The organism is Vallitalea maricola (assembly GCF_036985595.1).
In the GTDB taxonomy this organism is placed as follows: domain Bacteria; phylum Bacillota; class Clostridia; order Lachnospirales; family Vallitaleaceae; genus Vallitalea; species Vallitalea maricola.
Window position 1 is genome coordinate 1 of sequence record NZ_BTPU01000037.1, and the last position, 57,671, is coordinate 57,671.

General features: G+C 31.4%; 69 protein-coding genes and 1 other annotated feature (1 of these 70 running past the window's edge). All 69 genes read right to left on the reverse strand.

The window, feature by feature from the left end; all coding sequences use genetic code 11:
* Positions 1–142: 142 nt before the first annotated feature.
* Positions 143–1,102, reverse strand: coding sequence for a DNA-directed RNA polymerase subunit alpha (locus tag AACQ14_RS12490; RefSeq protein ID WP_339363927.1), 960 nt, complete (start codon positions 1,100–1,102; stop codon positions 143–145).
* 203 nt (positions 1,103–1,305) lie between these two features.
* Entirely contained in the window at positions 1,306–1,932 is a 627-nt protein-coding gene (gene rpsD / locus AACQ14_RS12495) for a 30S ribosomal protein S4 (RefSeq protein WP_339363928.1), read from the reverse strand.
* A 28-nt stretch (positions 1,933–1,960) separates the two neighbouring features.
* Positions 1,961–2,356 carry a 30S ribosomal protein S11 gene (gene rpsK, locus AACQ14_RS12500; RefSeq protein ID WP_113672512.1) on the reverse strand — a complete coding sequence of 132 codons (396 nt, stop codon included), beginning with the start codon at positions 2,354–2,356 and terminating at the stop codon, positions 1,961–1,963.
* A 21-nt stretch (positions 2,357–2,377) separates the two neighbouring features.
* Positions 2,378–2,746, reverse strand: coding sequence for a 30S ribosomal protein S13 (gene rpsM, locus AACQ14_RS12505; protein ID WP_113672513.1), 369 nt, complete (start codon positions 2,744–2,746; stop codon positions 2,378–2,380).
* Positions 2,747–3,261: 515 nt separating this feature from the next.
* Positions 3,262–3,375, reverse strand: a complete 114-nt coding sequence (gene rpmJ, locus AACQ14_RS12510) for a 50S ribosomal protein L36 (RefSeq protein WP_113672514.1) — start codon at positions 3,373–3,375, stop codon at positions 3,262–3,264.
* Between the two features lie 178 nt (positions 3,376–3,553).
* Positions 3,554–3,772 carry a translation initiation factor IF-1 gene (infA, locus tag AACQ14_RS12515; RefSeq protein WP_113672515.1) on the reverse strand — a complete coding sequence of 73 codons (219 nt, stop codon included), beginning with the start codon at positions 3,770–3,772 and terminating at the stop codon, positions 3,554–3,556.
* Positions 3,773–3,793: 21 nt separating this feature from the next.
* A complete protein-coding gene (locus tag AACQ14_RS12520) occupies positions 3,794–4,069 on the reverse strand; it encodes a KOW domain-containing RNA-binding protein (protein WP_113672516.1) in 276 nt (91 codons plus the stop codon).
* Between the two features lie 17 nt (positions 4,070–4,086).
* Positions 4,087–4,836, reverse strand: coding sequence for a type I methionyl aminopeptidase (gene map, locus AACQ14_RS12525; protein ID WP_113672517.1), 750 nt, complete (start codon positions 4,834–4,836; stop codon positions 4,087–4,089).
* Between the two features lie 4 nt (positions 4,837–4,840).
* Positions 4,841–5,485, reverse strand: a complete 645-nt coding sequence (locus tag AACQ14_RS12530) for an adenylate kinase (RefSeq protein ID WP_113672518.1) — start codon at positions 5,483–5,485, stop codon at positions 4,841–4,843.
* A gap of 100 nt (positions 5,486–5,585) precedes the next feature.
* The gene (gene secY / locus AACQ14_RS12535) at positions 5,586–6,857 is read right to left on the reverse strand and encodes a preprotein translocase subunit SecY (RefSeq protein WP_339363930.1); all 1,272 of its coding nucleotides are present in this window, start codon (positions 6,855–6,857) and stop codon (positions 5,586–5,588) included.
* The gene (rplO, locus tag AACQ14_RS12540) at positions 6,858–7,298 is read right to left on the reverse strand and encodes a 50S ribosomal protein L15 (protein WP_339363931.1); all 441 of its coding nucleotides are present in this window, start codon (positions 7,296–7,298) and stop codon (positions 6,858–6,860) included.
* 32 nt (positions 7,299–7,330) lie between these two features.
* A complete protein-coding gene (rpmD, locus tag AACQ14_RS12545; protein ID WP_339363932.1) occupies positions 7,331–7,513 on the reverse strand; it encodes a 50S ribosomal protein L30 in 183 nt (60 codons plus the stop codon).
* A gap of 12 nt (positions 7,514–7,525) precedes the next feature.
* Complete coding sequence (rpsE, locus tag AACQ14_RS12550; RefSeq protein ID WP_113672522.1) at positions 7,526–8,035, reverse strand: 30S ribosomal protein S5; 510 nt, start codon at positions 8,033–8,035, stop codon at positions 7,526–7,528.
* Between the two features lie 16 nt (positions 8,036–8,051).
* The gene (rplR, locus tag AACQ14_RS12555; protein ID WP_339363933.1) at positions 8,052–8,420 is read right to left on the reverse strand and encodes a 50S ribosomal protein L18; all 369 of its coding nucleotides are present in this window, start codon (positions 8,418–8,420) and stop codon (positions 8,052–8,054) included.
* Between the two features lie 24 nt (positions 8,421–8,444).
* Positions 8,445–8,978, reverse strand: a complete 534-nt coding sequence (gene rplF / locus AACQ14_RS12560) for a 50S ribosomal protein L6 (RefSeq protein ID WP_339363934.1) — start codon at positions 8,976–8,978, stop codon at positions 8,445–8,447.
* A 94-nt stretch (positions 8,979–9,072) separates the two neighbouring features.
* Positions 9,073–9,474, reverse strand: coding sequence for a 30S ribosomal protein S8 (gene rpsH / locus AACQ14_RS12565; protein WP_339363935.1), 402 nt, complete (start codon positions 9,472–9,474; stop codon positions 9,073–9,075).
* A 30-nt stretch (positions 9,475–9,504) separates the two neighbouring features.
* Entirely contained in the window at positions 9,505–9,690 is a 186-nt protein-coding gene (locus tag AACQ14_RS12570; protein ID WP_113672526.1) for a type Z 30S ribosomal protein S14, read from the reverse strand.
* Between the two features lie 19 nt (positions 9,691–9,709).
* A complete protein-coding gene (gene rplE, locus AACQ14_RS12575; RefSeq protein ID WP_113672527.1) occupies positions 9,710–10,249 on the reverse strand; it encodes a 50S ribosomal protein L5 in 540 nt (179 codons plus the stop codon).
* Positions 10,250–10,272: 23 nt separating this feature from the next.
* Positions 10,273–10,608 (reverse strand): 50S ribosomal protein L24, encoded by a 336-nt coding sequence (rplX, locus tag AACQ14_RS12580; RefSeq protein ID WP_339363937.1) that lies wholly within the window; start codon positions 10,606–10,608, stop codon positions 10,273–10,275.
* Positions 10,609–10,621: 13 nt separating this feature from the next.
* On the reverse strand, positions 10,622–10,990 hold the full coding sequence (gene rplN / locus AACQ14_RS12585; protein ID WP_113672529.1) for a 50S ribosomal protein L14: 369 nt from the start codon (positions 10,988–10,990) through the stop codon (positions 10,622–10,624).
* Between the two features lie 31 nt (positions 10,991–11,021).
* Positions 11,022–11,279, reverse strand: coding sequence for a 30S ribosomal protein S17 (gene rpsQ / locus AACQ14_RS12590; RefSeq protein WP_339363938.1), 258 nt, complete (start codon positions 11,277–11,279; stop codon positions 11,022–11,024).
* 20 nt (positions 11,280–11,299) lie between these two features.
* A complete protein-coding gene (gene rpmC / locus AACQ14_RS12595; RefSeq protein WP_339363939.1) occupies positions 11,300–11,509 on the reverse strand; it encodes a 50S ribosomal protein L29 in 210 nt (69 codons plus the stop codon).
* Entirely contained in the window at positions 11,496–11,936 is a 441-nt protein-coding gene (gene rplP / locus AACQ14_RS12600) for a 50S ribosomal protein L16 (RefSeq protein WP_339363940.1), read from the reverse strand. Before rplP ends, rpmC begins: the two co-directional genes overlap by 14 nt.
* Entirely contained in the window at positions 11,936–12,595 is a 660-nt protein-coding gene (gene rpsC / locus AACQ14_RS12605) for a 30S ribosomal protein S3 (RefSeq protein ID WP_339363941.1), read from the reverse strand. The genes rplP and rpsC overlap by 1 nt, the downstream gene beginning before the upstream one ends.
* A 15-nt stretch (positions 12,596–12,610) precedes the next feature.
* Complete coding sequence (rplV, locus tag AACQ14_RS12610; RefSeq protein ID WP_293754056.1) at positions 12,611–12,997, reverse strand: 50S ribosomal protein L22; 387 nt, start codon at positions 12,995–12,997, stop codon at positions 12,611–12,613.
* A 36-nt stretch (positions 12,998–13,033) separates the two neighbouring features.
* A complete protein-coding gene (rpsS, locus tag AACQ14_RS12615) occupies positions 13,034–13,315 on the reverse strand; it encodes a 30S ribosomal protein S19 (protein WP_113672535.1) in 282 nt (93 codons plus the stop codon).
* 26 nt (positions 13,316–13,341) lie between these two features.
* Positions 13,342–14,178 (reverse strand): 50S ribosomal protein L2, encoded by an 837-nt coding sequence (rplB, locus tag AACQ14_RS12620; protein WP_339363942.1) that lies wholly within the window; start codon positions 14,176–14,178, stop codon positions 13,342–13,344.
* Positions 14,179–14,275: 97 nt separating this feature from the next.
* Entirely contained in the window at positions 14,276–14,575 is a 300-nt protein-coding gene (gene rplW, locus AACQ14_RS12625) for a 50S ribosomal protein L23 (protein ID WP_339363944.1), read from the reverse strand.
* Positions 14,575–15,195 (reverse strand): 50S ribosomal protein L4, encoded by a 621-nt coding sequence (gene rplD, locus AACQ14_RS12630; RefSeq protein WP_339363945.1) that lies wholly within the window; start codon positions 15,193–15,195, stop codon positions 14,575–14,577. Before rplD ends, rplW begins: the two co-directional genes overlap by 1 nt.
* Before the next feature lie 26 nt (positions 15,196–15,221).
* Positions 15,222–15,851 carry a 50S ribosomal protein L3 gene (gene rplC / locus AACQ14_RS12635; protein WP_113672539.1) on the reverse strand — a complete coding sequence of 210 codons (630 nt, stop codon included), beginning with the start codon at positions 15,849–15,851 and terminating at the stop codon, positions 15,222–15,224.
* A gap of 109 nt (positions 15,852–15,960) precedes the next feature.
* Positions 15,961–16,272 (reverse strand): 30S ribosomal protein S10, encoded by a 312-nt coding sequence (gene rpsJ, locus AACQ14_RS12640; RefSeq protein WP_113672540.1) that lies wholly within the window; start codon positions 16,270–16,272, stop codon positions 15,961–15,963.
* 399 nt (positions 16,273–16,671) lie between these two features.
* On the reverse strand, positions 16,672–17,616 hold the full coding sequence (locus AACQ14_RS12645; RefSeq protein ID WP_339363946.1) for an AraC family transcriptional regulator: 945 nt from the start codon (positions 17,614–17,616) through the stop codon (positions 16,672–16,674).
* A gap of 478 nt (positions 17,617–18,094) precedes the next feature.
* Positions 18,095–19,285 carry an elongation factor Tu gene (gene tuf / locus AACQ14_RS12650; protein WP_113672542.1) on the reverse strand — a complete coding sequence of 397 codons (1,191 nt, stop codon included), beginning with the start codon at positions 19,283–19,285 and terminating at the stop codon, positions 18,095–18,097.
* A 160-nt stretch (positions 19,286–19,445) separates the two neighbouring features.
* Entirely contained in the window at positions 19,446–21,530 is a 2,085-nt protein-coding gene (gene fusA / locus AACQ14_RS12655; RefSeq protein ID WP_339363947.1) for an elongation factor G, read from the reverse strand.
* A 186-nt stretch (positions 21,531–21,716) separates the two neighbouring features.
* A complete protein-coding gene (gene rpsG / locus AACQ14_RS12660; RefSeq protein WP_193774455.1) occupies positions 21,717–22,187 on the reverse strand; it encodes a 30S ribosomal protein S7 in 471 nt (156 codons plus the stop codon).
* A 210-nt stretch (positions 22,188–22,397) separates the two neighbouring features.
* A complete protein-coding gene (gene rpsL / locus AACQ14_RS12665) occupies positions 22,398–22,811 on the reverse strand; it encodes a 30S ribosomal protein S12 (RefSeq protein WP_339363948.1) in 414 nt (137 codons plus the stop codon).
* 41 nt (positions 22,812–22,852) lie between these two features.
* On the reverse strand, positions 22,853–23,092 hold the full coding sequence (locus tag AACQ14_RS12670; protein ID WP_339363949.1) for a ribosomal L7Ae/L30e/S12e/Gadd45 family protein: 240 nt from the start codon (positions 23,090–23,092) through the stop codon (positions 22,853–22,855).
* 142 nt (positions 23,093–23,234) lie between these two features.
* The gene (rpoC, locus tag AACQ14_RS12675) at positions 23,235–26,795 is read right to left on the reverse strand and encodes a DNA-directed RNA polymerase subunit beta' (protein ID WP_339363950.1); all 3,561 of its coding nucleotides are present in this window, start codon (positions 26,793–26,795) and stop codon (positions 23,235–23,237) included.
* A 17-nt stretch (positions 26,796–26,812) separates the two neighbouring features.
* The gene (gene rpoB / locus AACQ14_RS12680; RefSeq protein ID WP_339363951.1) at positions 26,813–30,664 is read right to left on the reverse strand and encodes a DNA-directed RNA polymerase subunit beta; all 3,852 of its coding nucleotides are present in this window, start codon (positions 30,662–30,664) and stop codon (positions 26,813–26,815) included.
* Between the two features lie 528 nt (positions 30,665–31,192).
* Positions 31,193–31,570: a 50S ribosomal protein L7/L12 gene (gene rplL / locus AACQ14_RS12685; RefSeq protein ID WP_113672549.1), complete on the reverse strand. Its 378-nt coding sequence runs from the start codon at positions 31,568–31,570 to the stop codon at positions 31,193–31,195.
* Between the two features lie 26 nt (positions 31,571–31,596).
* The gene (gene rplJ, locus AACQ14_RS12690) at positions 31,597–32,166 is read right to left on the reverse strand and encodes a 50S ribosomal protein L10 (RefSeq protein WP_339363952.1); all 570 of its coding nucleotides are present in this window, start codon (positions 32,164–32,166) and stop codon (positions 31,597–31,599) included.
* A gap of 83 nt (positions 32,167–32,249) precedes the next feature.
* Positions 32,250–32,422, reverse strand: a sequence feature (ribosomal protein L10 leader region).
* Positions 32,423–32,480: 58 nt separating this feature from the next.
* Complete coding sequence (gene rplA / locus AACQ14_RS12695; RefSeq protein ID WP_339363953.1) at positions 32,481–33,182, reverse strand: 50S ribosomal protein L1; 702 nt, start codon at positions 33,180–33,182, stop codon at positions 32,481–32,483.
* 68 nt (positions 33,183–33,250) lie between these two features.
* Positions 33,251–33,673, reverse strand: a complete 423-nt coding sequence (gene rplK / locus AACQ14_RS12700) for a 50S ribosomal protein L11 (RefSeq protein ID WP_113672552.1) — start codon at positions 33,671–33,673, stop codon at positions 33,251–33,253.
* Positions 33,674–33,764: 91 nt separating this feature from the next.
* The gene (gene nusG / locus AACQ14_RS12705; RefSeq protein ID WP_113672553.1) at positions 33,765–34,283 is read right to left on the reverse strand and encodes a transcription termination/antitermination protein NusG; all 519 of its coding nucleotides are present in this window, start codon (positions 34,281–34,283) and stop codon (positions 33,765–33,767) included.
* A gap of 81 nt (positions 34,284–34,364) precedes the next feature.
* Positions 34,365–34,559 carry a preprotein translocase subunit SecE gene (gene secE / locus AACQ14_RS12710; RefSeq protein ID WP_339363954.1) on the reverse strand — a complete coding sequence of 65 codons (195 nt, stop codon included), beginning with the start codon at positions 34,557–34,559 and terminating at the stop codon, positions 34,365–34,367.
* Positions 34,560–34,594: 35 nt separating this feature from the next.
* The gene (gene rpmG / locus AACQ14_RS12715; RefSeq protein WP_113672555.1) at positions 34,595–34,744 is read right to left on the reverse strand and encodes a 50S ribosomal protein L33; all 150 of its coding nucleotides are present in this window, start codon (positions 34,742–34,744) and stop codon (positions 34,595–34,597) included.
* Between the two features lie 172 nt (positions 34,745–34,916).
* A complete protein-coding gene (gene flgN, locus AACQ14_RS12720; protein WP_339363955.1) occupies positions 34,917–35,399 on the reverse strand; it encodes a flagellar export chaperone FlgN in 483 nt (160 codons plus the stop codon).
* Between the two features lie 47 nt (positions 35,400–35,446).
* Entirely contained in the window at positions 35,447–35,638 is a 192-nt protein-coding gene (locus AACQ14_RS12725; protein ID WP_113672557.1) for a YjfB family protein, read from the reverse strand.
* Positions 35,639–35,655: 17 nt separating this feature from the next.
* A complete protein-coding gene (fliS, locus tag AACQ14_RS12730) occupies positions 35,656–36,063 on the reverse strand; it encodes a flagellar export chaperone FliS (protein WP_339363956.1) in 408 nt (135 codons plus the stop codon).
* Positions 36,060–37,556: a flagellar filament capping protein FliD gene (gene fliD / locus AACQ14_RS12735; RefSeq protein WP_339363957.1), complete on the reverse strand. Its 1,497-nt coding sequence runs from the start codon at positions 37,554–37,556 to the stop codon at positions 36,060–36,062. Before fliD ends, fliS begins: the two co-directional genes overlap by 4 nt.
* A gap of 12 nt (positions 37,557–37,568) precedes the next feature.
* Positions 37,569–37,943 carry a flagellar protein FlaG gene (locus AACQ14_RS12740; protein WP_339363958.1) on the reverse strand — a complete coding sequence of 125 codons (375 nt, stop codon included), beginning with the start codon at positions 37,941–37,943 and terminating at the stop codon, positions 37,569–37,571.
* A gap of 107 nt (positions 37,944–38,050) precedes the next feature.
* Entirely contained in the window at positions 38,051–39,352 is a 1,302-nt protein-coding gene (rfbH, locus tag AACQ14_RS12745; RefSeq protein ID WP_339363959.1) for a lipopolysaccharide biosynthesis protein RfbH, read from the reverse strand.
* Positions 39,345–40,442, reverse strand: coding sequence for a CDP-glucose 4,6-dehydratase (gene rfbG, locus AACQ14_RS12750; RefSeq protein ID WP_339363960.1), 1,098 nt, complete (start codon positions 40,440–40,442; stop codon positions 39,345–39,347). Before rfbG ends, rfbH begins: the two co-directional genes overlap by 8 nt.
* 14 nt (positions 40,443–40,456) lie before the next feature.
* On the reverse strand, positions 40,457–42,139 hold the full coding sequence (locus AACQ14_RS12755) for a glycosyltransferase family 2 protein (RefSeq protein WP_339363961.1): 1,683 nt from the start codon (positions 42,137–42,139) through the stop codon (positions 40,457–40,459).
* Between the two features lie 21 nt (positions 42,140–42,160).
* Positions 42,161–43,456 (reverse strand): polysaccharide pyruvyl transferase family protein, encoded by a 1,296-nt coding sequence (locus tag AACQ14_RS12760; protein WP_339363962.1) that lies wholly within the window; start codon positions 43,454–43,456, stop codon positions 42,161–42,163.
* Between the two features lie 44 nt (positions 43,457–43,500).
* On the reverse strand, positions 43,501–44,532 hold the full coding sequence (locus AACQ14_RS12765; protein ID WP_339363963.1) for a radical SAM/SPASM domain-containing protein: 1,032 nt from the start codon (positions 44,530–44,532) through the stop codon (positions 43,501–43,503).
* A gap of 24 nt (positions 44,533–44,556) precedes the next feature.
* Positions 44,557–45,495, reverse strand: coding sequence for an FkbM family methyltransferase (locus AACQ14_RS12770; protein ID WP_339363964.1), 939 nt, complete (start codon positions 45,493–45,495; stop codon positions 44,557–44,559).
* Positions 45,496–45,499: 4 nt separating this feature from the next.
* The gene (locus AACQ14_RS12775; protein ID WP_339363966.1) at positions 45,500–46,561 is read right to left on the reverse strand and encodes an NAD-dependent epimerase/dehydratase family protein; all 1,062 of its coding nucleotides are present in this window, start codon (positions 46,559–46,561) and stop codon (positions 45,500–45,502) included.
* 14 nt (positions 46,562–46,575) lie between these two features.
* Positions 46,576–47,772 (reverse strand): FkbM family methyltransferase, encoded by a 1,197-nt coding sequence (locus AACQ14_RS12780; protein ID WP_339363967.1) that lies wholly within the window; start codon positions 47,770–47,772, stop codon positions 46,576–46,578.
* Between the two features lie 26 nt (positions 47,773–47,798).
* On the reverse strand, positions 47,799–48,452 hold the full coding sequence (locus AACQ14_RS12785; RefSeq protein WP_339363968.1) for an HAD hydrolase-like protein: 654 nt from the start codon (positions 48,450–48,452) through the stop codon (positions 47,799–47,801).
* 11 nt (positions 48,453–48,463) lie between these two features.
* A complete protein-coding gene (locus tag AACQ14_RS12790; RefSeq protein ID WP_339363969.1) occupies positions 48,464–50,251 on the reverse strand; it encodes a thiamine pyrophosphate-binding protein in 1,788 nt (595 codons plus the stop codon).
* Positions 50,252–50,263: 12 nt separating this feature from the next.
* Positions 50,264–51,778 carry an N-acetylneuraminate synthase family protein gene (locus AACQ14_RS12795; protein ID WP_339363970.1) on the reverse strand — a complete coding sequence of 505 codons (1,515 nt, stop codon included), beginning with the start codon at positions 51,776–51,778 and terminating at the stop codon, positions 50,264–50,266.
* A gap of 49 nt (positions 51,779–51,827) precedes the next feature.
* Positions 51,828–52,607 (reverse strand): glucose-1-phosphate cytidylyltransferase, encoded by a 780-nt coding sequence (rfbF, locus tag AACQ14_RS12800; RefSeq protein WP_339363971.1) that lies wholly within the window; start codon positions 52,605–52,607, stop codon positions 51,828–51,830.
* Positions 52,608–52,672: 65 nt separating this feature from the next.
* Complete coding sequence (locus AACQ14_RS12805) at positions 52,673–54,223, reverse strand: tetratricopeptide repeat-containing glycosyltransferase (RefSeq protein WP_339363972.1); 1,551 nt, start codon at positions 54,221–54,223, stop codon at positions 52,673–52,675.
* Positions 54,224–54,335: 112 nt separating this feature from the next.
* Positions 54,336–55,169, reverse strand: coding sequence for a flagellin N-terminal helical domain-containing protein (locus AACQ14_RS12810; protein WP_339363973.1), 834 nt, complete (start codon positions 55,167–55,169; stop codon positions 54,336–54,338).
* A 67-nt stretch (positions 55,170–55,236) separates the two neighbouring features.
* A complete protein-coding gene (locus AACQ14_RS12815) occupies positions 55,237–56,079 on the reverse strand; it encodes a flagellin N-terminal helical domain-containing protein (protein WP_339363974.1) in 843 nt (280 codons plus the stop codon).
* 189 nt (positions 56,080–56,268) lie between these two features.
* Positions 56,269–56,493: a carbon storage regulator CsrA gene (csrA, locus tag AACQ14_RS12820; RefSeq protein WP_339363975.1), complete on the reverse strand. Its 225-nt coding sequence runs from the start codon at positions 56,491–56,493 to the stop codon at positions 56,269–56,271.
* A gap of 1 nt (position 56,494) precedes the next feature.
* Entirely contained in the window at positions 56,495–56,944 is a 450-nt protein-coding gene (gene fliW, locus AACQ14_RS12825) for a flagellar assembly protein FliW (RefSeq protein ID WP_339363976.1), read from the reverse strand.
* Positions 56,945–57,166: 222 nt separating this feature from the next.
* Positions 57,167–57,671 carry the 3' portion of a flagellar hook-associated protein FlgL gene (gene flgL / locus AACQ14_RS12830; protein WP_339363977.1) on the reverse strand. Its footprint extends 809 nt past the window's final position, so only the last 505 of its 1,314 coding nucleotides appear in the window; the start codon falls outside the window, past its right edge — the gene reads right to left on this strand; it ends in the stop codon at positions 57,167–57,169.

Here is a 57,671-nt window from a genome sequence, read left to right on the forward strand (position 1 = left end):
GTCCATGATAGATCAAATTAGTTACTTGGTTTCTTAGTAATGCTTTTCTTTGTGAAGAAGTTCTGCCAAGCTTTCTATATCCTGCCATTTCTGCTTAACCTCCTTTTTTCCAGATGTTATAATCTATAAGACTTAATTAGTATTACTCATCACTAGGTTTTAGAGATAATCCTAATTCTTTTAATTTCGCCAATACTTCTTCTAAAGATTTACGACCAAGATTACGTACTTTCATCATATCTTCAGATGTTCTATTGGTAAGTTCTTCAACAGTATTGATACCTGCTCTCTTCAAACAGTTATATGAACGAACAGATAATTCTAATTCGTCAATACTCATTTCTAGAACTTTTTCTTTTTCATCATCTTCCTTTTCAACCATTACTTCAGCATTCTTAGCGTTTTCTGATAGGTCGATAAAAAGATTAAGATGTTCGCTAAGTACTTTAGCCGCTAAACTAACAGATTCATCAGGAGATAATGTTCCGTTTGTCCAAACCTCTAAAGTTAATTTATCATAATCAGTAATTTGACCAACACGAGTATTTTCAACTACAAGGTTAACTCTCTCTACAGGTGTGTAAATGGAGTCAACTGGAATAACACCTATTGGTTGATCATCTGATTTATTTTTGTCAGCACTAATGTAGCCTCTACCTTTTGTAATAGTAAGTTCCATAAATAATTTACTGTCAGCTCCACCGCTAAGTGTAGCAATTGGTAAATCAGGGTTTATGATTTCGATATCAGGATCAGCTTGAATATCCGCAGCTGTTACGACACCTTCACCTTCAAACTCTATATATGCCACTTTTGGCTCTGGACTATCACTATTATTCTTTATAGCTAAGTGCTTAAGATTCATAATAACTTCAGTAACATCTTCTTTAACACCTGGTATTGAGGAAAATTCATGCAATACCCCTTCAATCTTAACGCTACTTATAGAAGCACCAGGTAGTGATGACAACATAATTCTACGAAGTGAATTACCTAAAGTAGTTCCGTAACCTCTTTCTAGAGGTTCTATAACAAAACGACCATATCTGTTATCCTCAGTTATTTCAACGATATCTATTTTTGGTTTTTCAAAATCAAACATTCAATGACCCTCCTTTTTCCTTTATTTTACCATAGGATCTATAGTTTTTATAAATACCTTTTTCCTATGTAGACTTGAAGCGCAAGGAGCGCTATGTCCATGCTCTGAGGGTAGTAAACATCAAGTCAATTTTTGTGCACACATTTTACTTGACTTATAAGTTAAATAAATTACTAATATAGATTCTATATACCTATATATTATTATTTTGAATATAACTCGACAATTAGTGTTTCTTCGATATTAGTATCGATTTGTTCTCTAGTTGGAGCAGAAACAACTTTCACTGTCTTGTTTTCTATATCAGCATCTATCCATTCTGGGACAATTCTTGAACTTGTAGTTTCTACAATATCCTTAAATCTTTGGATGCTTAATGATTTTTCTTTAACTTCGATAACATCTCCTGGTCTAACTTGATATGAAGGGATGTTAACTTTTTTACCATTTACTGTAATATGATTATGTCTAACCACTTGTCTTGCTTCAGTTCTTGAACGACCAAGACCAGCTCTATATACAACATTATCTAATCTAGTTTCAAGGATTATAAGTAAATTTTCACCTGTAATACCTTTTCTTTTATCAGCATCTGCAAAGTAATTTCTAAATTGTGTTTCTAAAACACCATAGATTCTTTTTGCTTTCTGTTTTTGTCTTAACTGTAAACCATACTCAGAAATCTTTGTACGTCTTTTACCGTGATCTCCTGGAGCGTAAGGTCTACGATCTATAGCACATTTTCCTGTATAACATCTTTCACCTTTTAAGAATAGTTTTTCACCTTCTCTACGGCAAAGTCTGCATACTGCACCTCTATATCTTGCCATTTTTTATTACACCTCCTAGCCGATTGAATTATACTCTTCTACGTTTTGGTGGACGACAACCATTATGTGGTACTGGTGTCACGTCTTTTATACTTGTAACCTCAAGTCCAGCAGCTTGAAGTGCTCTAATAGCAGCTTCTCTTCCTGAACCTGGTCCTTTAACCATTACTTCAACTATTTTTAAACCATGTATCATTGCTGCTTTTGCAGCAGTGTCAGCTGCCATTTGAGCAGCATATGGTGTAGATTTTCTTGAACCTCTAAATCCAAGTCCTCCAGCACTTGCCCATGAAATTGCATTTCCTTGAGTATCTGTTAACGTAACAATTGTATTATTAAATGTTGATTTGATATGCGCTTGTCCACGTTCGATATGCTTTTTCACACGCTTTTTGGTCCCTCTTTTGGACACTTTCTTTGCCATTAATCAAACCTCCCTTATGGGTTATTTTTTCTTATTAGCTACTGTTCTTTTTGGTCCTTTTCTTGTTCTAGCATTCGTTTTAGTCTTTTGTCCTCTAACAGGAAGACCTCTTCTATGACGAATACCACGATAACATCCTATTTCCATTAAACGTTTGATGTTTAATGCTCTTTCTCTTCTAAGATCCCCTTCAACCAACTGAGAATTATCTATAATCTCACGAATCTTAGCTGATTCGTCGTCTGTCAAGTCTCTTACTCTTGTATCGGGATTAATACCTGCTTCTTTTAATATACGATTAGAGCTTGCTCTACCAATACCATAAATATATGTTAGACCAATTTCTACACGCTTTTCTCTTGGTAAATCAACACCAGCAATACGAGCCATGTGTACTTCACACCTCCGTTTTTTAAGATAAGGAATGAATAATAATCTAATGCGGTGAAATATTAGATAATATTATCCCAACATATTTGTTTCACAATATTAAATGATTTAGTGAGAATCATTTAATGGTCATTTTTTAAATTTGTGTAATAACTTACTAGAACAACACATCCTGGTGAGTCATTACTCAGCCGCTTATATCTTACTTTTTAAAATTATCATTATGACAATTTTAAAAATGTAATTCATAATTAATCATTAGGGTATTTTATAATTTCAACCCTAATTTTGTGCATAATATCACAATTAGTAATTATATACTATCTTAATATTATATGCAATACTTTTTTAGATTTTTAACAAAAGTTATATATATTATACATTGCTGTCATACTTTAACCTCAATGTATAATTTTATAATTTTAAATCTTTTCGTGACGTAGTCACTTTCTATTCCATAAACGTATCACCGTTTTTAGAATCTCAATAAAGAAAATTAAGTTTAATTATACTGATCAACCTTGTTTTTGTTTGTGTTTTGGGTTCTCACAGATAACGCGAACTCGACCTTTTCTTTTAATTATCTTGCATTTTTCACACATAGGTTTTACGGACGCTCTTACTTTCATCTTTTTGCTCCTTCCTAAACAATTGAGTTTTGTTTGGGTACATTTCAAAGTTTAAGATAGCTGTGTTCTGTTAAATTGTTGACCTTATTATAGGTTTTATTCAACTTATATCAAACAATATCAATTGTTGTTTTGCTTATTACTAAAGTTACTCAGGATATTTATATAAATACCTTTATTATTTGTCTCTCCAAATAATTCTTCCCTTAGTTAAATCATATGGAGAAAGTTCAACCGTTACTTTGTCACCAGGCAAGATTCTTATATAGTTCATCCTTAATTTACCACTGATATGAGCTAAGATTTTATGTCCATTCTCAAGCTCAACTTGAAACATAGCATTAGGTAATTTCTCTAATACTGTTCCTTCTACTTCTATTACATCCTTCTTTGACATTATATCAACCTCCTCCACCATTTAACTTTGGTCGTTAACTTTGTAAACAGCTAAATTTCTTCTTATCTCTACATTTGTTACTTTTTTATCTCTAATTAATTTATCTTTTATCTCATGTATTACATGATTTGTCGGTTGTATATGCTTTAGTTTTTTCTGCTTAGGCTTTTCAATTCGTCTTAAATTACCGTCTGCTAAATAAGCATATTCACCTTTTATATTTATTATGACAAATATTTTGTCTTTATCTCTACCGGCCTTCGATTTTACTACTTGACCATATTGTAATTCGTTCATAGTATAACACCTCAGCCTTAAATAGTAAGAAGTTCATAACCATCTTCAGTTATACAGATGGTGTTCTCATAATGAGCTGATAATGACCCATCCATTGTTACAACAGTCCAATTATCATCTAACCATCTAACTTCATACCTTCCAATATTAATCATGGGTTCTACTGCAATTACCATATTCTTTAGAAGCCTCGGACCTCTACCAATTATTTTATAATTTGGAACTTGAGGTTCTTCATGTAGTTTACGTCCAACACCATGTCCAACTAAGTCTCTTACAACTGAATAGCCTCTTTCTTCAACATAGTTCTGTATAGCAGATGAAATCTGGTGTAAATGATTACCTTCCTTAATGATCTTCAATCCTTCAAAAAAGCATTGTTTCGTAACATCAATCAGGTTTCTTGCTTCCTCACTTATCTCACCAACACCATGTGTTCTAGCAGCATCGCCATGAAATCCGTTATAGTAAGCACCAATATCAATACTTATTATATCGCCTTCTTTTAAAATTCTTTTCTTGCTAGGAATACCATGCACAACTTCTTCATTAATGGAAGCACAGATATTAGCTGGATATCCATTATAATCTTTAAAAGACGGAATGGCGTTTTTACTTCTAATAAATTCTTCTGCGGCCTTATCCAGGTCAAATGTAGATATTCCTGGTTTTATCATTGATTCTAGTAATTCATGAGTACCAGCAACTATTTTTCCCGCTTCTCTCATGATTGCTATTTCTTCGTTGGTTTTAATTGTTATTGACATAACTTTACGCTCCTAATATCTCTACAATACTCTTAGTAACATCATCAATGTCAACTGTTCCATCAACAGTTATCAAGATATCTTTTTCTCCATAATATTCTATTAACGGACTAGTTTGTTTGTGATAAATCTCTAATCTCTTGAGTACTGTTTCTTCTTTATCATCATCTCTAAGTACCAGTTCTCTTGTACAGTTATCACAAATATCTTCCTTTTTTGGTGGATTATACTTTATATGATAAGTTGCACCGCAATTTAGACATGCCCTTCTACCAGACATTCTTCTTACAATATTTTCATCAGGCACATCAATATTAATTGCATAATTAATTTTTGTTTTCATAGACATAAGTGCTTTGTCTAAACTCTCAGCTTGAGGTATTGTTCTTGGAAAACCGTCTAAAATAAAGCCTTCTTTACAATCATCTTGTAATAGTCTATCAGCAACTATATCTACAACCAACTCATCTGGAACTAATAAACCTTTGTCTATATATTGCTTGGCTTTTATTCCAAGTTCAGTCTTATTTTTTATATTATCTCTAAATATATCACCTGTTGAAATGTGCGGTATATTATATTTCGCTGCTACCCTTTTTGCCTGTGTTCCTTTGCCAGCACCAGGGGCACCTAACATAATTAATCTCATTTTATAACCTCCAAAGTTATTACTTATATTCGGATTATAGCAATTTAAGATTTAGAATGAAGATAGAATATTATTTCTGGCTTCATTCTTAATCTATTTATTATGCATTTAAAAATCCTTTATAGTGTCTCATAACCATTTGGGATTCAATTTGTTTAATTGTCTCAAGGGCAACACCTACAACGATAATAAGTGAAGTACCACCAAATGTAACATTCATGTTAAATACATTTGAAAGTATAACTGGAAGTAAAGCTATAAGTGCAAGTGCTAAAGCTCCAATTAATACAATTTTATTAAGAACATTTGATAAATAGTCTACAGTTGGTTTTCCTGGTCTAATACCTGGAACAAATCCACCATTCTTCTTCATATTATTAGCAACTTCAATTGGATTAAATATGATTGAAGTATAGAAATATGCAAAGAATAATATGAATACAAAGTAAATAAGCGCTCCTGATATACTAGTAATTTTCAAGAAATTAATAACAGAAGCCCACCATCCACTTGGCTCACCAAAGAACTGAGTTATTGTTCCTGGGAACTGCAATAAGGATGAAGCAAAGATAACTGGGATAACTCCTGCCATATTTACTTTTAACGGAATATGTGTAGATTGACCACCATATACTTTTCTTCCCTGCATTCTCTTGGCGTATTGTACTGGAATTCTTCTTTCGCCTAATTGTATTAATACTACAAATGTAACCATTAATACATATATGATTAATAAGATAATTACAGGGATCAATTTGTTACTTGCTGTAGCAAGTTGATATAATTTCTTGGTTCCAAATGGTAATCTTGATATTATGTTTATGAAGATAATTAAAGAAATACCATTTCCAACACCTTTTACTGTTATTTGCTCTCCAACCCACATTAAGAATGCAGTACCAGCAGTCATTGCAGTTACAGCAATAATTACTGAGAATATATTATAATCATAGAATAAGCTTCTACCAAGACCAATTGAAATTGCAACTGATTGTAGTAGGGCTAATACTATAGTACCGTATCTAGTGATTTTAGCAATTTTCTTACGTCCTTCTTCTCCTTCTTTTTGCATTTCCTCAAGTTTTGGAATAGCAATTGTTAGAAGGTTCATAATGATTGAGGATGTAATGTATGGAGTAATACCCATAGCAAACAATGTCATATCCTTGAACGCACCACCTGAGAATGCATCAAACATGCCAAGTAATCCAGCATCATCTGCATTACCGAACATATTTTGAACAACTGCAGGATTAATTAATGGTATTCTAATATGTGCTCCTATACGTATAGCAAAAAACATTAACATTGTGTAAATTATCTTTTTTCTTAAATCAGGTATTTTAAATGCATCACGAAGTGTTCTAAACATCTAAACCACCTCTGCTTTCCCGCCAGCAGCTTCGATTTTTTCTACTGCTGATTTACTAAATGCATTAGCTTTTACTGTAAGCTTTTTAGTTAAATCGCCGTTTCCTAAAATCTTAACACCATCTTTAGGATTTTTAACAACGCCTTGTTCGATTAAAGTTTCAACAGATACTGTAGTACCTGTTTCAAATCTATTTAAGACATCAACATTAATTCCAACGATTTCTTTTGAATTTCTACAAGTAAAACCTCTTTTTGGAAGTCTTCTATATAATGGCATTTGGCCCCCTTCAAATCCAGGTCTTACGCCACCGCCGGAACGAGACTTTTGTCCGTCTTGTCCTCTTCCTGCAGTTTTACCATTTCCAGAAGCATGTCCTCTTCCTTTTCTATAATTAGATTTTCTTGATCCTTTTGCTGGTTTTAATTCTGTCAAATTCATGCTGTTACACCTCCTTGCTTATTTTAACCCGATTAAATTTCTTCTACTTTTACTAAATGTTGTATAGAATGGACCATACCTCTAATTGCTTTATTATCATTTTGTTCAACAGTTTTATGAAGTTTTGTTAGTCCTAAAGCTTCTACTGTTTTTCTATGTTTAGGAATGGCTCCAATTGTGGATTTAACTAAAGTAATTTTTAATTTATCTGCCATCTTGGTTCCCTCCTATCCTAAAAGCTCTTCAATTGATTTTCCACGAAGTTTTGCTACTTCTTCAGGAGTTTTAAGTCCATCAAGCCCTGCAACAGTAGCAGTTACTACATTATTCTTGTTATTTGAACCTAATGATTTTGTTCTGATATTTTTGATTCCTGCAAGTTCAAGTACGGCACGAGCAGGACCACCAGCTATAACACCTGTTCCTTCTGGTGCTCTTTTCATTAAAACGGAAGCACTTCCAAATTTACCGATGTAATCGTGTGGAATACTACCATTTTCATCTATAGGAACTTCAATAAGTCTTTTTTTAGCGTCGTCGATACCTTTACGAATAGCATCAGGAATTTCAGTTGCTTTACCTACTCCTGCGCCTACATGCCCATTCTCATCTCCGACTACTACTAAAGCTGCAAAACGGAAGTTACGTCCTCCCTTTACAACCTTAGTAACACGTCTTATTGATACTACTTTTTCTTTTAGATCTAGCTTACTAGCATCAATCATTGTACGCTTCATGCTTCTACCTCCTTACTTAGAATTTTAACCCAGCTTCTCTAGCTGAGTCTGCCAATGCTTTTACTTTACCTTGATAAATGTATCCGCCTCTATCGAAAATAACTTCTTTAACACCTTTTTCAACAGCTCTTTTAGCAACAGTTTCTCCAACAAGAGCTGCAGCTTTTACATTATTAGTTTTTTCTAAGTTACTATTAATGTCTTTTTCAACTGTAGAAGCAGCTGCTAAAGTATGACCTGTTAGATCATCAATAACTTGCGCATACATATGTTTGTCACTTCTAAAAACCACTAGACGAGGTCTCTCAGAAGTACCCATTATATTATTACGTATTCTTCTATGCTTCTTAACACGCACTTTAGTTCGTGATGTTTTCTTTATCATGGATTTCACCCCTTTACTATTTTACTATTTACCAGTTTCTTTACGTCTGATTACTTCATCAGCGTACTTAATTCCTTTGCCTTTGTATGGCTCAGGTGGTCTCTTAAATCTTATTTCCGCTGCGTATTGACCTACTCTTGCTTTGTCAATTCCTTTTACGATAATAACATTTTGTCCTTCTACTACTGCTTCAAGACCTTCTGGATCTTCCATTTCTACTGGATGTGAATATCCTAAAGATAATACTAATTTTTTACCTTGCTTTTGTGCTCTATATCCAACACCATTGATTTCTAATTTTTTCTCGTAACCTTTAGTTACTCCTTCAATCATGTTCGCAACAAGAGTTCTAGTCAAACCGTGTAATGATTTCATTTTCTTTAAATCATTTGGTCTATTTACTACCACTTGGTTTTCCTCTTTAGAAATTAACATTTCTTTTGGTAATTGTTGTTCTAAAGTACCTTTTGACCCTTTAACAGTTATAAAGTTGCTTTCTGTTACATTAACTTCTACTCCTGCTGGGATTTCTACAGGTAATCTACCAATACGTGACATGCTTGCACCTCCTCGGATTAAATACCTTTGCAATTTTGCAAAGCTTCATCCATTATATTTTATTTTTTATGTCTATTTTTTTCAAGAGTAGTAATTACCATATAAAAGCAATTACTTCTCCACCAACATTTTGTTTTCTAGCTTCTCTGTCAGTTATGATACCTTTATTAGTTGAGATGATAGCAGTTCCAAGTCCACCTAATACTTTTGGCAGCTCATCTTTACCTGCATATACTCTAAGTCCAGGTTTAGATATTTTCTTGATTCCAGCTATTACCTTTTCATTTTTATCTTTACCGTATTTCATTTCTACACGGATAGTTTTGATTAAACCATCTTCTATTAATTTATATCCTTTAATGTACCCTTCATTTACCAAAATGTCAGCAACAGCTTGCTTCATTTTTGAAGCAGGTACATCTACAAAATCATGTTTAGCAGTATTTCCGTTACGGATTCTTGTTAACATATCTGCAATTGGATCGCTCATTGTCATAATTTGTGGCCTCCTTCCTATTACTAAATCTTACCAACTAGCTTTTTTAACACCTGGGATTTGTCCTTTATACGCTAATTCACGGAAACAGATTCTACATATTCCATATTTTCTTAAATATCCGTGAGGTCTTCCACATATTCTACAACGGTTATAAGCTCTTGATGAAAACTTTGGCTTAAGTTGTTGTTTAATTTTCATTGATGTTTTTGCCATTTAATCGATTCCCTCCTTATTATTTTTTAAAAGGCATTCCGAATAATGTTAATAATTCACGAGCTTCTTCATCAGTCTTAGCTGTAGTAACGAAGATAATATCCATACCTCTAACTTTATCAACTTTATCATATTCGATCTCAGGAAAGATTAATTGCTCTTTAATACCTAAAGCGTAGTTACCTCTACCATCAAATGCGTTAGGATTAACACCTCTAAAGTCTCTAACTCTTGGTAGGGCTAAGTTAATTAGACGATCAGCAAAATCATACATTCTGCTACCTCTAAGTGTAACTTTACATCCTATAGGCATACCTTCTCTTACTTTGAAAGCTGCAACAGATTTCTTTGCTTTTGTTATTATAGGTTTTTGTCCAGCGATTATTGTTAAATCACTAACAGCAGAATCTAGAATCTTACGATTCTCTTTAGCTTCTCCAACGCCCATATTAATAACTATTTTTTCAATTTTTGGTACAGCCATTTTATTTTTATAGTTAAATTTTTTCATCATAGCATCTACAATTTCATTATTGTAAACCTCTTTTATTCTACTCAAGCTAGTTAGCCTCCTCTCTACTATTAATCTATAACTTCACCTGTTGATTTAGCTACTCTATATCTAACATTCTTAGTACGTCCATTTCTGTCTTCTTTTACTACTTTAACACCTAATCTTGTAGTTTTTCCTTTATGAACATACATTACTTTTGAAGCGTTTAATGCTGATTCTTGGTGAACGATTCCACCTTGTTGATTAGCAGCACTTGGTTTTGTATGTTTTGTAACCATGTTAACGCCTTCAACAATTACTTTTCCATTTTTTCTATCTACAGTTAAAATCTTTCCTTCTTTTCCTTTGTCTTTTCCAGAAATAACTTTAACAGTATCACCTGATTTAAGTCTTGTTTTATACACTTATTACACCTCCCTATAATACTTCTGGTGCTAATGATAGGATTTTCATGTATTTTTTCTCTCTTAACTCTCTAGCAACAGGTCCAAAAATACGAGTTCCTTTTGGTGTCTTATCATCTTTGATTATAACCGCTGCGTTTTGGTCAAATTTGATATAAGATCCGTCTTTACGACGTGCACCTTTTTTAGTTCTAACTACTACAGCTTTTACTACTTCACCTTTTTTTACAACGCCACCTGGTGTTGCATCTTTAACAGTAGCAACTATAACATCTCCAATGTTTGCATATCTCCTAGTTGATCCGCCTAATACTCTTATGCAAAGGATTTCTTTTGCACCTGTATTATCTGCAACTTTCAGTCTGGATTCTTGTTGGATCATTAGATGAACCTCCTTTCAGCAAATACAAAGCTTATTTTGCTTTTTCTACTATTTCTACTAATCTCCATCTTTTATCTTTTGATAATGGTCTTGTTTCCATAACACGTACTCTATCGCCAATGCCACATTCATTTTTTTCATCATGGGCTTTTAATTTGTAAGTTCTTTTTACAACTTTTCCATATAATGGATGCTTTACATTATTTTCAACAGCTACAACAACTGTTTTATCCATTTTATCACTAACTACTCTACCTGTACGAACTTTACGTAGATTTCTTTCAGCCACTTGAATTCCTCCTTCCAAGGTTACTTAGCAACCTTTAATTGCTCAGTTATAATTGTTTGAATTCTAGCTATATTTTTTCTAACCTCTTTAATTCTACCTGTATTATCTAATTGGTTAGTCGCATTTTGAAATCTTAGGTTAAATAATTCTTTCTTTGCAGTAACTAAATCTTCATTAAGTTCTGCAGCAGATTTATTTCTTAATTCTTCAATATATTTAGTTGACTTCACAATTATCACCGCCTTCTAGCTCTGCACGAGAATAAACTTTACATTTACAAGGTAACTTGTGCATAGCAAGTCTTAATGCTTCTCTAGCTATTTCTTCTTCTACTCCAGCAATTTCAAACATTACACGGCCTGGCTTTACTACTGCTACCCAGTACTCAGGTGATCCTTTTCCTTTACCCATTCTTGTTTCAGCAGGTTTTGCTGTAACTGGTTTGTCAGGGAAAATTTTAATCCAAACTTTACCACCACGTTTGATGTAACGAGTCATAGCAACACGGGCAGCTTCTATTTGATTGGATTTTATCCAGCAAGGCTCTAATGCAACAATACCATATTCACCGTAATTGATTTTGTTTCCTCTTAACGCTTTACCTTTCATGTTACCACGAAATTGTTTACGGCGTTTAACTCTCTTTGGAATTAACATTACTTCCCTCTCCCTTCTCTCTTAGTAACTTGACCAGGAAGAACTTCGCCATTATAAATATATATTTTTACACCGATTTTTCCATAAATAGTATTTGCTTCAGCAAACCCATAATCTATATCTGCACGAAGTGTCTGTAGAGGAATTGTTCCCTCATTATATGATTCTGTACGAGCCATTTCTGCTCCGCCTAAACGCCCTGAACAAATAGCTTTAATACCTTTTGCTCCTGCCTTCATTGTTCTTCCCATTGATTGTTTCATAGCTCTACGGAAAGATACACGATTTTCAAGTTGAAGTGCAATGTTTTCAGCAACTAATTGAGCATTTTTTTCTGGTCTTTTTACTTCAACGATATTCACGATGACTTTACTAGCAGTCATTTTTTGTAACTCAGTTCTTAATTTTTCAATTGATGAACCGCCTTTACCAATAACAATACCAGGTTTAGCAGTGTGAATGTTAATTTTAACTCTTTCTGATGCTCTTTCAATTTCTATTCTAGATACACCAGCTGAATACAATTTATTTTTAATATATGTTCTTAATTTATTGTCTTCTATTAGAAGGTCTGCAAAATCCTTTTCTGCGTACCACTTTGCATCCCAGTCTTTAATAATTCCGACTCTTAATCCATGTGGGTTGACTTTTTGTCCCATTCTTTCCCTCCTTATCTATCTTTCGTTAAGAATGATTGTGATATGACTAGATTTCTTTTCTATTCTATACGCTCTACCTTGTGCTCTTGGTCTTATTCTCTTCATTGTAGGTCCTTTGTTAGCAAAAGCTTCTTCAACGTATAAGTTAGCTGGATCTAATCCATTATTATTCTCAGCATTAGCAATAGCTGATTTTAAAACTTTCTCTATAATTCTAGCACCGTTTCTAGGTGTGTAATTTAATATACCTACGGCTGCACCTACATCTTTTCCTTTAATTGTATCAAGTACAATTTTAGCTTTTGTTGGTGAAACTCTAGCATAGGATACCTTTGCTTTAGGTCTAGTATCTTTGTTAGCATTTCTTTCTCTTTTTATCTGACTTCTATGCCCTTTAGCCATTATAAATTAGCCTCCTTCCATACTGCATTTACCGATTTAACGTACTTTTGATTTCTTTTCGTCTTTTCCGTGGCCTCTATAAGTTCTTGTTAGCACGAATTCTCCTAATTTATGTCCTACCATATCTTCGCTTATATAAACAGGTACATGTCTTCTTCCATCATGAACTGCAATAGTATGACCTAGCATTTCAGGGAAAATAGTGGAACGTCTTGACCATGTTTTAATAACTTGTTTATCGCCTTTTTCATTTAATACTCTTACTTTTTTTAGTAAGTGCTCATCTGCGAAAGGTCCTTTTTTAAGTGAACGAGCCATTAATTCAAACCTCCTTTTAGTGGTTATTATTTATTACTTGAACGTTTTCTTATGATATATTTATTAGAATGTTTATTTTTCTTTCTAGTTTTGTAACCAAGTGCTGGTTTACCCCAAGGTGTCATTGGACTTGGACGACCAACAGGTGCTCTACCTTCTCCACCACCATGTGGATGGTCATTAGGGTTCATAACAGAACCACGAACTGTAGGGCGGATACCCATATGACGTTTACGTCCAGCTTTACCAACTGTAATAAGTTCATGATCGATATTTCCAACTTGACCGATTGTAGCTTTACAAAGGATTGGAACTAATCTCATTTCTCCAGATGGTAATCTAAGTGTTGCATATTTACCTTCTTTTGCCATAAGTTGAGCTACATTACCAGCTGAACGAACTAACTGTCCACCTTTACCTGGTTTTAACTCGATGTTGTGAATACTAGAACCTACTGGAATATCTTTAAGTTGTAATGCATTTCCAATTCTGATTTCAGCTTCTGATCCACTCATTACTTTGTTTCCCACTTTTAAGCCGTTTGGTGAAAGAATATATCTTTTTTCTCCATCAACATATTGTACTAATGCAATATTCGCTGAACGGTTTGGATCATATTCAATAGCTACTACTTTACCTGGAACACCATCTTTATTTCTTTTAAAATCTATCATTCTATATTTAATCTTAGACCCGCCACCACGGTGTCTTACTGTAATCTTACCTTGATTATTACGTCCAGAATGTTTTTTTAGACTTGCTACTAATGATTTCTCAGGAGTTTTTTTAGTAATCTCCTCAAAAGTAGAACCTGTCATATGTCTTCTGGAAGGTGTATAAGGGTTATATTTTTTAATACCCATGAATTGCACTCCTTTCAAAAGTATATTGACACACGCTACCGTGTGTATCTTTTAACTATCTAACTACTAGTCGTTTATACTTTAATTATATTGTTTATTACATACCTTCAAAGAAATCTATTTCTTTGCTGCCTTCTGTTAACTTAACAATAGCTTTCTTTGTCTTAGCAGTTTTACCAAAAGTCATACCTCTTCTTTTTACTTTACCAATATTATTCATAGTATTGACTTTTTCAACTTTTGTTCCTTCGAACATTTTTTCTACTGCTTCTTTTACTTGAATCTTTGTTGCTTCTGGATGAACTAAGAAAGTGTATTTTCTGTCAGCCATAACTTCCATACTTTTTTCAGTAACAACAGGTTTTAATATTATGTCATAATATTTTAAATCAGCCATTATGCATACACCTCCTGAATTGTAGCAACTGCATCTTTAGTTACCACAAAAGTATCATATTTTAGAATGTCGTATACATTAATTGTATTTGTTAGTGCAGTTTTTACACCTCTGATATTACGAGTTGATAATACAACATTTTTGTCATTATCATTTAAAACTATTAATGCTTTTTGTACTTTTAAGTTAGTTAAAACTTCACTCATCTTTTTAGTTTTGATTTCATCAAGTTTTAATTCATCAACAACAATAAGTTTATTATCATTTACTTTTGCAGTTAATGCTGATTTTAATGCCGCTCTTTTTTCTTTTTTGTTTAATTTGATTGAATAATCTCTTGGCTTTGGAGCAAATACAACTCCACCACCTGTCCATTGTGGTGCACGAATTGATCCTTGTCTCGCTCTACCTGTTCCTTTTTGTCTCCAAGGCTTAGCTCCGCCACCTCTTACTTCTGAACGAGTTTTTGCACTTTGTGTGCCTTGGCGTTTATTTGCAAGCTGTCCTACAACTGACATATGCATTAAGTGTTCATTTATCTCTACACCAAATATATTGTCATTAAGTTCTATTTCTTCAACTTGTTTACCTTCCATGTTGTAAACAGAAACTTTTGCCATGATCGTTCCTCCTTCCTACGTATTAACTAAGCTTTTACGCTATTTACTATTGTTACTATTGATTTTTTAGGTCCTGGTACAGCACCTTTAATTAGAAGTAAGTTATTCTCTACATCTACTCTTACTACTTCTAAGTTTTGAACAGTTACATTCTCACTACCCATATGTCCAGGTAACTTTTTACCTTTGAATACTCTTGAAGGTGAAGAAGCACCACCCATAGATCCAGATACTCTATGAGACTTAGAACCGTGACCCATTGGACCTCTTGATTGGTTATGTCTCTTAATTGATCCTTGGAATCCTTTACCTTTTGATACACCAGATACATCTACTTTGTCGCCAATTTCAAATGTATCAGCTTTAATTTCGTTTCCTACTTCAAATTCCTCTGCATTATCAAGTCTAAACTCTTTTATATGCTTTTTGAAGCTAACGCCTGCTTTGTCAAAATGACCTTTCATTGGCTTATTAGTGTGTTTTTCTTTTTTCTCACCAAATCCAACTTGTACAGCTTTGTAACCATCATTTTCAAGTGTTTTCACTTGAGTTACTATACATGGTCCAGCTTCTAATACTGTTACAGGTACTAACTCTCCACTTTCTTCAAATATTTGAGTCATACCAACTTTTTTTGCTATAATAGCTTTTTTCATTTCCTTTGCACCTCCTAATAATCTACAGCGGATTACACATAAGTGTAATCATCCTAGATGGTTTATAGTTTATATATAAACCTCTAAGGGATATTATACTATCGTATAATTATTTAACATCTACTTTGATATCTACCCCTGCAGGTAGTTCAAGTCTCATTAAAGCATCTACTGTCTTAGCTGTTGGCATAAGAATGTCAATTAATCTTTTATGAGTTCTTTGTTCGAATTGTTCTCTGGAATCTTTGTACTTGTGTACAGCTCTAAGAATAGTTACTACTTCTTTCTTAGTAGGTAGTGGAATTGGTCCGCTCACCTTAGCACCAGTTTTCTTAGCTGTTTCAATAATTTTCTTTGAAGATTGATCGATTAATTGATGATCGTATGCTTTTAAGCTAATTCTCATTTTTTGACTTGCCATAAAAAAAGTCGCCTCCTTTTCGTACTCTAGTACGACAAGTGGTGACTGTACATCGCTCCGTGTGTATCATATATCCTACACACCTCAAATCAAGCCTACATCGCTTTGACTTTATATTGTACAGTGACCTTGCCGCCAGTTTCTTGAACATGACATTCGCTCCATGTGAATTACCCGCTTATGCGGCAACCTCACACTTCTAAGCTATCTTTGTCACAGCATTTATTAGTATACACTAAGAAGCTCCATAATGCAAGGGTTTTTCAATATTTTTTTATGTTTTTTCTTTATTTTTATAAACTACTACATAAATGTAAAAATGAGTCAGTTTTATAGGAATATATTATTATTTTTACCAAAAAACAGTACCCGTAGGCACTGTCTTTTTATAAACTTATATTATTTTCTTTTCACCATTACCATTATATCCATTTCTGGTGGGTTCTTTATAATATCTACAGGAGCACTCTGTACCTGCTGTGGTATAGGATGATCTTTTAAACAACGATAATCATAATACTCTGCAGCAAAATCACTTATCATATCATAATCACTATTAGGTAGCCACGTCTGTAAAAGATACGCCATAGCTTTATCTAAAGCAGCATTAGTCAATTCAAAGAAATTCTCAGCCGAGAAGGTACATACTACATACAAACCTTTTGGTATAACATATTGATATAATTTGTCATTATTATTATCAAATTTATCAACTTGTACTGATGCCAGATAATTAAATTTCCCTTGTTTTTCAGATGGAAATGATATACCACACTGTACATTTGTCTTACTTTGATTGAGTATATTGTTCTTTATCTCAACACATTTATTCCATGCAATTCCTGGATTGTCCTGACCCGCAACCCCAATCTCACATTCTTCTACAATGCCCATTACCTTGATATCTTCCTTAATTTCCTTAACACTAAATTCTATTACTACCCCTGAAGCAACCAAAGGAACTCCAATATCTACCGCTCTATATTTTAACGACAAATCAGGTTTATAAAAATGTGCAAGTGGTATATCCGACTTCTTATACTCACTAGGTGACATATCATATACAGATTTAAATGCTCTTGTAAAAGTTTCCAAACTATTAAAACCATTCTCAAAAGCTATATCTGTAATCTTTCCACCAGCTTTTATCTCCTCCGCAGCTTTTGCCAATCTCCTTAGCCTAACATATTCCATTACTGTAACACCAACCAGCTTATAAAATAATCTCTGAAAATAAAACTTCGATAACATACCCATCTCCGCCAACATATCAATACACATATCTTCGTCTAAATGCTCTTCAATATAATCAATAACTCCCTGCATTTCTTTATACTCATACATTATTCTATCTCTCCTCCTTAGATTTATTGATTATATTATATCATTCTGTAAAAACTCTTTCTTGATGATAAATGCTCTATTCACAAATAATTTAAATAAATAGTAGATATATGATTATGAATTTAATGATATAATACTTTTAGTATATCCTTATCATAAATGCCAATTATATTCTAATAAATATCGACAAATTAAATGTTACTTTGTCATATCCACAATATGACAAACGAAACGTTCCCATGTCCTACAAACACTAGCCCACAATATAGGGGTATTAGCAATAGGTTTAACGCAGACCGACCGCTTCTCAGGGTAAGGAAAGTTAAACCTATTACTAATACCCCCTCCACTGGAATCAAAATATACAACAAATAAACTTCTCACTCTATACCAAAAATACCTATAAAGATAAGCAATTTTCCAAATAAAAAAGCAGTGCATCAAGCACTGCTTTCCTATATTAAATAATCAAATTATATTATTCAATAATTTCTGCTACTGATCCAGCACCTACAGTTCTTCCACCCTCACGGATAGCGAAACGTAAACCTTTTTCCATAGCGATTGGAGCAATAAGTTCAATTTCCATTTCTACGTTGTCACCAGGCATACACATTTCTACACCTTCTGGAAGGTTGATTACACCAGTGATATCAGTAGTTCTGAAGTAGAACTGTGGTCTATAGTTTGAGAAAAATGGAGTATGACGTCCACCTTCTTCTTTTTTAAGAACATATACTTGAGCTTTAAACTTAGTATGAGGAGTAATTGAACCAGGTTTAGCTAATACTTGACCTCTTTCAATTTCTGTTCTTTGAACACCACGAAGTAATGCACCGATGTTGTCACCAGCTTGAGCTTCGTCTAATAATTTACGGAACATTTCTACTCCTGTACAAACAACTTTTCTTGAATCTCCAAGTCCAACGATTTCAATTTCATCAGATACGTGAAGTACTCCACGCTCAACTCTACCAGTTGCAACAGTACCACGACCAGTGATTGAGAATACGTCCTCTATAGGCATTAAGAATGGCTTGTCAACATCTCTTTCTGGAGATGGAATATAAGCATCTACTTCTTTCATTAAGTCTAAGATTTTGTCTCCCCATTCTCCTGATGGATCTTCTAATGCTTTTAAAGCAGAACCCATAACGATAGGAATATCATCACCTGGGAAATCATATTCAGATAATAATTCTCTGATTTCCATTTCAACTAATTCTAATAATTCTTCATCATCAACCATATCACATTTGTTCATGAATACAACGATGTATTCAACACCAACTTGACCTGATAAAAGGATATGCTCACGAGTTTGAGGCATTGGACCATCTGCAGCTGAAACAACTAAGATAGCACCGTCCATTTGAGCAGCACCAGTGATCATGTTCTTAACGTAGTCAGCATGTCCTGGGCAGTCTACATGTGCGTAGTGTCTTGCTTCAGTTTCATACTCAACGTGTGCTGTTGAGATAGTAATACCACGTTCTCTTTCTTCTGGAGCCTTATCGATATTATCAAAAGCAACTGCTTCTCCAGTTCCTAATCTTTCGTGTAAAGTTTTTGTAATTGCAGCTGTTAATGTTGTTTTACCATGGTCAACGTGTCCAATAGTACCAATATTAACGTGTGGTTTGGTTCTTTCATATTTAGCTTTAGCCATTTAAAATCTTCCTCCTTTTATATCTAGGGCAAATCCCCTAATTTGTCCATTCATTTCTGAATTGGTCTCTTTTTCAATTATATTTTATTAAAATAAATTTTGCAAGTTTTTTATTGTTATTTAATATTACAATATCATTATTCTAGAAAACAACAACTAATTAGTTTGCTTTACCTGCAATAATCTTTTCTTGTATTGATTTTGGTAGTGGTTCAAAATGATCAAATTGCATTACATAAGTTCCTCTACCTTGAGTTTTTGAACGTAAGTCTGTTGCATAACCAAACATTTCTGATAATGGTACAAATCCGTGGATTTGTTGAACACCATTACGTGGTTCCATACCTTCGATACGTCCTCTACGTGAGTTGATGTCACCAATAACATCACCCATGTAATCTTCTGGTACTGAAACGTCAACTCTCATGATTGGTTCACAAAGAGTTGCTCCACCTTTTCTCATAGCTTCTTTGAATGCCATTGATCCGGCAATTTTGAAAGCCATCTCAGATGAGTCAACATCATGGTATGATCCATCATAACAAACTGCTTTAATACCAAGTACAGGATATCCTGCTAATAAACCACTACTCATTGCTTCTTGAATTCCATTATCTACTGCTGGGATATATTCTTTTGGAATAGAACCACCAACTATAGAATTAACAAATTCATAAGTTTCTTCACTATTAACGTCCATTGGTGAGAATCTAACCTTACAATGTCCATATTGCCCACGTCCACCTGATTGACGTACAAATTTACCTTCTACTTCAACTTCTTTAGTAATAGTCTCTTTGTATGCAACTTGTGGTTGACCTACGTTAGCTTCTACTTTGAATTCTCTAAGTAGACGGTCAACAATGATTTCAAGGTGAAGTTCACCCATACCAGAAATAATTGTTTGTCCTGTATCGTGATCAGTACGTGTTTTGAATGTTGGATCTTCTTCTGCTAATTTAGCAAGGGCAATACCCATTTTTTCTTGACCAGCTTTAGTTTTAGGTTCTATAGCAACGTGGATAACTGGCTCTGGGAATATCATTGATTCAAGTATTACAGGATGTTTATCATCACATAAAGTATCTCCAGTTGAAGTAACTTTTAAACCAACTGCTGCTGCGATATCCCCTGAGTATACTTTATCAATTTCTTCTCTCTTGTTAGCATGCATTTGAAGAATACGTCCCATACGTTCTTTCTTATTCTTAGTTGAGTTATATACATAAGAACCTGAATTAGTTGTTCCTGAATAAACTCTAAAGAATGCTAGTTTACCAACAAATGGGTCTGCCATTATCTTAAATGCTAATGCTGAGAAAGGCTCTTCGTCTGAAGATGGTCTTTCTACTTCTTCTTCTGTATCTGGGTCAATACCTTTAATAGCAGGTACATCTATAGGAGCTGGCATATAATCAACAACTGCATCCAATAATTTTTGGGCACCTTTGTTTCTATATGCTGTACCACATAAAACAGGAATAATCTCAACGTTTATTACTGCTTTTCTTAGAGCTTTCTTTAATTCTTTTTCTGTAAGCTCTTCTCCTTCAAGATATTTTTCCATTAATTCTTCATCCGTTTCAGCGATTGCTTCAACCATAGCTTCTCTATATTCTTCTGCTTGATCTGCTAAATCTGCTGGGATGTCTTCTTCGGAGATATCTTGACCAAGGTCATCTTTATAAATAAATGCTTTCATTTTCATTAAATCTATAAGACCTACAAAGTCATCTTCTGCTCCGATAGGTAATTGAATTGGTACTGCATTAGCACCAAGTCTATCTCTCATCATATCTACTGCATTATAAAAGTCTGCACCCATAATATCCATTTTATTAACAAATGCCATTCTAGGTACTCTATATTTATCTGCTTGACGCCAAACAGTTTCTGATTGTGGCTCTACTCCACCTTTTGCACAAAATACACCTACAGAACCATCTAAAACACGAAGAGAACGTTCTACTTCTACTGTAAAGTCAACGTGCCCCGGTGTATCAATAATGTTAATCCTATGATTCAGCCATTGACAAGTTGTAGCTGCGGAAGTAATTGTTATTCCTCTTTCCTGTTCTTGTTCCATCCAGTCCATTTGAGCTGCACCTTCATGAGTTTCCCCAATCTTGTGAGTTCTTCCTGTATAGAATAAGATACGTTCTGTTAGTGTTGTTTTACCTGCATCAATATGAGCCATAATCCCAATGTTTCTAGTTCTTTCTAGTGGGAATTGTCTTCCAGCCAAAGTTATTCCTCCTTTGGTAATCTACAGTTACTTAGCTACAATTTATTGATTATTATGCGGAAACATAAGCTTCCGCATATATTTGTTTAACAACACATTATCATATGCATTATTAGTAATTTTGTGAAATTATATACATTAACTTCAAAAATAATATTTGAGTAATGTAACTGGTTGCAACTACTATTAGAATCTGTAGTGTGCAAATGCTTTGTTTGCTTCTGCCATTTTATGAGTATCTTCTCTCTTCTTAACTGAAGCACCAGTATTGTTTGCTGCATCCATGATCTCAGCAGCTAAACGATCTACCATAGTTCTTTCTCCACGCTTACGTGTATAAATAGTTAACCAACGAAGTCCTAAGGCTTGTCTTCTCTCTGGTCTAACCTCCATAGGAACTTGGTAAGTAGATCCACCAACACGTCTAGCTTTAACTTCAAGAACTGGCATAATGTTATTCATAGCTTCTTTAAAAACTTCTACTGCATCTTTTCCAGTTTTTTCAGCTACCTTTTCAAATGCTCCATATACAATTTTTTGTGCAGCTCCTTTTTTACCATCTAACATAATGTTATTAATAAGTTTAGTTACCACTTTATCACTGTACATTGGATCAGCTAATACTTCTCTTTTTTGGATATGTCCTTTACGTGGCACGGCTCTTCCCTCCTTAATAATAATTAATTCTTCGGTACTCATGAATATAATTAATATCCATGTTACGTGCTCGGTATATCGTAATATATATATAATCCTGCAACCTACAGGTAATATTCCAATTTTACCTAGCACTAATTAGTAAATTACTGAAGTGTTCTTCATATGATATTTACTAATTATTTAATTCTAGTAAACATTACTAAAGAATTATTTTTTTGGTCTCTTAGCTCCGTATTTGGAACGTGATTGTTTACGGTCAGCTACACCAGCTGTATCAAGTGTACCTCTAACAATATGATAACGTGTACCAGGTAAGTCTTTTACCCTTCCACCTCTTAGTAGAACAACGCTATGTTCTTGTAGGTTATGTCCTTCACCAGGAATATAGCCTGTTACTTCAATACCATTAGTTAAACGAACCCTTGCAATTTTACGAAGAGCTGAGTTTGGTTTTTTTGGAGTGGCTGTTTTTACTGCAGTACAAACACCTCTTTTTTGTGGTGATGATACATCAGTAGTTTTCTTGTGTAAAGAGTTATAGCCTTTTTGAAGAGCAGGTGCTGTTGATTTCTTAGTTGATACTGATCTTCCTTTTCTTATCAATTGATTAATAGTAGGCATCTATTTCACCTCCTGTAATTTTATTAAGATGCCCTAACATCTTATTTAATTAGTGCTGCGGTTGCTGTTTTAACTTCTACATCGCAAACTGAACCTAATTCCTCCATTGTATCAATATATACTACAGGGACTTGCTGACTCTTGGCTAGTTCAATGGGTCTAATAATTACTTCATTCTGTGCATCTTTTGCAACATAAAGTACTTCTACTTCTTCATTCTCAAGCGCTTTGAGAGTCTGTTTCATCCCAATAACTTTGGAATTAGTTTTTAATCGGTGCACATAGATCATCCCTTTCGGTCACTAAAAAAATTATTACAATGCACACTGCTGAATTTTAACACTATTTTTTATAAATGTCAAGGATTTTAATAAAACACCCTGAATTTTATAAAAATCCAGGGTGTTTTTTGCATTTTTATCTCTATTCTTCAAAGAGAACGTCGTCAATTAGTGGTTCTTCTTCAACGTATTTTTCAATTCCAACATTTCGGTATCGTTCCATACCTGTACCTGCTGGTATAAGTTTACCGATGATTACGTTTTCTTTTAATCCGATTAGAGGATCTGATTTACCTTTTATTGCAGCTTCTGTCAAGACTTTTGTAGTTTCTTGGAAAGATGCTGCCGATAAGAATGAATTAGTTGCCAAGGATGCTTTTGTTATACCGAGCATAACTTGAGTTCCTTCTGCTGATTCTAAACCATTACTAGCAAGTTCTTCGTTAATCTTTTCAAACTCTAACCTATCAACTAGGCTTCCTGGTAAGAAATCACTATCACCACTATTTTCTATTCTTATTTTCTTTAACATTTGTCTAACAATAACTTCTATATGCTTATCGTTAATTTCCACACCTTGAAGTCTATAAACACGCTGAACTTCTTGAAGCATGTAGTCTTGAACACTTCTGCTACCTTTGATTTTCAAGATATCGTGTGGGTTAACACTACCTTCTGTCAACTCATCACCGGCTTCAATTACATCCCCATCCATTACCTTGATTCTTGAACCATATGGTATTAGATAAGCTTTGCTTTCGCCAGTTTCTTCGTTTGTGATTACTACTTCACGTTTTTTACGTGTATCATTTATTCTAGCTAATCCACCAAATTCAGCAATTATAGCTAATCCTTTTGGTTTTCTAGCCTCAAAGAGTTCCTCTACACGAGGAAGACCTTGTGTTATATCGTCTCCAGCAATACCACCTGTATGGAAAGTACGCATTGTAAGCTGTGTACCTGGTTCTCCGATTGATTGTGCCGCAATAATACCAACAGATTCCCCTACTTGAACAGGTAATCCAGTTGCCATATTAGAACCATAGCATTTTGCACAAACTCCAATTTCTGATCTACAAGTAAGAACTGTTCTTATGTGAACTTTATCAATACCTGCATCCACAACAGCTTTTGCTTTTAGTGGTGTAATAAGAGTATCTTCTTCAACTATAATCTCACCAGTTTCTGGGTGTTTTATTTCATCAACAGACCATCTTCCAGTGATTCTTTCTTGTAGACTTTCAATTACTTCGTTACCATCTTTGAATGCTTTTATCCACATACCTGGAGCATTGTGTTTATCGCAACAATCATGTTCTCTAATAATTAAATCTTGAGAAACATCTACAAGTCTTCTTGTTAGATATCCTGAATCGGCTGTACGAAGCGCCGTATCAGCAAGTCCTTTTCTAGCACCGTGAGCAGAAATAAAGTATTCAAGAACGTCTAGTCCTTCACGGAAGTTAGATTTGATTGGTAATTCGATAGTCTTACCAGATGTATCTGCCATAAGTCCACGCATACCACCTAACTGTTTAATCTGCTTATCAGAACCTCTGGCTCCAGAGTCAGCCATCATGTAGATATTATTATATTTTCCAAGTCCGCCAAGTAAGGCTTCTGTAATAGTATCATCAGCATTTTTCCATGTCTCGATAACTTTTAAACGTCTTTCTTCATTAGTCATGAATCCACGTTTAAATTGTTTTGTTATCTTCTCTACTGTTTCTTCTGCATTTTTAAGTATTTCTTTTTTGCTTGCAGGTACTTCCATATCTGAAACAGATACAGTTAATGCACCTCTTGTAGAGTATTTGAAACCAAGTTTCTTAATACCATCAAGAACTTCTGATGTCTTGGTTGAACCATGGATATTGATACATCTATATAGTATATCTTTCAATTGCTTTTTACCTACTAAGAAATCAATTTCGTATTTAAATTTATCTTCTGGTTTATTTCTAGTCGCAAAACCAAGATCCTGTGGTATCGCTTCATTAAATATAATTCTACCAACAGATGTTTCAACGAATTGTTGTTTTATTTCGCCTTCTATTTCCATTGTTCTTCTTACATGTATCTTTGCATGTAGAGTTACTTCTCCATTTTCATATGCAAGCATAGCTTCATTTTCGTCCTTAAAATAGTAACCTTCACCTTTTTCTCCATCTTTTTCAAGAGTAAGATAGTAAGTACCAAGTACCATATCTTGTGAAGGAACAGATACTGGAGCACCATCCGAAGGTTTTAATAGGTTATTAGGTGAAAGAAGCAAAAATCTACACTCAGCTTGTGCCTCTACTGATAATGGTACATGGACAGCCATTTGGTCACCATCAAAGTCGGCATTATAAGCTGTACAAACTAAAGGATGCAGCTTTATAGCTTTACCCTCAACTAATACAGGTTCAAATGCTTGAATACCTAAACGGTGAAGTGTAGGAGCACGGTTAAGCATAACAGGATGTTCTTTGATAACTTCTTCTAATACATCCCATACATCAGATTCTAATCTTTCAACCATTTTTTTAGCTGATTTGATATTATGAGCTAAACCATCACTAACTAATTTTTTCATCACAAATGGTTTAAATAGTTCAATTGCCATTTCTTTTGGTAAACCACACTGGAATATCTTAAGTTCAGGACCTACAACAATAACTGAACGTCCAGAGTAGTCAACACGTTTACCCAGCAAGTTTTGTCTAAAACGTCCTTGTTTACCTTTTAACATATCAGATAATGATTTTAGAGGTCTATTACCTGGTCCTGTTACTGGTCTACCTCTTCTACCATTATCTATAAGTGCATCTACTGATTCTTGAAGCATTCTTTTTTCATTACGTACAATAATGTCAGGCGCTCCAAGATCAAGTAATCTTTTAAGTCTATTATTTCTATTTATAACTCTTCTATACAAATCATTCAAATCAGACGTAGCGAATCTTCCTCCATCCAATTGAACCATTGGTCTAAGATCAGGGGGGATAACTGGAACAACTTCCATAATCATCCATTCTGGCTTATTATTGGATTTATAAAATGCATCTACTACTTCTAATCTTTTTATTATTCTAGCTCTTTTCTGTCCTGAAGATTCTCTTAGAGCTTTTCTTAATTCTACGGATTCTTTCTCTAATTCAATATTAGCTAATATCTCTTTTATGGATTCTGCTCCCATACCAGCTCTAAACTTATTACCGTATTTTTCATAAGCATCTCTATATTCTTTTTCTGTCAAGATTTGTTTGTATTGCAATCCTGTTTCACCAGGATCTATTACAATATATGATGCAAAGTATAATACTTTTTCAAGAGTTCTTGGAGATAAGTCAAGGATTAATCCCATTCTACTTGGAATTCCTTTAAAATACCATATGTGGGATACAGGCGCCGCTAATTCAATATGCCCCATTCTTTCTCTACGTACTTTGGATTTTGTTACCTCAACACCACAACGATCACATACTACACCTTTATATCGTATTTTTTTGTACTTACCGCAATGACACTCCCAGTCTTTGCTAGGTCCAAATATCTTTTCACAGAACAAACCATCTCTCTCAGGTTTTAACGTTCTATAGTTAATTGTTTCAGGTTTTTTTACTTCTCCCTTTGACCATTCCCTAATTCTTTCAGGAGATGCTAAGCCAATCTTAATAGCATCAAAGCTTACTGATTGCTCTATATTCTCGTTTGGCACTTTTGGACACTCCCTTCTTACTTATCATCGTCAAATAATGCTTTTTCATCTGATATTGTTAAATTCTCATCATCTATATCATCATAACTATCGTCTTCTATATCATCAAATAGTTCATCCGTTTCTGAAGTTTCTCTTTTACCAGCTCCACCATTTACAACATCTGAAGCAATATATTCATCTTCTTTTCCTTCTAAGTTGATAGATAAATCATCTACATCATCCATATTTTCCTTGATTTCTACTTCTGTAGCATCACTTCTAAGAATTTTAACATCAAGGGCTAAAGATTGTAATTCTTTTAATAATACTTTGAATGATTCTGGTATTCCTGGTTCTGGTATATTTTCACCTTTTATAATTGCTTCGTAAGTTTTTACACGTCCTACTACATCATCAGATTTTACTGTCAATATTTCTTGAAGTGTATAAGCAGCACCATATGCTTCTAATGCCCATACCTCCATCTCACCAAATCTCTGTCCACCAAATTGTGCTTTACCACCTAAAGGCTGTTGAGTTACTAATGAATAAGGTCCTGTTGATCTTGCATGAATCTTATCGTCAACTAAATGGTGAAGTTTAAGGTAATGCATATATCCTACAGTAACAGGATTATCAAAGTATTCTCCTGTTCTACCATCTTTCAAGTATATCTTACCATCTCTTGAAATTGGAACACCTGCCCACTCTTCACGGTGAGCTTTGTTTTCATCTAAATATTTTAGAACATCAGGTCGTAATAATTCTCCGTATTTAGAAGCAAATGTATCAAATTCTTCATTAACGTAATCATTAGCAAGCTCTAATGTATCCATGATATCGTCTTCGTTTGCTCCATCAAATACAGGTGTAGCAATCTTGAATCCAAGTGCTTTTGCAGCTAATCCTAAATGGACTTCTAGTACCTGTCCTATGTTCATACGGGATGGTACCCCTAATGGGTTAAGAACGATATCAAGTGGTCTACCGTTTGGCAAAAATGGCATATCTTCAACTGGTAAAATTCTAGAGATTACACCTTTGTTACCATGTCGTCCAGCCATCTTGTCACCAACTGAAATTTTTCTTTTTTGTGCTATATATGCTCTAACGGATTGATTTACTCCTGGTGGTAATTCATCTCCGTTCTCTCTTGTAAATACTTTTACATCAACTATAATACCAGTTTCTCCGTGTGGTACTCTTAGAGATGTGTCTCTAACTTCTCTGGCTTTTTCACCAAATATTGCTCTAAGAAGTCTTTCTTCTGCTGTTAGTTCGGTTTCACCTTTTGGTGTTACTTTACCTACTAATATATCGTTAGCACGTACTTCTGCTCCGATTCTTATGATACCTCTTTCATCTAGGTCTTTTAGAGCATCTTCTCCAACACCTGGTACATCTCTAGTAATCTCTTCAGGTCCAAGCTTAGTATCTCTTGCTTCTGCTTCGTATTCTTCTATATGAACTGATGTATAAACATCTTCTTTTACTAGATTTTCACTTAATAGAATAGCATCCTCAAAGTTATAACCTTCCCAAGTCATAAATCCGATTAAAGGATTTTTACCTAATGCTATTTCCCCGTGATCCGTTGATGGTCCGTCAGCTATGACTTCCAAGGCTTCAACTCTTTGACCTTTATTAACTATTGGTCTTTGGTTAATACATGTACCTTGGTTACTACGTGAAAACTTTTGTAGTTTGTAGATGTCTCGTTGTCCGTCATCTGTTTTAATAACTATTTTCTTGGATGCAACCCTTTCTACAACACCTTGTCGTCTAGCAATAATTACTACACCAGAGTCTATAGCTGCTTTATGCTCCATACCTGTACCTACAATTGAGGAATCTGTCATTAGTAATGGTACAGCTTGTCGTTGCATGTTAGATCCCATTAGCGCACGGTTGGCATCATCGTTTTCCAAGAATGGAATCATTGATGTTGCAACTGAGAATAACTGTTTTGGGGATACGTCCATTAAGTCAATGATGTTAGCATCCATCTCTAATATATCTTCTTTATGTCTACCTGTAACGTATTTGTGCAAGAAGTGGCCTTCTTCATCAAGTATTTCATTAGCTTGCGCTACTCTATAGTTTTCTTCTTCATCAGCTGTTACATAGATTACTTCATCTGTAACTACTGGAACTCCAGAAGATTTATCAATTTTTCTATAAGGTGCCTCAATAAATCCATATTCATTAATCCTTGCATAACAAGCTAAGGAGTTGATTAGTCCAATGTTAGGTCCTTCTGGTGTTTCTATAGGACACATTCTACCATAATGAGAGTGATGGACGTCACGAACCTCAAAACCTGCACGCTCTCTTGAAAGACCACCTGGTCCAAGAGCCGATAAACGTCTTTTATGAGTTAACTCAGCCAAAGGATTATTCTGGTCCATAAACTGTGACAACTGTGAACTACCAAAGAATTCTTTAATAGCTGCTGTAACAGGTCTAATATTTATTAGTGTCTGTGGTGATATTCCATCGCTATCTTGTATTGTCATTCTTTCTCTAACAACACGTTCTAGTCTAGACAAACCTATTCTAAACTGGTTTTGCAATAATTCACCTACGGCACGAATTCTTCTATTTCCTAAATGGTCAATGTCGTCTTTATTTCCTATACCATATTCTAAAGCAATGTTATAGTTAATTGAAGCTAATATATCTTCTTTAGTTATATGCTTAGGTATTAATTTGTGTATGTTTCTCTTAATAGCTTCTTTAATTTCTTCTATGTCATCGTATTCTTCTAATATTTCTTGTAATGCTTTGTAATATACTCTTTCATATACATCAAATTCTTTTGGATCTATATCTACATATTTAGTTATATCTACTGCTAGATTAGAGAGTACTTTTACTTTTCTGTCTTCAACAGTAACCCAAATATATGGTATAGCAGCATCTTGAATGTTATCTGCTATTTCTTCAGTAATTATGGTTCCAGCTTCTGCAATTACTTCACCAGTTGTTAAGTCAACAACTGATTCTGATAAAGGGAAGCCTTTAACTCTATTTTTTAGTGCTAATTTCTTATTAAATTTATATCGTCCTACTTTAGCCAAATCATATCTTCTAGGATCAAAAAACATTGTATTAATTAATGACTCAGCGCTTTCTACTGTTGGTGGTTCTCCCGGTCTTATACGCTTATAAATCTCAATTAATCCTTCTTCGTAAGACGTTGTTCCATCTTTTTCAATACTTGCAAGTATTTTAGGCTCTTCCCCGAATAAATCCACAATAGCTGCATCTGTTCCGATACCTAATGTTCTTATTAATACTGTTATTGGTACTTTTCTTGTTCTGTCAACGCGCACGTAAAAAATATCGTTAGAATCAGTTTCATATTCTAACCATGCACCTCTATTTGGAATTACTGTTGATGAGAATAATCTTTTACCAATCTTATCAAAATTAATTCCATAGTATATTCCAGGCGAACGAACTAATTGACTTACAATAACTCTCTCAGCACCATTAATAATAAATGTACCTGTTTCTGTCATTACAGGTAAGTCACCCATGAAAATTTCATGTTCATTAATTTCATCTTTTTCCTTATTAATCAGTCTGACTTTTACTTTTAACGGAGCTGCGTAAGTGGCATCTCTTTCTTTGCATTCTTCAATTGTGTACTTTAATTCTTTATTAAGTGAGAAGTCTATAAGTTCTAGTACCAAGTTCCCACTATAATCAGTAATAGGGGATATATCACGAAATACTTCCTTAAGTCCTTCTTTTAAAAACCATTGATAAGAGTTTTTTTGTACTTCTATTAAATTTGGCATGTCTAGGACTTCTTTTTTTCGGGAGTAACTCATTCTAAGGCCTCTCCCGATCTTCATAGGTCGAATTCTGTTTTTTTCCATGTACGTTTCACCCCTTGGCTAAATTTAAATTTATCTAAAAATACTATGATTTTTGGCTAAAAATTAATATAGTGCCAGTATCATCATGTATCATTAATCATCTTTTATATCATTGACATCTATTTAATTATTATTCATTTAGAATACTAAATGGTCTTATATCAGTTAAAATCAACTCTTTAGAGTTATTTTTCGGTTTCTATTATTTGTTAAGTTTTTTGTATACACGATTAATGAGCATACAACTCCACAATAATGCATTATCAAATGTTACCACACATTAGAATGTGTGTCAATAAGTTTTTGGATTTTTTTAGATTATTATTCTTCGAATTGAATTTGTACTTTTGAATGAATAAGTCTGTATCACTAGAAATTAATAAAAGCGACCTGAGCCGCAATTTAATTAGAATTAATGTAGAATAATAATTACACAATTTATTTACTTTTAAATTTTACTTCTTCTTATATAAAATAGTGACTTTTATAAATTTAGCCTCTAGCTTAGCTAGAGGCTTTAATTCATTATTATTTTAATGTTACAGATGCGCCTACTTCTTCTAACTTAGTTTTCATTTCTTCAGCTTGATCTTTAGCTACGCCTTCTTTAACATTTGTTGGAGCACCTTCAACTAATGCTTTTGCTTCTTTTAATCCTAAACCAGTAATCTCTCTTACTGCTTTGATTACTTTGATTTTTTGTGATCCTGCTGCTGTTAATTCAACATCAAAATCAGTTTTTTCTTCAGCTGCTGCTCCACCTGCTGCTCCAGGAGCTGCCATTACAACACCTGCTGCTGCTGATACACCAAATTCTTCTTCACACGCTGTTACTAATTCATTTAATTCTAATACTGATAATTCTTTAATAGCATCAATTATTTCTGCTGTAGTTAATTTTGCCATTATTATACACCTCCGAAATTTTTATATTATTCTTCTGTTTGTTCTTGGGCTTCTTCAACTTTTTCTTCTGCTTTATTAGCTGCTAATACTGCAGCTGTTTCAGCTCCTGTTTCTTCTGCCTTGTCAGCGATAGCTTTAACTGTACGAGCAAATGTTGAAATAGGTGATTGGAAGCTTCCAAGTAATTTAGCAAGTAATTCATCTCTTCCAGGTATTGAAGCTATTTTCTTAATACCTTCAACATCATAATAAGTTCCTTCTACAACACCAGCTTTAAAATCAAGATTTTTAAAGTCTTTTGCTGCATTTTTAAGTATTCTAGGTCCAGCTGTAGGATCTTCATAACTTATTGCAATAGCACTAGGACCTTCTAAATGATCTTTTAACTCTTCAAAATCTGTACCTTTGAAGGCAAAATTCATCATTGTGTTTTTGTAAACTTTATAAAGAACATTTCCTTCTCTAAGGTCTTTACGTAGTTTTGTATCCTCTTCAACTGTTAAACCTCGATAATCAACAAGCACTATAGATGATGCTCCATCAAGTTTTGATTTAATTTCATCTACTATTGTTTGCTTTAATTCTACATTTGGCATCCTGTACACCTCCTTAAATTCAAAGTTACAGTTCTTAGTACGATTCTCATCGTATTATATTTAGTAAAAACATTATGTTTTGTACTTAATAAATAAAACCTCTTTGCCCATAGACAAAGAGGTTAACAATTCATATCAATCAACAATCAGAAGTAATTTCTAAATTGTTATTGTTTACTTGTAATACCTCGGTAGGTGGTTATCCTTTACACTAAATAATAGTACCTACTGTCTACGGTTAAGTTATCTCCAAAGAGATTAACGTATTATTTAATTTTCCAACGTATTATAACATCTACTAAATAGCTTGTCAACTATTTTTCTACAGATATTTTATCTCCGTTGATTTTAACTCCAGGTCCCATTGTAGAAGTTATTGCAACACTTCTCAAATATTGACCTTTGGCAGCCGATGGCTTAGCCTTTATAATTGCGCTCATTAAAGTGTGGAAGTTGTCCATAATCTTTTCTGTTCCAAATGATACTTTTCCGATTGGAACGTGAATAATATTTGTTTTATCTAATCTATACTCAATTTTACCTGCTTTTATATCCTTAATAGCTTTTGCAACGTCCATTGTTACTGTTCCAGCTTTTGGATTTGGCATTAATCCTTTTGGACCAAGTATACGTCCAAGTCTACCTACAACTGCCATCATATCAGGTGTTGCTACTACAACATCAAAGTCTAACCAACCTTCATTTTGAATCTTAGGAATTAATTCATTCCCTCCAACAAAATCTGCTCCTGCTTCTTCTGCTTCTGTAATTTTCTCACCTTTAGCAAATACTAATACTCTAACTGATTTACCTGTTCCATGTGGAAGTACAACAGCTCCACGTACTTGTTGGTCAGCATGACGGCTGTCTACACCTAATTTAATATGACACTCAATAGTTTCGTCAAATTTAGCACTAGCTGTTTTTACAACAATGTCAGCTGCTTCTTGTGGATCGTATAGTGTTGTTCTATCGACTAATTTAGCAGCCTCTTTATATCTTTTTCCTCTTTTCATTTCATTAACCTCCTTGTGGTAATATCGGGAGCAACCCTCCCACAGTGTGAATTTTGTAGTAACACTGTCTATTCTACAACAATTCCCATGCTTCTTGCAGTTCCTGCAATCATACTCATAGCTGATTCAATAGAACTAGCATTTAAATCTTTCATTTTTAATTCTGCAATTTTTTGAACTTCTTCTTTAGAAATTGTAGCTACTTTTGTTTTATTAGGAACTCCTGAACCAGAGTCTATTTTACAAGCTTTTTTAAGTAATACAGCTGCTGGTGGAGTCTTAGTGATAAAACTAAAACTTCTATCTTGATATACAGTAATTACTACTGGAATAATCATTCCTGCTTGATCAGCTGTTTTAGCGTTAAATTCTTTTGTAAATTGCATTATGTTTACACCATGTTGTCCTAGTGCTGGACCTACTGGTGGTGCTGGTGTAGCTTTACCAGCTGGAATTTGTAATTTTATCATTCCTGTAACTTTCTTAGCCATTAAGGGCACCTCCTGAATTTTGTGGTATTTAACGGGATTTCCCTCCCACTAGCATGAACAAACGTAGTTCACACTATAAAACCATAATAAATTAAATTTTTTCCATTTTTGTAAAGTCTAATTCTACTGGTGTTTCTCTACCAAATATTGAAAGATTAACTATTACGGTACGTTTATGCTCATGAATTTCCTTAACAATACCTACAGATCCTTCAAAAGGTCCTTCAGTAACTTTAACGGAATCACCAGTCTCTACCTCAATGTTAACAACCTCAATATCAATACCCATATTTTTTATCTCTTCTTCAGATAATGGTACAGGTTTTGATCCAGGTCCAACAAATCCAGTAACACCTCTAGTGTTTCTTACAACGTACCAAGTATCGTCGTTCATGACCATCTTAATGATAACGTATCCTGGAAATGTTTTTTTCTCTACTTCTTTTTTATTTCCATTCTTTTCTTCTACAACTTTGTATAGTGGTACAATTACCTCTAATATTTGGTCATGTAATTTTCTGTTATCAACTAATTTTTCAATATTAGCTTTAACTTTGTTCTCATACCCTGAATAAGTATGCACAACAAACCATTTAGCTTCTTCTGCCATAGAACCATCCTTCTTTACTTATTTCACTTGGATTATAATAAAATTATAATCTCTACATACTTGAAGAGTATACCAATTTTTCTAATAAATATACCCTACTCCTGCTTGAAACAATAGGTCTATTACAGTAATTATAGCTCCAACCACTAATGAAACAAATATTACGGTAACTGTTTGTTTTGCTAATGTTGTTCTATCAGGCCATATGATTTTTTTAAATTCGCCTTTTAAACCTTTAAAAAAGCTTTTCTTTTTAACAACTTTGGCTTCACCCATGTTTTCACTTCCTTTGTGCAAATTATTGCAGAAAATTACTTAGTTTCTTTATGAAGAGTATGTTTTCTACAGAATCTGCAGTATTTTTTTGTTTCTTGTCTTTCTGGATGTAATCTTTTCTCTTTTGTTGTGTTGTAATTTCTTTGCTTGCATTCAGTACATTCTAAAGTTATTTTGACACGCACAACTTCCACCTCCACTTGTCTATAAGTTTAGAGAATTGCATATTATTTTACGGCATAAAAAAAAGAGCCCTACAAATATGCGTATATAATATATCATATTGTGGGTTCTACTGTCAAGGTTTTCGAAAGAATTTTATTATTATAGTAATATTTCTATGACCCTGAGCTTATTTTACTTTTTTTGATCCAAGAAGTAAGATTTATCTTTAAAAGAGTTATTCATGTTCTTATAATAGTTTGTTGCCGTTTTCTTACTCTTTTTGAAAGTTTTTATCTCTCTTTTTTTGTTATTGAAATGTTCTTCTATTATTACTTTATTCTTTTCTTCCAATACTTGTATATCAATACCTATTTCAGATACACTAGTTATTTTATTCTTTAGTAATTTTATTTTGTCTTTATATAGGTAAACATTTCCTTCAAGCTCTTTTGATACTCTATCAAATGTTGACTGAAAACCTGAGTCTAAAATCGCTATCTCGTCTATATATTTTTGCTTTTCAGCCATAAACTCATTAAATTCTTCTAGATCAAACTTATTATTATTAACGTATTCACTTTGTTTTCTAGTAACTTCATAGATGTTTCTGAGAACATCTGACTTCTTATCCAACGAATCTAATAATATATTAAGATAGGTGTTAATATCCAACATGCAAATACCTCTTTTCTACTTATATAAGTAAATGTTGATCAAGTTAATTAGAGCCTAATATCTATATTAGCTCCTATATGTGGATTGACTGATGTTTCTAGTGAAGCAGATTGTATAAGCTGATCCAACGCTTGTCCCTGCTGTTTTACCATATCCATACCCATCTTACTTAATGAAATATTAACTTGAGACATAATTTTCCCTTGTGACAAAGATGTTGATAGTGCTGCTATATCCATAGTATCACTTCACTCCTTTATTCTGTAACGTTAGTTGTGTCTTTATTTTTAGGAATCTTTGCAAGCTTCATAGCTTCTTTCCAAGTATCACGAAGTTCTCTTAGGAAACCTAAAACTTCTTCTAATACTTCTTTGTCTTTAGTTATATTTGCTTCTACTAGCCTATCATTTATGTAGTCATACATTTTTTTAAAACTTTCTGCTACTGGATATTTTTCATCTAATGTAATAACAAATTCTTCTATAATATCTTCCACTCTATTAATATAATTATGAGCTTTTTCTATTTCATTATTATCTAGAGATACTATAGCTTGATTGCAGAATTTTATTGCACCGTTATATAGCATTAGTGTTAGTTCTTGTGGGGAAGCCGTTAAGATCGAGTTATTTTGGTATTTGTTATATCCAGTATTTGTTATCATTGAGACCCTCCTCCTAACATTGATGCTAGTGATGCACTTTGGCTGTTCATCATTTGAATTGCTTTTTCCATGGCAGTGAATTGTCTGTAATATCTTTCTTCTATGTCAGCTAACTTGTCCTCTAATACAGTTATTCTATCTTTGTAATCATCTATTTGATTGTCCATTTGTTTATCATTAAAGAAAGTGAATGCACTACTTATCTCTGTTGATTTCATTTTTTCTTGCATTTTTGAGTACAGTTCATCCCCTATTGCATTTAATAAATCAGCTACTTGTTCTGGATCTTTCTCAATTGCTTCTTTTAATTTATTTGTTTTAGCAGCATATAGTGGATCATCTCCATCTCCATCAATATGTAAAAGACCTTTCTCAGTATAATTTCCTGTTACAATTCCTAAATCAGATAAAAATCGATATTCAAGACCTGATGTATCCACCCCACTACTACTTCCAACAATACTTCTCATGGAATCTACTAAACTAGTTAGAATATCATCTCTTCTTAATAATGAATCTTTAATCTTTTGTTCCCATAATTTTATATCATCTTCAGACATTGCTTGCTTTTCTTCTTGAGTAAGAGGTTCATATCCTACAACTCTATCCGCACCAAGTTTTTCATTAATTTCAACAATAATTTTATTATATTCAGTTATGAAATCTTTTACATTGTCATACATAGCTTGTGTATCTTGATTAACAGTTATATTAGCATCACCTTTTGCTTTTAAGGTTAGAGTAAGACCATTAACAGTTATTTCATTACTATCAGATACTAATTCTGTTTCATTGTAGGTAAATATAGAATTTTCTCCATCAGTACCTACTTTACCTTCTAATCCTAAGGCTTTAATTAAATCGGTATCTCCACCTACTTGAATCTTAACATCATCACCTTGATTCTTACTTGACATCATTACTCGGTCAAAATTACTATCAAATGAAATATTAACGTCTTCAACAGCTTTTTTAATATTATATACTATTTGAGCCATTGTATCATCTTTGCCTATAGTTATCTCTACTGGTGTTCCACCGTTTTTGGTTGTAATATTAATCTTTTTTTCAGTAGCTGCACCAAAATCCAATAATTCACTTATTTTAGTTGATGATTCTACATCTATGTCATTATTATCCTTATCTTTTGTTATTTTATCTCCTGTTAGGAAAGAACCCTTTGCAAGTTGAGTTATAGTAACTGTATGAGTTCCCTCTGCAGCGTTTACATTAGCTTTAGCAGAAATAATGGAGTCATTAGAAGATACTGTAGTCTTTTCCATGAATGTTCCTTTAGATCTTAAGTTATAAACTTGTTTAGTATAGAAAGAATATAGTTTTTTATTCATTTCTTTCCAGATATCTTTTCTCCATTCAAGTTTTGTCTTCTGTTTTTTTACTTTGTCTACCTTCATTCTTTCTGCTTTCATTAGTTCTTTTATAATTTTGTCTGTTTCAAGTCCTGAAGCTAATCCTGAAAATCTTACTGCCATATTAATCACTCCTTATCTTTTCTCATCAACAAAAATCCCAGCCATTTCCCATAACTTTGCAACCATATCTAATATTTTTTCAGATGGAATCTCTCTTATAACAGAATCATCTTCTGTATTAATTACTTTAACCATAATTTGTTTTGTTTTTTCATGTATAGAAAATTTTAATCTTCGGTCATATACTTTAAAGTGTTTATTAGCCTTTTCTATAGCTTCTATTACTTCATGTTCTTCAATTTGTTGTTTACTGTCAATATTTATTGGCACATCACGAGCAATTTCATCCTTAACTTTTTCTACTTTTACAGATGAACTGACTTCCTTTTTCATATCAACTTGAGAGTTTGAATTATACATATTTGCGGTATTACATTCAATTCTCATTATTAAAAACCTCCTTATTTAATGTTCTCATCTGTATAATATATCGTAAGTTTAATGTAATAACTTAACAGTTTTATCAGTTAATTGCATAGAAAAATATTTCGTCCTTAAGAAAAGTACTGTTTAAAGTTCTTTAATATATATTGGATTTGCTTATCTCCAATTCCTGGCCAAACTCCAATCCAAAAAGTATTCTTCATAATCATATCTGTGTTTTTCAATTCTGTAGCAACTCTATACTCCACTTTATTTTCTGTAAATAATGGTTGTTTTAATATATTACCCGCAAATAGCAATCTTGTACCAACTTTGTTCTCCTCTAAAAATTGTATAAGAGAATTTCTAGTATATTTATTATTCTCCTTAATCGTTATAGGAAATCCAAACCAACTTGGTTCAGTGTTCTTTGTAGGTTCTGGTAGAATTAAAAATCCATTTAGGTCTTTTAACCCTTCATATATTTTACAAAAATTATTTTTTCTCTTTTCAATAAATGCTGGTAATTTCTTTAGCTGTGATACACCTATAGCAGCTTGCATATCTGTAACCTTAAGATTATAGCCAAAATGAGAATATACATATTTGTGATCATATCCCATTGGAAGCTCTCCATGCTGTTGCGTAAATCTATGTCCACAACAATTATCCTTTCCTGGAGGACATATACAATCTCTTCCCCAATCTCTAATAGAACGAATTATATTATGTAACTGTATATCATTAGTAACTACAGCTCCTCCTTCACCCATTGTTATATGATGCGCAGGATAAAAGCTATATGTAGATATGTGTCCAAAGGTTCCTGTATATTTACCATCGTATTTAGAACCTAACGCATCACAATTATCTTCAATAATCCATAAATCATGTTTCTTTGCAAACTCAATTATCTTGTTTAAATCAAAAGGATTTCCTAATGTATGTGCTACAATTATGGCTCTTGTTTTTTCAGATAATGCTTTTTCTAAATCATTAACTTTAATATTATATGTTCTCAGTTCTACATCTACGAATACAGGAATTAATCCATTCTGTATAATTGGTGCTACAGTAGTTGGAAAACCCGCAGCAACAGTTATTACTTCATCACCCTTTTTTAATCTTCTCTTACCCAATTTATGTGAAGTCAGAGCTGATACAGCTAATAAATTTGCAGAGGAGCCAGAATTTACAAGAGATGTATATTTTACTCCTAAGAACTTAGATAATTCTTTTTCAAATTTATCTCCGTATCTTCCAGATGTTAACCACATATCAAGAGATGCATCAATTAAATTAGTTAAATCACACTCATCTACAACTTTTCCTGAAGCTGGTATATAAGTCTTCCCAGAAATAAACTCTGTTCTTTGTTGATCTTGTTTGTAATAATCTACAACCTTTTCAAATATTTGTGCTCTATCAATCATTTTCCTCACTCCATGTTAGCCCTTGTTTCTTTGCTTCTTTTTCATAATCTTCTATCTGTCTTAAAGTATATTCATATATATTTTTATTACCATTTACATAATAATGTTCATACCATTTAATTGTATATTCAAGAGCTTTATTTACTGTATACACAGGTCTCCATTTTAAATAAGTATTGACTTTACTTATATCAAGTTTTAAGAGATTTGCTTCATGGGGATTATCCCCTTTATCTATTTCTATAGTTCCCTTACCCCAAACGTCTATGGCAGATTTTAATATATCCTCTACAGTTAAAACATCACTATCTTTCGGTCCAAAATTCCAAGCACTACTATAAGTTTCTCTATTATCTAACATTAATGCTCCAATCCATAAGTATCCTGATAATGGTTCTAGGACGTGTTGCCAAGGTCTTGTAGCGTAAGGATTTCTTATTCTTATAGATTTATCTTTAGTGACTGCTCTAACAAAATCAGGTATTAATCTATCTTCTGCCCAATCACCACCACCAATTACATTTCCTGCTCTAGCAGTTGATAATGCTATACCTCTTTCATTAAAAAAACTATTTCTGTATGCAGATACAATAAGTTCTACGCAACCTTTACTAGAACTATAAGGATCATATCCACCCATAGAATCATTTTCTCGATATCCATAAGGCCATTCCTTATTTTCATAGCATTTATCTGTGGTGACCACAACTACTGATTTAACACTATCTGTATTTTTAGCAGCTTCTAGTAAATTAACTGTTCCCATGATATTTGTTTCATATGTTTCAATAGGGCATTTATAAGATTGTCTTACTAAAGGTTGAGCTGCTAAATGAAAAACTATATCTGGTTTATGTTTTTGAAATTGAGTTAGTAAAAAATTGTAGTCTCTAACATCACCTATTATATTTGTAATTTTATCTTCTAAATTACATATGTTAAACATAGATGGATTTGTCGCAGGCTCTAAGGAATATCCTATTACGTTTGCGCCTAATCTTTGAAGCCATATAGAGAGCCAAGTACCTTTAAAACCTGTTGCACCTGTTATAAGAACATTTTTATTCTTATAGTTGTTTTTAAAAACCATTAATTAATCGCTCCTTAAAAGCTTTTTAAAATCATCCATTGTCCTGATTCTATTACATCATTAAATTTTAATTTTATTACATCTTTTAATTCTTTCTGTTGTATTTTAATCGCTAATATTCCATCTTCAACAATGTTATTTTTTAACTTATCTAAAATCTTTAAAGGATTTTCATATGTTTCAAATTTACTTTCTATTATAATATACTTAAATTTTTCATTACTAAAAAAGCTATTTAAATCTTCAATAGAAGGTACATATTCTGCTATATCAGATACACCCTTCAAATCTTGAATATAACAATGTTCATCAGTTATATTATAAATTTTAACTTTTAAATTATGTACATTTTCTTTAATACTTTCTTTTACTTTAAGAGGATTACTTCCAATTCCGCAATTAATACCTAAAACATTTAAATCGTTAATTTCATTACAAGGTAAATATTTAAATAAATCTGGTTCCCAACAAAATCCAACTCCCCATGGATCTATTCCAAAAATTTCAAGGAACTCTTTTCTTCCATCTAAATAATAGGCATTAAATCCCTTATTACCATTATTATCTACATATTTTGATATATCATTTTTCAAAGTTATACTTCCAAAATGATAACAATATGCATCTTTTGCCAACATCATTTTATACCCATTTCGCCTTAATAAAAATGATAACTTGTCATCAGGGAATGACATATTTTTAAATGTGTGCAAATAACCTCCCCAACCTATACCATTCATAGAAAAAAAAACTTTACTTCTTTTTAAATCTATAGGATTACATAGCTTTGCTCTTTGCTCCCATCTAAATTTATCCCTTTTATTATTTTGTAATGCAAAATTATACATTTCGTCAATCGATTTATAATCTGAAAATATTTGTTGTAGATTGCTAATGTTAGGAGTACTTGGAACTACCCAAGCAATACTATTATCACTTTCCATACATGCAATCATGTTTTGTATTGTATTGTTGGCTATTAATACATCATTACTTACTGATAAAACATATTTTCCTTCTACAATTCTATAAACTGCACTTAATCCAACACCATTTTTACAAATATCAAGTTGTTTTGTAGGACTAATTGATTCAAAATATTCTTTTGTACCATCTGACGATCCATGATTTACAAGAATCAATTCATAGGTTAAACCTTTAGGAATATTTTTTAACAAACTATCTATACATAATTTTGTATAATCTAATTTATTGTATCCAGTAATAATTATAGAAATATCATATTTATATGATTGCATCTCCTCAGACCTATCAATAAATTTATTTGAACACATATTGATCATTTCATTAGAATAATAATCAATCATTTTAGTTTTATTTGGATAAATACAACTAAAAAAATAGAGTTTTAGCTTCATATCTATCAATAGAGGTATAACTTCAAATTCTATTTTTTCACTCATTCTAAGCGATCTTGATGTATATAATAATTTTAATCTATTGAAAGAATAAATAATATTTTCACACATAATATCCATCTTATATACATTTTCGCTATTTTTCAACATCAATATTTCATCATATATAGCATTTAATGAATCCACCATATCTTTAAAAATTATTTCAAACTCAAAATAATTGTGTTCAACATATACTTTATTTAGATATTCAGAGGCTTCAATTAAGGTATCAACAATTTCAAGTATTTTAGAAATTATTATTTTATTTTTAATCATGGCAACTCCTTATATAATTGTTTATTTTATTATTTTATATTCATTTCCAAAACAAAGGCAATAATATTTTTGATTTCTTGAATTCCTAAATAACTCTCTAGCTTCAATACAAGATGAATTACCTGTAGCAATAATACACACCTCATTATAATTATCTATTTGGTCTAATCTTTCTGATACCAAACCATGAAAATTAATATCTCTATATTTATCAAAAACTGCTACTAACTGTGCATTAGGAAAATTCTTTAAAATATATTCATAAACTAAATCAGTAATTTGTGTTACACCCCAGAATGCATATTTTATATTTTCTTTCTTATTCCAATATTTATCTGCATGTTTTTTTATATTTTCAGTATAAAAAAGTACATATTCTTTTTTATCTCTATTTTCATAAAAACTACTTATCATGTACAATTCATTATATTTACTATATGTTTCTTTAATACGCTTAGCTGAAGTTTCTAGAATACATTTTTTCATATCTTCAAAATTTATTGAAGCAGGATTCCAATTTATTTCTTCATATTCTTGTTCAGATTTAAAATCAATTAACTTTTCTATCCATGAAAAGGTGTAACTAAATTTATCTTTAACAAAAATTACTGGTATACCCATAGCCATGCATGGGGACGCACAATGAAGTCGTGAAGTTACAACTAAAGCAGCTTCCTCTTTATACTTATTTAATCTATTTTTAGTAAATTTATCTATTTTTATACCTTCAATAGAATTATCTATATTTCCATAATATTGATGTGTTAGATATTCTACATTATTTAATAAATCCTTAGGTATGTAGTTATATAAACTTTTAGGAATATCTACCAAAAATACTTTATTCATTTTTTCAGGATTGAATTCTCTTTTAGGAAATGTTGCTGTTAAACAACCATTTAAATATGCTGGGATGTTTACTTGTCTAAACAAGTTTAATGTATATTCATCTCTACATCCAATAGGAGCATATTGTCTCAAATATTCTAACTCTTCTTGTGAAAAATTAAGACTAATACAGCTTATACCAATAAACACAGGTATAATTTTCGGCGAAAATCTTAACTGTCTTTTTCCGTAATCAGAATTAAATAATATAAAATTCAAAGGTAAAATTACATATTCCCCTTCATAACTATCCAAATCATAATATTCAATTCTAATAATCTCTTCTTCTTTTATTCCCATATGTCTATATAAATTATCTACAGCCAATATTTGCATATAATCTCCAATGTTAATAACTCTTTCAGATTTAATACCCTTTTTGGAAGTATAAACATTTCCTCTGAAATGGTCTAGATTAGCATATCTCATATTGAATCTCCTTTAAAATATATATTATAAAAAACTACATTTTTTTATTTAAATTTATCAATAGAAACTCCCGTTAAGTCATCTTCTGGTTGATCTCTTAAAGGTATTTCACAATTTTTACAGCTATTATTTAAGTATCTTTTGTTTTCTAACTGCATTTTTCTAAATTCATATAGTTTCTTTCCATTCCATATTTCTTCTAATGTATTTTCCATTATATTACCTACCTTTGTTGCTCTTAGCCAATCTGCACAGCATACAACTACATCTCCATTACTTTTTACAGTTAAATGATCAAAAGGATATCTACATGGTTTGTATCTTTTAAAATAGTATAAATCATGAATATTTTTATTGACTTCTAAACTATTTTCACCATACAAGTTTTTTAAAACATCTTCACCAAAATTTGAATTCATTGGTTTATCTATAAAAACTTCATCTACAATATCTTGATAATTTTCTATAAATATCTTGTTTTCTTCATCATTATATGTATCAATAATTTTAGCTTGTATAAAAGGTTTAACAGAGTTAAGTTTATCTTTAATTTGTTTCAATTCACAAACATTATGTCTTATAGTTGATGGTGTTATATTTGATCTTGTAATGTGTTCATTTTTTTCTTTTATAACAGAATAAATAGAAATTCTTAGATAATCTAATCCATATTGAATCAATTCTTTAGATATTTGTTTATTTAACAAACTTCCATTAGTAGTAATTTCTATAACTTCACTTAAATTTTCTTCTTTAAGTTTTTTAACCATTTTACATATATTTTTATTTAATAAAGGCTCGCCCATTGAATATAATTTTATAACCTTCAATTTTGAATTTCCCCATTGTTTAAGGTCTTCTACAATTTTATTAAAACATTGATTATTCATATTCAATAACGGACCAGCCATTTTCTTATAATTTTCAGAACTATGATGGCACATAACACATTTAAAATTACATAAATTTGATGGTTCAATTGATATACAAAATGGTTTTTCCAAAGGTAAAACATCCTTTAATACAGTCCTATTATTTTTATACTTTGCCGAAAAAGGTTTTAATTCATTAGACATGTTATCATTCTCCTTTATTAATATCTAATACACTAATTGTTTGATTATATTTCTATGTTTATTTTGATGTAAAAAGAAATAATTTGTTTCTATTGTATTTTCATTAATAGTTTTTATTTGTTTTAATTGTTTATTTTTTATTATAAAACATTCATAATCTATGTCGCTAAAGAAATCTATTATTTTATTAGGGTGGTATCCAAATTTAGCAGACCACTTTCTTAACATTTCAGAAAAAATAACAGGTTTAAATCTTTTAATAGTATCTAAACCTCCTTGATATACAAACAGTTCAGAACCTTCAACATCACATTTAATGAAATCCAATTTTTTAATATTATTATCAGTTATGAATGTATCCATTTTTTTTACCTTACATTTAACTTTTTCTGTCAATTCATTTTGTCTTATATCTATAATAGAAGAGGCTCCTGATTCAATCTTATTATAAAAAAATTCTAATATTTTATCATCATTATAAAATCCTAAGTTATATATATTTTGCGTCATTAGACCATTAAGTTCTAAATTTCTTTTTAATTGGTTACAGGTTTTGTTAATAGGTTCGAATGAATACACCATACTATTTTTTATATTTTTCAAGATATTAATTGTATACCATCCTAAATTTGCTCCGACATCAAATATAACACTATTATCTTCAAGCATATTTATTATTTTTAATGATATTTCTAGTTCTTCTTGTTCATAATTTCCATTATTTAAAATACTAACTATAACTGCACCAGCATCCGTTTCATTTAACTTCATTTTTAATTCATGATTATAGTTATTTATCGTTATAATTACTTCTTCTTTACCAATATCTATATTTTGGACTATACTTGACTGTAATAATTTTGTATAATCTATTAATATTTCATGCATCTTAAATAACCTTTGGCTATATTGTTTTTTGTTTAATTTCCCATTATTATAATCTTCCATTATTTCTTGCAACATTTAATCACTTCCTATAATTATTATAAAAACTTTCTACCGTTCTTTTAAAACCTTCATCTATACTTATTTTAGGAATCCATCCTAATTTATTAATTTTATTACTATCTAGTACTGTTAGACCTAGATTATTACTTTTATTAGTAGCTTGATTCATATCTTTACTAATTATTTTCAGCTTTTTTTCCTTAAATATTTTATTGACTAAAATATCTGCTAATTCATTAATTGATACATAACAGTTATTATTTACAACATTGTATGCTTCACCAGAATTACCTTTAAATAAAACTAGGTTAAAAGCAACAATCGCATCAGAAATATAACAAAATGGTCTTTTAGCTTTTCCGTTACTTCTAATAATTAAATTCTCGTCATTTATTATATTTCTTACAAAATCTGAGAACACTCGACCATCGTATAAATTTATTCCTGGCCCATAAGTGTGACCTATTCTAACTATTTTTGTTGGTATACCAAATTGTTTATAAAAACAATAGCACATATTTTCTCCCATCTTTTTTCCTTCAGCATAACAACTGTTAGTATTTAATGGATTTAATGAATAATATTGATTTTCTTTTACTGGTTCAGTAGCACAACTAATATCTCCATAAACAGCTCCACTACTAAAAAACAAAAAACTTTTAATTTTTTTTCTTTTTGCAAAGTTCAACAAATTAAATGTTCCTATAGTATTAGCACTTAATGTTCCAACCGGATCAATTTTAAAACTTTTCGTATTAGCTTGACTAGCAGCATGAATAATATAATCAATTTTATCATCTATATAAATATCATCTTCAACATTTTGTATAATAATTTCAAAGTATTTTTTATCAATATATTTACTAAATTTCTTTTTTAAATCTATTTCATTCCTTGATAATGCAAATATTTTACAGTAATCTTCATCCAAAATATTATTATTTATGTACATTAATAATTCAACCATATATCTTCCTAAAAGCCCATTTGCTCCTGTTATTAAAAATGTATTTCCTTTGAACATTTCAACATCTATATATTTTATAATATATTCCATATCTTCTAATATAATATCATTCATAATATACTCTCCAATTATATAATATTACATAAGTTTTTTAATGCCCTATTCTCAGGTATAGCGTATAAAACAGTGTCCCAACAGTCTCCAGTATATTGCCTTAAATAAAAGCTATATTGGTTATTCATAGAATAAATTAATAAAGGTATTTCCCATAAGTCACTTTGATTATGATATACACTAATTGCTAATATAGGTTTAAAATTTTTAATAACTTTCTTAGCACCTAATAGAGCTTTAAATTCAAATCCTTCGATATCCATCTTAATTATTGTAGGTGGATCGTATTTCTTTGTCTTAACAAAATCATTTATTGTTATACTTTTTACTTTACAGTTACCTTCTTTCACTATTAATGAACTTTCATCATTATTGGATTGGAATAATAAAGCACCATCCTTATCTCCAACTGCACATTCAAAAACATTTACTCTTTTCTTAAATTCATCATCTTTTGTACTAACAAATCTAATAATCTTTTTATAATTATTTGGATCTGGCTCAAATGCTATTATCTTTGTAAAACGATTTTTGCTTTCTTTAATAATCTGTTTAATGGTATCCCCATCATAAGCTCCACAATCATATATAATATCATCGTCTTTTAATTTGTATATATCATGCTCAAAATACTGAGGATAGTCAACTTTTATAAATTCATCCCAGTTATTATGGTAGAGTCTCCATTTTATTTGATTATAGTATTCTTTTTGAGATTTTATGTCTTTAAGTAAATCAAATGCTTTTAAAATTTTATCTTTTTCATCAATAATTTTGCTAGGTATATCTAAACAATAATGAGGTAAAAATACACTTGGATATTGATTATATAATTTTGTTATGTCAACGACATTTTTAAAACCTAAGTTATTCAAATTATTTATAATAGTTTTAACACGTGCTTTCTCACCATAAGAAGCGCTCCATATAGATATGACTACTAGAACATCATTACCATATGATTCTATTAATTGATTTATACTTAATACCTCAATACCTTTCTTAAATAATCTACTTTGGCTTGGGCTACTATCTCCAATAGCTAATGGCTTAATACCCAAAGTAGTTAATCCTTCCAATGTTTTTTCGCCTAATAAGCCAGCACCATATAAAATAAATGGTTCTTTATCAAACTCATATTTTTTTAAATTACAAGTTTTAGTTAAAAGCGTAAGTAATTTATGGGAGTAGATCTTTTCGCTACTTTTCATATAAAAATTTATACTCCTTTCAATGTTTAATTAGATATTCGTATATAATTAAGTATATCTTTAAGACAATTAATTGTTAAACAAGCTCCCTCTTCTACCAAATCTTTATTCTTCCCATATCCATAATTAACACCTATACATTTAATATCGTTATATTTTGCTGCAATAACATCTTCACATCTATCTCCTACCATTATAGTCTCTTCTTGAATTAAATCATGTTTATTAATCAATCTTTCTATCCTATTTGCTTTATTGATATCTTTACCATTAATTACTATCCCAGATATATCTTTAAAATAATTTTTTATCTGTAATTTTTCTGTTATATCTATGACAAATATATGTGGTTTTGAAGTAACTATATATAAATTAATATCTTTCTTAAAAAGATTTATAAGTGTTTCACTAACCCCTGGATACAATTCTAATTCTTTTAAACCATCATTTGAATATCTTTCTCTAAAATAATTAGTACAATTTATTATTAATTCTTCATCATTTGTTTTTAACAATATCTTTAGCATTTTAGTAAGTGGTGGTCCTATTATTCCTTTAATTTCTTGATCAGTAACCCTAGGAATATTTAATTTATCAAATGCATAATGCATTGATTTTATTATTCCTTCACTGGTATCTACTAATGTACCATCAAAGTCAAAAATTATATTATTAATCATCATATTAGCTCCTAATTATACAACATATTATTTTTAAATTCTTCTTCTTCTAAAAATGGCCATAAATCTTCCATAGGCTTTGTAACCATAGAACCATTTGGTAATTTAACTGATTTTACTCTTGGCATTGTCTGTTGTAAAGGATTTATCATTAAATCACATATAACTGGTCCATCAATATTTAATACTTCAGCAACTTTTTCTTTTAGCTCTGAATTGTCATTAATTCTTATATTTCTTATATTATAAGCATCGGCTACTTTACATATATCTGGTAATGAGACCTCACTATTTTTCTCACTTCCAACATAAAAGCTATCAAAATAATTTCTTTGCATATTTGTAATAGCAGCATAACCATCATTATTGAAAATAAATATTTTTAATGGCAAATTATGCCTTCGTAGAGTTTCTATCTCTTGAATATTAAATTGGAAACCTCCATCACCATTAATACAAATAGTCCTTTTTTTATTACTAGCTATACATGCCGCTATACTAGCCGGAAGTCCAAATCCCATTGCACCAAATCCTTCATTATTGAATAATCTTTGTCCTTTTTTTATTTTAAAAGCTTGCATTGTTATTTCACTACAACTTCCTGAACTACCTGGAACAATTATATCTTTTTCATTTAGTAATGTACTTAACACTTCTATAAAACAGTAAGGATTAACATATTCTTTTTGATTCCAATATTGATCTAGTATAACTGGATATTTATGTTTTATTAAATTACAATATTTTAGCCATTCTTTTCTATCTACATCCTTAATCTTACTTACATTTGACAATAATTCTTTAATAAATATCTTAGCATCACTTACTAGTTTTATCTCTAGCTGCATGTTCATTTTATTTATTTCATTACTATCTATATCAATCATAACTTTTTTTGCAGCTTTAGCAAAATTTTTATGATTATAAGCTGTTTGCCCAAGATCTAATCTAGCCCCTATGACTACCAATAAATCACAATTCTGTTGAATAAAATTTGCTGCTCTTTGCCCAATAGCACCAGGTCTCCCATAATAATTAGTATCATTTTCATCAAAAAAATCAATTGCCTTCCATGTTGTTAATACAGGTATATTTAATAAATTAACTAATTTTAAAAACTCCTGTTCTGCATTAGCTAATCTTATTCCGTTACCTGCCAAAATACATGGTCTCTTAGAATCGTTTAATAAAGTTACTAGTTTATCTAATTTATTAGATGTGAGTTTATCATCGTGTATTTTGGCTTGAGGTTTATATTCTATTAAAGTACTTTCATCAATCATACTGGCTTGTATATCTAATGGTATATCAATCCAAACTGGACCAGGTCTACCTTCCTTAGCAAGATAAATAGCTTTTTCTAAATGATATTTAATCATCTTGGGATCTTCAACAGTAACCGCATATTTTGTAATAGGATTTACAATAGAAGTAATATTAATCTCTTGAAATCCCATTTGTCTAACACCATATTTTTTACCTAAGTCTTGTCTCTTAACTTGCCCTGATATAATAATACATGGTGTAGAGTCTACATAGGCTGCAGCTATACCTGTAATCGCATTAGTACTTCCTGGACCCGTAGTTACTAATCCTACTCCAATATGATTAGTGTATTGCCCATAAGCTTCTACTGCAATAGAAACTGCTTGTTCATTTAGATTGCATATATAATCTATTTTGTTAGATCTACCAATAGAATCTACTAAATGCATACATCCACCACCTGATATCATAAATAGGTGTTTAACTCCTAATTCTTCTAAAAATCTTACAACATACTCTGATAATTTTATCATAATAATACTCCTTTATATAAGCATTTCTTTAGTTATGTATACAGTAGTTTTTCTAGGATTAACAAAACCATTTGATGTATAATATGAATCATTAATAAAATGTGTTGTAGAAATTTCTTCAAAGACACACCCATTTGGGGAGCTAAAACTATGTTTAACACCACGTTCAATTACAATAGATTGTCCTGGCATTATTACATATTCTTTATTATTGAGATTGCAAATTAATTCACCATATAGAACATTAAATGTTTCTTCTTTCATTTTATGATAATGTTCCGGATGCTCTTGGTTAGGTAATGATACTAATACTTTCTTACAATATTCTCTATTAATGCAATTGATGATTGCTACACCTACTCTTTCAAATTGATCAACTCCATAATGATGTGATATCTCACATGTACTATTTAGAGGAATAATTACTCCACTTTTTTTTAAAATTTTAATTATCTTATTGACATTTTCTATGATTATGTTCTGTTTATTTATTTTTATTACATCGTTTATCATGATAGGTTTATCATTATCTATAAAATCCGTTGTGACTTGAAATTCATTATATTTAGAAAAATCATCCGCCAATACTTGCTTATCAATACTTGGAAACGCAAAATATACATCTTGTGCGTCTATCTTTTCACCTTTTACATATTTTCTTTTAACAAACGCACCTCGTTTAAGTGATAATAGTGAATCTTTTTCTTTCTGCCTAAAAGTATATCTTTTTCCCTGAATCCCACACATTTTATAAGCTTTTAACGCGCTCTCCAACCATTCTCTTACTTGGTCAGGAGTAGCTGAATATTTGTTTAACTTTAATTCACCACATTCAATACCTACATGTTTTTCAAAAATTTCCGCTCCTTTTCCTATTGCAACCTTAATCGGATCAATATCTGTTGGATCCTCATGAGTAGAAAATCCTATAACATTATCTTTAAATTTATATTTAAGCAAATCAATCTGATTTAATTGTAAATTATCACTTTTTGTTGGATATTCTGCAACACAATGCATTAAAGCAATTTCAATATTTCTATGTTTAAAGAATTGAACAACTCTTTCAATATCCTTTATATCAACACCAGCAGTTGAAGCAATCACAGGTTTATTGGCATTTGCTATTCGTTCTAATAAAGGCCAATCTTTGAAAGAGCAACTTGCTATTTTAATAATTTTATATTTATGTTGTTTTATTAATTCAACTGATTCTTCGTCAAAAGGTGTACATATAGTATAAAATCCTTGTTGTTCTACTTCATCTAATAATAATTTAAATTGTTCTTTATTTAATCTAGTATCCTTAAATCTTTTTACGTTTTTTAAATCTTCTCTATTAGAATATGAAGAATGAATAAAGGTATCTAAATTTCTATATTGAAATTTAAAACCAAAATTAAAATATTGTTCATATTTATTGCAAACTTGTTTTACACTTTTAATAATTTTTAATCCATGGGTTACATCACCTTGATGATTGTTCGCAATCTCAAAAATAAACAATGGTTTATTAAAAATATTCATATATATATCCTCCTAAATGAACTTAAATGTATCTATCTAATTATATTTACTAACTCCAAATCTTCCATTTTGCACTATTCTCTCTCCATGATTTCTCTAATAAACCTTTATCCCTCTGAGTATCCATGCATTGCCAAAAGCCATAATGCTTATAAGCATTAAGTTTTCCTTCTTTTGCTAAATCCTCTAATGGGCTTCTTTCAAAAATGGTTTCGTCTCCTTCTATAAAATCAAACACTTCTGGTTCTACAACCATAAATCCGCCGTTAATCCATCCACCATCTTCCTTAGATTTTTCCACAAATTTATTTATACCATTTGTTGTATCATCAATATCAAGTACACCAAATCTTCCCCCAGGTTGTATAGCTGTCATTGTAAGATATCCATTTGATTTATCATGGTATTTTTCAAGCTCGTTAATATTTATATCGGAAACTCCATCCCCATAGGTAAGCATAAATCGATCATTTCCAACATATTTTTTAATTCTTTTTATTCTACCACCTGTCATGGTATGAAGTCCAGTATCAACCAACGTAACTTTCCATGGTTCTGATACATTATTATGTATAGTCATCTTATTTTCATTTTTGAAATCAAATGTTATATCCGATGTATGTAGATAATAATCTGCGAAAAACTCTTTAATTAAATATCCTTTGTAGCCTAAACAAATAATAAAATCATTGTACCCATAATGACTATAAATCTTCATAATGTGCCAAAGAATTGGTCTCTCTCCTATCTCAATCATTGGTTTAGGTTTCAAGTGACTTTCTTCGCTTATTCTCGTTCCAAAACCACCTGCTAATATTACTGTTTTCATGATATTCCTCCTTATGCCGGTTCCATTGATTTCACGAAGTATTGTCTATTATATATTGATAACTTTCAGTTATTTTCTATACTATTTAAAATATCATTAATTTTATCTATACTCATTTCATCATATGTACTATTCAATGATTTTTTATAATACGCTATTGCTAATTCATTCTGCTTATTATATTGGTACAAATACCCTAAATTATATAATAAATCAAAATAATTTTCATCTTTGGAAAGTCCTTCTTTTAATATTCTCTCTGCATCTTCTATTTTCCCTTCCATCATAGCTATAACACCTTTAATGGAATAGACATCTATATCATCATTAACTATCTTTTCATATTCTAAAATTAATTCTTTAGCCACTTCTAATTTACCATCTTCTACTAAAGTAGTTATATTATTTTTTACATTATCTTTATTTTTTAAAAACTCACTACACAAATATAAACCATCTGTATTTTTGTTATTAATAATCTGCTCCAATTTCTCTATCTCGTAATCTCTCTTTTCTTCTTTTAACAATACAATTAATTCTTCTATCCCAACATTATGTATATTTCTATTATCTAAAACAGCCTCTTTCAGCTTATCAATTGATTCATTTTTTTTATTTTGGAGCAATAGTACTTTACTCCATTGAATCTTAGGAAGAAAGCTACCTGTACCATATCTTGATACACCTTTTTCATATTCGCCAATGTTAATTGCTTTATTAAAATATTCGATTGCTAAATCATATTTATCTATACCGGAATAGGCTATACCACAGTAATAATATATATCAGGTATTTTACCTATATATATATCTTTAGATACTTCATTCACAAGATCTATAATCTGGTTATAATTTTTAAGTGCCATCATACACTTTATTAATTCTAATACCAAGTTATCATGAAAACTATACCTTTTCTTATTAGTTAACTCATTACTCTTTAGAAAATCATCAATAGCTGTATCAAAATTCCCACTTATCATCTCCATAACCCCTTTGTTATACCAATGAAAAGGATTATTAGGTTCTATCTTTATTTGTTTTTTTATAATATCCATATTTCTTTTTTCTTTATCTTTTTTATTATAAACTGATTTATAATAACCATAATGGTATATCTTACATATATTACCATCTATAACTTTACCGACATAATTCTTATTATCAATATGTAACTGTTCATGTATAGCTCCAGAATAATGCGGTTTATCATTTTTAAACAATCTAACCATAACAGACGTTACTTCTATATTATCATTATTCATTAGATTATATATAGGAATTATAAATGCTTGCTCATTGGTATTATTTATTATACTTTCTAATTTAATTCTGTCAGCAAATAGTCTCTCATCAGCATCTAATATAATAATCCAATCACCTGAAGCATATTTCATAGATAAATTTCTAGCTTTACTAAAGTCATTTTCCCACTTATGGTGTATCATCTTAATACATGAATTATCATTGGAATATTTATCTAATAACTCAACTGTTTTATCAGTAGAACCTGTATCAACCACTACAACTTCATCAACAACCTTCATAGCACAATCTAAACAATTAATTATATTTTCTTCTTCATTTTTAACTATCATACAAAGACTTATTTTCACTACAATTAGCCTCCTCTAAATATAAACCTTTTATAGTAATTATTACCTATTAAAATAGCCAGTGGAATTATCCCCTGACTACTTTAATAATAAAAATTTCAGTACTATTGTACTATCTTAATAATTGAAGAACACCTTGTGGATTTTGATTAGCTTGTGCTAACATTGATTGTGCTGCTTGCATTAAGATATTTTGTTTTGTAAAATTCATCATTTCTTTAGCCATATCTACGTCTCTTACTCTTGATTCTGCAGCTTGAAGATTTTCTGATGTGTTATCTACATTTTTAATAGTATGTTCTAATCTATTTTGTACAGCACCTAATTTTGATCTTTCTGTTGAAACTGCTTTTAAAGCTGTATCAATTGTATCTGTTAATGCACTAATTGCAGTTGCTGTTGTTGCATTGGAAACTGAAGTTGCAATGTTATTAACAGTTAAAGCTCCAGCACTCATAGCAGCTACATTAAAGCCAATAAACTGTCCATTATTAGCTCCTACTTGAAGTGTAATTGATGTTGATGCGAAACTACCATCTAATAGTTTCTTTTTATTAAACTCAGTTTTATTAGTAATTTCTGTAATTTCTGTTGTCAATTGACTTAACTCATCTTTAATATTTTGTCGTTCTTCACCAGAGTTTGTATCATTAGCTGCTTGAACAACTAACTCTCTCATTCTTTGTAGCATTGCATGAGTCTCTGTAAGTGCTCCCTCTGCAGTTTGAATTAATGAGATACCATCCTGAGCATTTCTTGATGCTTGATTAAGTCCTCTTATTTGTCCTCTCATTTTTTCTGAAATTGCAAGTCCTGCTGCGTCATCTCCAGCACGATTAATTCTCATACCTGATGATAATTTTTCTGTTGATTTTGCTTGGTTTGTTCCTATTGCTCCCATTTGTCTATGAGTATTCATAGCTAACATATTGTGGTTAATAATCATAATATTTACCTCCTTGAATTATAAAATGACCTTCCTTTGTCATTATTTATTATTATATAACACTTAATTATCTTAATAATTGAAGAACACCTTGTGGATTCTGATTAGCTTGTGCTAACATCGATTGTGCTGCTTGCATTAAGATATTTTGTTTTGTAAAATTCATCATTTCCTTAGCCATATCTACGTCTCTAACTCTAGATTCTGCTGCTTGAAGATTCTCTGATGTATTATCTACATTCTTAATAGTATGTTCTAATCTATTTTGTACAGCGCCTAATTTTGATCTTTCAGTTGAAACTACTTTTAGAGCTGTATCAATAGTATCTGTTAACGCACTAATGTCAGCTGCTGTTGATGTACCGTTTCCTACTATATTTCCTATATCAGCAGCTTCAACAGTTAATGCTGCTGCATTCATTGTAGCAATATTAAAACCTATGAACTGTGCATTATTAGCTCCCACTTGAAGTGTTATTGCAGTTGTTGCAAAACTACCATTCAATAATTTTTTCTTATTAAATTCAGTTTTTGTAGTGATTTCAGAAATTTCTGTAGATAATTGATTTAACTCATCTTTAATATTAGCTCTTTCTTCATCAGAATTTGTATCATTAGCTCCTTGAACAACTAATTCTCTCATTCTTTGTAACATTGCATGAGTCTCTGTAAGTGCTCCCTCAGCAGTTTGAATTAATGAAATACCATCTTGAGCATTTCTTGATGCTTGATTTAATCCTCTGATTTGTCCCCTCATTTTTTCTGAGATTGCAAGACCAGCTGCATCATCACCTGCACGGTTAATTCTCATACCTGATGATAATTTTTCTGTTGATTTTGCTTGGTTTGTTCCTATTGCTCCCATTTGTCTATGAGTATTCATAGCTAACATATTGTGATTAATAATCATAGTTAATTCCTCCTTGAATTTTTCATGACCTTCCTTTGTCATTTTATTAATTTTTATAAAAAGTCTGGGCCCAACTAAATGACTTTTTATAGTCTCATTTAATATATCGGTAATATTTTAAACAACTTTATACTTTTATACATATTTTTATAGAATTATTATATAAACTTGTAGGTTATTGTTAATATTTCACTCAAACATTTTCTTTATAATTTCTGTTACACCATTTGAAGTTTCCATCGCCTTTTTATTCTCATCCTGAATTTGCAAATAAATCTCTTTTCTATGTACAGAAATATTTTTAGGTGCCTTTATTCCAATCCTTACACCATCTTTAAAAACATCAAGAACAACTAACTCAATATCATCCCCAATAATAATACCTTCACCCTTTTTCCTAGATAATGCTAGCATATCATTCACCCACCTTTTGCTTTAATTGTTTTAGGGGTTCATATAGATTATGCTTAATTTCGTATTTATCGCTATCTAGTATAACTTGAATACCTTTTTTAGTCTTAGTATTAATGATGATTGGTGCTTTTAAGTTAGTAGTCATCTTTTCAATATCTGTTGGAACTACAATTATAGTGTATAAAAGTAAATCTTCTTCTTTTAAGTCTCCAATGCGTAAAATCAATTCATCATTAACTTCTGGAGCATAATCCGGAAATACCAATGGTGTGCATATCATTGGTAACACTATATCCTTATCTTCTATTGACTGTAACCAACAAAAAATATCATTCTCATGTATGGTAGTGAATTTGTGATATTCAGTAAATCCAAATATACCTTCATCAAATGTATTAATGTGTTCCTTATCAACTTCTATTTTACCAAAATGCTTTGTATCAACTAGCATTTTACCACCCCTTATGAGTTTATTTATATCATGAAACTTTTTATCTAGGAATAAATAAGTAATTCATACAAAATATACCATAATATTATTATATCATTGATTATTTAACATATAAAGATATAATATATAAATTATTTTGGTATTTTATTCCACTTGATAATACTATAGACGCATATCTTCATGCGTCTATAGTATATATTAAAATATTTATCTTACTATTATCTACCTAATAAAATCCAACAAAGTAGTCTGTATTATCTTAGTAGATGACATTAACGCTGCATTATAAACCATTTCCTGAGATTTCATTTTCATAATTACTTCTGCAACATCAATATCTTCATTTTGAGACATCAAATCAGTAAAGTTAACTTTATCATCTTCCAAACGATTAATCGTTAAATCCATTCGATTAATTCTAGTACCTAAATCAGCTTCTTGTTTAAGCAGACCATTTTTGTGTTTATCAATCTTACCTATCAGCTGATTAAACTTATCTCCTAGACTATCTTTTAATAAATCATCATATTTAGAACCATCTTTTGATACTTTACCAACTTCATTTATCATCTCTTCTAAATCTCTCATTAGGTCAACAGTGACTAAATCTTTTCCCAAGGAATTAATTGGAACACTTTGATTATAGCTTACTTGGTAACTGATATTGTCTCTTTGATTTTTATAATCAACATTATTATAATCAGTACATTCAAAATAATGTATTGGA

What these genes read in the sequence shown, in the direction of transcription:
- AACQ14_RS12490 (WP_339363927.1), bottom strand. Translation starts at nt 1,102, where the DNA reads ATGTTTGATTTTGAAAAACCAAAAATAGATATCGTTGAAATAACTGAG.
- rpsD (WP_339363928.1), bottom strand. Translation starts at nt 1,932, where the DNA reads ATGGCAAGATATAGAGGTGCAGTATGCAGACTTTGCCGTAGAGAAGGT.
- rpsK (WP_113672512.1), bottom strand. Translation starts at nt 2,356, where the DNA reads ATGGCAAAGAAAGTGTCCAAAAGAGGGACCAAAAAGCGTGTGAAAAAG.
- rpsM (WP_113672513.1), bottom strand. Translation starts at nt 2,746, where the DNA reads ATGGCTCGTATTGCTGGTGTTGATTTACCAAGAGAAAAGCGTGTAGAA.
- rpmJ (WP_113672514.1), bottom strand. Translation starts at nt 3,375, where the DNA reads ATGAAAGTAAGAGCGTCCGTAAAACCTATGTGTGAAAAATGCAAGATA.
- infA (WP_113672515.1), bottom strand. Translation starts at nt 3,772, where the DNA reads ATGTCAAAGAAGGATGTAATAGAAGTAGAAGGAACAGTATTAGAGAAA.
- AACQ14_RS12520 (WP_113672516.1), bottom strand. Translation starts at nt 4,069, where the DNA reads ATGAACGAATTACAATATGGTCAAGTAGTAAAATCGAAGGCCGGTAGA.
- map (WP_113672517.1), bottom strand. Translation starts at nt 4,836, where the DNA reads ATGTCAATAACAATTAAAACCAACGAAGAAATAGCAATCATGAGAGAA.
- AACQ14_RS12530 (WP_113672518.1), bottom strand. Translation starts at nt 5,485, where the DNA reads ATGAGATTAATTATGTTAGGTGCCCCTGGTGCTGGCAAAGGAACACAG.
- secY (WP_339363930.1), bottom strand. Translation starts at nt 6,857, where the DNA reads ATGTTTAGAACACTTCGTGATGCATTTAAAATACCTGATTTAAGAAAA.
- rplO (WP_339363931.1), bottom strand. Translation starts at nt 7,298, where the DNA reads ATGAATTTGACAGAATTAAAACCAGCAAAAGGATCAAGAAAATCTAAT.
- rpmD (WP_339363932.1), bottom strand. Translation starts at nt 7,513, where the DNA reads ATGGCAGATAAATTAAAAATTACTTTAGTTAAATCCACAATTGGAGCC.
- rpsE (WP_113672522.1), bottom strand. Translation starts at nt 8,035, where the DNA reads ATGAAGCGTACAATGATTGATGCTAGTAAGCTAGATCTAAAAGAAAAA.
- rplR (WP_339363933.1), bottom strand. Translation starts at nt 8,420, where the DNA reads ATGATAAAGAAAACATCACGAACTAAAGTGCGTGTTAAGAAGCATAGA.
- rplF (WP_339363934.1), bottom strand. Translation starts at nt 8,978, where the DNA reads ATGTCACGTATTGGTAGATTACCTGTAGAAATCCCAGCAGGAGTAGAA.
- rpsH (WP_339363935.1), bottom strand. Translation starts at nt 9,474, where the DNA reads ATGACAATGAGCGATCCAATTGCAGATATGTTAACAAGAATCCGTAAC.
- AACQ14_RS12570 (WP_113672526.1), bottom strand. Translation starts at nt 9,690, where the DNA reads ATGGCAAAAACATCAATGAAAATTAAACAACAACTTAAGCCAAAGTTT.
- rplN (WP_113672529.1), bottom strand. Translation starts at nt 10,990, where the DNA reads ATGATCCAACAAGAATCCAGACTGAAAGTTGCAGATAATACAGGTGCA.
- rplP (WP_339363940.1), bottom strand. Translation starts at nt 11,936, where the DNA reads ATGTTAATTCCAAAGAGAGTTAAACGCCGTAAACAATTTCGTGGTAAC.
- rpsC (WP_339363941.1), bottom strand. Translation starts at nt 12,595, where the DNA reads ATGGGACAAAAAGTCAACCCACATGGATTAAGAGTCGGAATTATTAAA.
- rplV (WP_293754056.1), bottom strand. Translation starts at nt 12,997, where the DNA reads ATGGCTAAAGGGCATAGAAGTCAGATAAAAAGAGAAAGAAATGCTAAC.
- rpsS (WP_113672535.1), bottom strand. Translation starts at nt 13,315, where the DNA reads ATGGCTCGTTCACTTAAAAAAGGACCTTTCGCAGATGAGCACTTACTA.
- rplB (WP_339363942.1), bottom strand. Translation starts at nt 14,178, where the DNA reads ATGGGTATTAAAAAATATAACCCTTATACACCTTCCAGAAGACATATG.
- rplW (WP_339363944.1), bottom strand. Translation starts at nt 14,575, where the DNA reads ATGGCTGATTTAAAATATTATGACATAATATTAAAACCTGTTGTTACT.
- rplD (WP_339363945.1), bottom strand. Translation starts at nt 15,195, where the DNA reads ATGGCAAAAGTTTCTGTTTACAACATGGAAGGTAAACAAGTTGAAGAA.
- rplC (WP_113672539.1), bottom strand. Translation starts at nt 15,851, where the DNA reads ATGAAAAAAGCTATTATAGCAAAAAAAGTTGGTATGACTCAAATATTT.
- rpsJ (WP_113672540.1), bottom strand. Translation starts at nt 16,272, where the DNA reads ATGGCAAGTCAAAAAATGAGAATTAGCTTAAAAGCATACGATCATCAA.
- AACQ14_RS12645 (WP_339363946.1), bottom strand. Translation starts at nt 17,616, where the DNA reads ATGTATGAGTATAAAGAAATGCAGGGAGTTATTGATTATATTGAAGAG.
- tuf (WP_113672542.1), bottom strand. Translation starts at nt 19,285, where the DNA reads ATGGCTAAAGCTAAATATGAAAGAACCAAACCACACGTTAATATTGGT.
- rpsL (WP_339363948.1), bottom strand. Translation starts at nt 22,811, where the DNA reads ATGCCTACTATTAATCAATTGATAAGAAAAGGAAGATCAGTATCAACT.
- rpoB (WP_339363951.1), bottom strand. Translation starts at nt 30,664, where the DNA reads ATGGAAAAAAACAGAATTCGACCTATGAAGATCGGGAGAGGCCTTAGA.
- rplL (WP_113672549.1), bottom strand. Translation starts at nt 31,570, where the DNA reads ATGGCAAAATTAACTACAGCAGAAATAATTGATGCTATTAAAGAATTA.
- rplJ (WP_339363952.1), bottom strand. Translation starts at nt 32,166, where the DNA reads ATGCCAAATGTAGAATTAAAGCAAACAATAGTAGATGAAATTAAATCA.
- rplA (WP_339363953.1), bottom strand. Translation starts at nt 33,182, where the DNA reads ATGAAAAGAGGAAAAAGATATAAAGAGGCTGCTAAATTAGTCGATAGA.
- rplK (WP_113672552.1), bottom strand. Translation starts at nt 33,673, where the DNA reads ATGGCTAAGAAAGTTACAGGAATGATAAAATTACAAATTCCAGCTGGT.
- nusG (WP_113672553.1), bottom strand. Translation starts at nt 34,283, where the DNA reads ATGGCAGAAGAAGCTAAATGGTTTGTTGTGCATACTTATTCAGGGTAT.
- secE (WP_339363954.1), bottom strand. Translation starts at nt 34,559, where the DNA reads ATGGGTGAAGCCAAAGTTGTTAAAAAGAAAAGCTTTTTTAAAGGTTTA.
- flgN (WP_339363955.1), bottom strand. Translation starts at nt 35,399, where the DNA reads ATGTTGGATATTAACACCTATCTTAATATATTATTAGATTCGTTGGAT.
- AACQ14_RS12725 (WP_113672557.1), bottom strand. Translation starts at nt 35,638, where the DNA reads ATGGATATAGCAGCACTATCAACATCTTTGTCACAAGGGAAAATTATG.
- fliS (WP_339363956.1), bottom strand. Translation starts at nt 36,063, where the DNA reads ATGATAACAAATACTGGATATAACAAATACCAAAATAACTCGATCTTA.
- fliD (WP_339363957.1), bottom strand. Translation starts at nt 37,556, where the DNA reads ATGGCAGTAAGATTTTCAGGATTAGCTTCAGGACTTGAAACAGACAAA.
- AACQ14_RS12740 (WP_339363958.1), bottom strand. Translation starts at nt 37,943, where the DNA reads ATGAGAATTGAATGTAATACCGCAAATATGTATAATTCAAACTCTCAA.
- rfbH (WP_339363959.1), bottom strand. Translation starts at nt 39,352, where the DNA reads ATGATTGATAGAGCACAAATATTTGAAAAGGTTGTAGATTATTACAAA.
- rfbG (WP_339363960.1), bottom strand. Translation starts at nt 40,442, where the DNA reads ATGGTTTTTAAAAACAACTATAAGAATAAAAATGTTCTTATAACAGGT.
- AACQ14_RS12755 (WP_339363961.1), bottom strand. Translation starts at nt 42,139, where the DNA reads ATGATTAAAAATAAAATAATAATTTCTAAAATACTTGAAATTGTTGAT.
- AACQ14_RS12760 (WP_339363962.1), bottom strand. Translation starts at nt 43,456, where the DNA reads ATGAGATATGCTAATCTAGACCATTTCAGAGGAAATGTTTATACTTCC.
- AACQ14_RS12765 (WP_339363963.1), bottom strand. Translation starts at nt 44,532, where the DNA reads ATGTCTAATGAATTAAAACCTTTTTCGGCAAAGTATAAAAATAATAGG.
- AACQ14_RS12770 (WP_339363964.1), bottom strand. Translation starts at nt 45,495, where the DNA reads ATGTTGCAAGAAATAATGGAAGATTATAATAATGGGAAATTAAACAAA.
- AACQ14_RS12775 (WP_339363966.1), bottom strand. Translation starts at nt 46,561, where the DNA reads ATGAATGATATTATATTAGAAGATATGGAATATATTATAAAATATATA.
- AACQ14_RS12780 (WP_339363967.1), bottom strand. Translation starts at nt 47,772, where the DNA reads ATGAAAAGTAGCGAAAAGATCTACTCCCATAAATTACTTACGCTTTTA.
- AACQ14_RS12785 (WP_339363968.1), bottom strand. Translation starts at nt 48,452, where the DNA reads ATGATTAATAATATAATTTTTGACTTTGATGGTACATTAGTAGATACC.
- AACQ14_RS12790 (WP_339363969.1), bottom strand. Translation starts at nt 50,251, where the DNA reads ATGATAAAATTATCAGAGTATGTTGTAAGATTTTTAGAAGAATTAGGA.
- AACQ14_RS12795 (WP_339363970.1), bottom strand. Translation starts at nt 51,778, where the DNA reads ATGAATATTTTTAATAAACCATTGTTTATTTTTGAGATTGCGAACAAT.
- rfbF (WP_339363971.1), bottom strand. Translation starts at nt 52,607, where the DNA reads ATGAAAACAGTAATATTAGCAGGTGGTTTTGGAACGAGAATAAGCGAA.
- AACQ14_RS12810 (WP_339363973.1), bottom strand. Translation starts at nt 55,169, where the DNA reads ATGATTATTAACCACAATATGTTAGCTATGAATACTCATAGACAAATG.
- AACQ14_RS12815 (WP_339363974.1), bottom strand. Translation starts at nt 56,079, where the DNA reads ATGATTATTAATCACAATATGTTAGCTATGAATACTCATAGACAAATG.
- csrA (WP_339363975.1), bottom strand. Translation starts at nt 56,493, where the DNA reads ATGCTAGCATTATCTAGGAAAAAGGGTGAAGGTATTATTATTGGGGAT.
- fliW (WP_339363976.1), bottom strand. Translation starts at nt 56,944, where the DNA reads ATGCTAGTTGATACAAAGCATTTTGGTAAAATAGAAGTTGATAAGGAA.